46 protein-coding genes (1 of these 46 running past the window's edge) are annotated in these 57,671 nt (G+C 64.0%); 21 read left to right on the top strand and 25 right to left on the bottom strand.

All coding sequences use genetic code 11. The features are described 5' to 3' along the window. Positions 1-358, bottom strand: the beginning of a protein-coding gene (gene otsB / locus IB255_RS23605) for a trehalose-phosphatase (protein WP_225594989.1). Its footprint begins 455 nt before the window's first position; only the first 358 of its 813 coding nucleotides appear in the window; the start codon lies at positions 356-358; its stop codon lies off the left edge, out of view. A gap of 367 nt (positions 359-725) precedes the next feature. Between otsB and IB255_RS23600 the strand changes: the two genes are divergently transcribed. Then, the gene (locus IB255_RS23600) at positions 726-1,967 is read left to right on the top strand and encodes an EAL domain-containing protein (RefSeq protein WP_192210931.1); all 1,242 of its coding nucleotides are present in this window, start codon (positions 726-728) and stop codon (positions 1,965-1,967) included. 396 nt (positions 1,968-2,363) lie between these two features. Beyond that, on the top strand, positions 2,364-3,236 hold the full coding sequence (locus IB255_RS23595; RefSeq protein WP_192210930.1) for a hypothetical protein: 873 nt from the start codon (positions 2,364-2,366) through the stop codon (positions 3,234-3,236). Positions 3,237-3,263: 27 nt separating this feature from the next. On the opposite strand, the gene IB255_RS23590 is transcribed toward IB255_RS23595, so the two are convergent. Continuing rightward, a complete protein-coding gene (locus IB255_RS23590; protein ID WP_192210929.1) occupies positions 3,264-4,175 on the bottom strand; it encodes a LysR substrate-binding domain-containing protein in 912 nt (303 codons plus the stop codon). Between the two features lie 105 nt (positions 4,176-4,280). On the opposite strand from IB255_RS23590, the gene IB255_RS23585 reads away from it, so the two are divergent. Continuing rightward, complete coding sequence (locus IB255_RS23585; protein ID WP_192210928.1) at positions 4,281-5,282, top strand: zinc-dependent alcohol dehydrogenase family protein; 1,002 nt, start codon at positions 4,281-4,283, stop codon at positions 5,280-5,282. A gap of 59 nt (positions 5,283-5,341) precedes the next feature. Then, entirely contained in the window at positions 5,342-6,235 is an 894-nt protein-coding gene (locus tag IB255_RS23580) for a LysR family transcriptional regulator (protein WP_192210927.1), read from the top strand. A 24-nt stretch (positions 6,236-6,259) separates the two neighbouring features. On the opposite strand, the gene IB255_RS23575 is transcribed toward IB255_RS23580, so the two are convergent. The 3 genes from IB255_RS23575 to IB255_RS23565 are packed head-to-tail and all read right to left on the bottom strand — an operon-like array spanning position 6,260 to position 8,685. Then, on the bottom strand, positions 6,260-7,303 hold the full coding sequence (locus IB255_RS23575; RefSeq protein ID WP_081520834.1) for an NAD(P)-dependent alcohol dehydrogenase: 1,044 nt from the start codon (positions 7,301-7,303) through the stop codon (positions 6,260-6,262). Positions 7,304-7,337: 34 nt separating this feature from the next. Then, positions 7,338-8,345 (bottom strand): aldo/keto reductase, encoded by a 1,008-nt coding sequence (locus IB255_RS23570; protein WP_192210926.1) that lies wholly within the window; start codon positions 8,343-8,345, stop codon positions 7,338-7,340. A gap of 10 nt (positions 8,346-8,355) precedes the next feature. Beyond that, positions 8,356-8,685 (bottom strand): carboxymuconolactone decarboxylase family protein, encoded by a 330-nt coding sequence (locus IB255_RS23565; RefSeq protein WP_088421705.1) that lies wholly within the window; start codon positions 8,683-8,685, stop codon positions 8,356-8,358. 257 nt (positions 8,686-8,942) lie between these two features. Here IB255_RS23565 and IB255_RS23560 point away from each other — a divergent pair, with 257 nt between their 5' ends. Then, positions 8,943-9,926, top strand: a complete 984-nt coding sequence (locus tag IB255_RS23560; RefSeq protein ID WP_151186931.1) for an aldo/keto reductase — start codon at positions 8,943-8,945, stop codon at positions 9,924-9,926. Positions 9,927-9,964: 38 nt separating this feature from the next. Here the strand turns inward: IB255_RS23560 and IB255_RS23555 are convergent, their stop codons facing one another. Together IB255_RS23555 and IB255_RS23550 are read right to left on the bottom strand one after the other, a co-directional pair. After that, on the bottom strand, positions 9,965-10,894 hold the full coding sequence (locus IB255_RS23555) for a carbon-nitrogen hydrolase family protein (RefSeq protein ID WP_192210925.1): 930 nt from the start codon (positions 10,892-10,894) through the stop codon (positions 9,965-9,967). 45 nt (positions 10,895-10,939) lie between these two features. Beyond that, on the bottom strand, positions 10,940-12,262 hold the full coding sequence (locus tag IB255_RS23550) for an MFS transporter (protein ID WP_081520839.1): 1,323 nt from the start codon (positions 12,260-12,262) through the stop codon (positions 10,940-10,942). Positions 12,263-12,342: 80 nt separating this feature from the next. Between IB255_RS23550 and IB255_RS23545 the strand changes: the two genes are divergently transcribed. Beyond that, entirely contained in the window at positions 12,343-13,269 is a 927-nt protein-coding gene (locus IB255_RS23545) for a LysR substrate-binding domain-containing protein (RefSeq protein WP_081520840.1), read from the top strand. A 710-nt stretch (positions 13,270-13,979) separates the two neighbouring features. Then, positions 13,980-14,456, top strand: a complete 477-nt coding sequence (locus IB255_RS23540) for a Bro-N domain-containing protein (protein ID WP_151186928.1) — start codon at positions 13,980-13,982, stop codon at positions 14,454-14,456. A gap of 296 nt (positions 14,457-14,752) precedes the next feature. Here IB255_RS23540 and IB255_RS23535 read toward each other — a convergent pair whose 3' ends face one another. Continuing rightward, positions 14,753-14,992, bottom strand: coding sequence for a cytoplasmic protein (locus IB255_RS23535; protein ID WP_192210924.1), 240 nt, complete (start codon positions 14,990-14,992; stop codon positions 14,753-14,755). A gap of 131 nt (positions 14,993-15,123) precedes the next feature. On the opposite strand from IB255_RS23535, the gene IB255_RS23530 reads away from it, so the two are divergent. Next, a complete protein-coding gene (locus IB255_RS23530) occupies positions 15,124-15,822 on the top strand; it encodes an MOSC domain-containing protein (protein WP_192210923.1) in 699 nt (232 codons plus the stop codon). Between the two features lies 1 nt (position 15,823). Here IB255_RS23530 and IB255_RS23525 read toward each other — a convergent pair whose 3' ends face one another. After that, the gene (locus IB255_RS23525) at positions 15,824-16,774 is read right to left on the bottom strand and encodes a DMT family transporter (protein ID WP_192210922.1); all 951 of its coding nucleotides are present in this window, start codon (positions 16,772-16,774) and stop codon (positions 15,824-15,826) included. A 108-nt stretch (positions 16,775-16,882) separates the two neighbouring features. Here IB255_RS23525 and IB255_RS23520 point away from each other — a divergent pair, with 108 nt between their 5' ends. Continuing rightward, on the top strand, positions 16,883-17,827 hold the full coding sequence (locus IB255_RS23520; protein ID WP_225594987.1) for a LysR substrate-binding domain-containing protein: 945 nt from the start codon (positions 16,883-16,885) through the stop codon (positions 17,825-17,827). Here the strand turns inward: IB255_RS23520 and IB255_RS23515 are convergent. From IB255_RS23515 to IB255_RS23500, 4 genes are all read right to left on the bottom strand, one after another. Next, on the bottom strand, positions 17,798-18,289 hold the full coding sequence (locus tag IB255_RS23515) for an HIT family protein (protein WP_192210921.1): 492 nt from the start codon (positions 18,287-18,289) through the stop codon (positions 17,798-17,800). The two genes, IB255_RS23520 and IB255_RS23515, sit on opposite strands and share 30 nt — an antisense overlap. 49 nt (positions 18,290-18,338) lie before the next feature. Continuing rightward, a complete protein-coding gene (locus tag IB255_RS23510) occupies positions 18,339-19,028 on the bottom strand; it encodes a class I SAM-dependent methyltransferase (RefSeq protein ID WP_192210920.1) in 690 nt (229 codons plus the stop codon). A gap of 16 nt (positions 19,029-19,044) precedes the next feature. Then, positions 19,045-19,431, bottom strand: a complete 387-nt coding sequence (locus IB255_RS23505; protein WP_151186924.1) for a DUF1360 domain-containing protein — start codon at positions 19,429-19,431, stop codon at positions 19,045-19,047. 104 nt (positions 19,432-19,535) lie between these two features. Next, positions 19,536-19,967, bottom strand: coding sequence for an Rrf2 family transcriptional regulator (locus IB255_RS23500; protein WP_081520848.1), 432 nt, complete (start codon positions 19,965-19,967; stop codon positions 19,536-19,538). Positions 19,968-20,110: 143 nt separating this feature from the next. Here IB255_RS23500 and IB255_RS23495 point away from each other — a divergent pair, with 143 nt between their 5' ends. The 3 genes from IB255_RS23495 (at position 20,111) to IB255_RS23485 (ending at position 21,737) form a co-directional block, all read left to right on the top strand. Then, entirely contained in the window at positions 20,111-20,614 is a 504-nt protein-coding gene (locus tag IB255_RS23495) for a GNAT family N-acetyltransferase (RefSeq protein WP_192210919.1), read from the top strand. Between the two features lie 109 nt (positions 20,615-20,723). Next, complete coding sequence (locus tag IB255_RS23490; RefSeq protein ID WP_081520850.1) at positions 20,724-21,167, top strand: nuclear transport factor 2 family protein; 444 nt, start codon at positions 20,724-20,726, stop codon at positions 21,165-21,167. Between the two features lie 57 nt (positions 21,168-21,224). Beyond that, the gene (locus tag IB255_RS23485; protein WP_192210918.1) at positions 21,225-21,737 is read left to right on the top strand and encodes a thioredoxin family protein; all 513 of its coding nucleotides are present in this window, start codon (positions 21,225-21,227) and stop codon (positions 21,735-21,737) included. 350 nt (positions 21,738-22,087) lie between these two features. Here the strand turns inward: IB255_RS23485 and IB255_RS23480 are convergent, their stop codons facing one another. Next, entirely contained in the window at positions 22,088-24,493 is a 2,406-nt protein-coding gene (locus IB255_RS23480) for a TonB-dependent siderophore receptor (RefSeq protein ID WP_151186923.1), read from the bottom strand. 243 nt (positions 24,494-24,736) lie between these two features. Beyond that, a complete protein-coding gene (locus IB255_RS23475; protein ID WP_192210917.1) occupies positions 24,737-25,660 on the bottom strand; it encodes a LysR family transcriptional regulator in 924 nt (307 codons plus the stop codon). A 133-nt stretch (positions 25,661-25,793) separates the two neighbouring features. Here IB255_RS23475 and IB255_RS23470 point away from each other — a divergent pair, with 133 nt between their 5' ends. The 8 genes from IB255_RS23470 (at position 25,794) to IB255_RS23405 (ending at position 39,689) form a co-directional block, all read left to right on the top strand. Continuing rightward, positions 25,794-26,528, top strand: coding sequence for an SDR family NAD(P)-dependent oxidoreductase (locus IB255_RS23470; protein ID WP_151186921.1), 735 nt, complete (start codon positions 25,794-25,796; stop codon positions 26,526-26,528). A 32-nt stretch (positions 26,529-26,560) separates the two neighbouring features. Beyond that, the gene (locus tag IB255_RS23465) at positions 26,561-26,773 is read left to right on the top strand and encodes a tautomerase family protein (RefSeq protein WP_081520855.1); all 213 of its coding nucleotides are present in this window, start codon (positions 26,561-26,563) and stop codon (positions 26,771-26,773) included. A 110-nt stretch (positions 26,774-26,883) separates the two neighbouring features. After that, complete coding sequence (locus IB255_RS23460; protein ID WP_192210916.1) at positions 26,884-28,080, top strand: MFS transporter; 1,197 nt, start codon at positions 26,884-26,886, stop codon at positions 28,078-28,080. Between the two features lie 58 nt (positions 28,081-28,138). Then, complete coding sequence (locus IB255_RS23455) at positions 28,139-28,651, top strand: DUF2938 domain-containing protein (protein ID WP_192210915.1); 513 nt, start codon at positions 28,139-28,141, stop codon at positions 28,649-28,651. A 54-nt stretch (positions 28,652-28,705) separates the two neighbouring features. After that, on the top strand, positions 28,706-30,382 hold the full coding sequence (locus tag IB255_RS23450) for a response regulator (protein ID WP_192210914.1): 1,677 nt from the start codon (positions 28,706-28,708) through the stop codon (positions 30,380-30,382). 95 nt (positions 30,383-30,477) lie between these two features. Continuing rightward, positions 30,478-37,683: an MBG domain-containing protein gene (locus IB255_RS30860; RefSeq protein WP_225594986.1), complete on the top strand. Its 7,206-nt coding sequence runs from the start codon at positions 30,478-30,480 to the stop codon at positions 37,681-37,683. 2 nt (positions 37,684-37,685) lie between these two features. Further along, positions 37,686-39,434, top strand: coding sequence for a ShlB/FhaC/HecB family hemolysin secretion/activation protein (locus IB255_RS23410; RefSeq protein WP_192210913.1), 1,749 nt, complete (start codon positions 37,686-37,688; stop codon positions 39,432-39,434). A gap of 48 nt (positions 39,435-39,482) precedes the next feature. Next, a complete protein-coding gene (locus IB255_RS23405) occupies positions 39,483-39,689 on the top strand; it encodes a hypothetical protein (protein WP_151186913.1) in 207 nt (68 codons plus the stop codon). Positions 39,690-39,695: 6 nt separating this feature from the next. Here IB255_RS23405 and IB255_RS23400 read toward each other — a convergent pair whose 3' ends face one another. Beyond that, positions 39,696-41,417, bottom strand: coding sequence for a response regulator (locus IB255_RS23400; protein WP_192210912.1), 1,722 nt, complete (start codon positions 41,415-41,417; stop codon positions 39,696-39,698). Positions 41,418-41,571: 154 nt separating this feature from the next. Here IB255_RS23400 and IB255_RS23395 point away from each other — a divergent pair, with 154 nt between their 5' ends. Next, positions 41,572-46,116, top strand: coding sequence for an autotransporter outer membrane beta-barrel domain-containing protein (locus IB255_RS23395; RefSeq protein WP_192210911.1), 4,545 nt, complete (start codon positions 41,572-41,574; stop codon positions 46,114-46,116). 260 nt (positions 46,117-46,376) lie between these two features. Here the strand turns inward: IB255_RS23395 and IB255_RS23390 are convergent, their stop codons facing one another. The 9 genes from IB255_RS23390 to IB255_RS23350 form a co-directional block, all read right to left on the bottom strand. Beyond that, complete coding sequence (locus IB255_RS23390; RefSeq protein ID WP_081520864.1) at positions 46,377-47,822, bottom strand: SulP family inorganic anion transporter; 1,446 nt, start codon at positions 47,820-47,822, stop codon at positions 46,377-46,379. A gap of 179 nt (positions 47,823-48,001) precedes the next feature. Beyond that, on the bottom strand, positions 48,002-48,772 hold the full coding sequence (locus IB255_RS23385; protein ID WP_192210910.1) for a hypothetical protein: 771 nt from the start codon (positions 48,770-48,772) through the stop codon (positions 48,002-48,004). Positions 48,773-48,962: 190 nt separating this feature from the next. Further along, positions 48,963-49,943: a tetratricopeptide repeat protein gene (locus IB255_RS23380; RefSeq protein ID WP_192210909.1), complete on the bottom strand. Its 981-nt coding sequence runs from the start codon at positions 49,941-49,943 to the stop codon at positions 48,963-48,965. Positions 49,944-49,951: 8 nt separating this feature from the next. Then, positions 49,952-50,935, bottom strand: coding sequence for a tetratricopeptide repeat protein (locus tag IB255_RS23375; RefSeq protein WP_225594985.1), 984 nt, complete (start codon positions 50,933-50,935; stop codon positions 49,952-49,954). 11 nt (positions 50,936-50,946) lie between these two features. After that, entirely contained in the window at positions 50,947-51,918 is a 972-nt protein-coding gene (locus tag IB255_RS23370) for a tetratricopeptide repeat protein (RefSeq protein ID WP_192210907.1), read from the bottom strand. Between the two features lie 11 nt (positions 51,919-51,929). Beyond that, positions 51,930-52,904 (bottom strand): tetratricopeptide repeat protein, encoded by a 975-nt coding sequence (locus IB255_RS23365; protein WP_192210906.1) that lies wholly within the window; start codon positions 52,902-52,904, stop codon positions 51,930-51,932. 3 nt (positions 52,905-52,907) lie between these two features. Further along, positions 52,908-56,069: a hypothetical protein gene (locus tag IB255_RS23360; protein ID WP_192210905.1), complete on the bottom strand. Its 3,162-nt coding sequence runs from the start codon at positions 56,067-56,069 to the stop codon at positions 52,908-52,910. A 15-nt stretch (positions 56,070-56,084) separates the two neighbouring features. Then, the gene (locus tag IB255_RS23355) at positions 56,085-56,906 is read right to left on the bottom strand and encodes a hypothetical protein (RefSeq protein ID WP_192210904.1); all 822 of its coding nucleotides are present in this window, start codon (positions 56,904-56,906) and stop codon (positions 56,085-56,087) included. Then, a partial coding sequence (locus IB255_RS23350; RefSeq protein ID WP_192210903.1) for a DUF2345 domain-containing protein occupies positions 56,891-57,671 on the bottom strand: 781 nt, incomplete at its 5' end. The genes IB255_RS23355 and IB255_RS23350, both read right to left, overlap by 16 nt.

Here is a 57,671-nt window from a genome sequence, read left to right as displayed (position 1 = left end):
TGCTGGTGCGGCGCAAGGGGCGGTCGCCACTTTCGCGCCAGTGCGCGCCGTGGCCGCCGCTGGCGGCAAGACGCAAGGGTTGCAGGAGCCGGTCGAGCTCTTCGACCGGGCGGCCGCTGATCAGGGCCAGGGCACCGTCGAGTCGGCGGTGCAGGTGCGTGAGGGCATCGAGCAGCCCGGGCGGTACGACGACCGCGCCGGGAGATTCGGCGATGTCCAGAAGGGTTCCGTCGACATCCAGGAACAGTGCGGTCTGCTGAGGTCGGCTGAGCCAGAGGTTCAGCAGCGCAGTGGCTGAGGCCTCGCTATGCGGGACCATGGCGGTGTCGACAGGTCCCCTTGGTACGGGACGTGACATGAGCCATTTCTCCATGTTCAGGGCGTGCCGCGGGCCGTGGGTAGCCGTTGCGGACGTGAAAGGGAGCCCAAGGACCCTAACATGTGGGACCGCGAGGGTCGACCGCGGGTTTCACCGGAGTGCCGCGTGGCAGGCTCATGCCAGAGCTGAGCGAGCCAACCGATGGGGATTGGAGCAGAAATTTACTGCATGAAAACTCCTCAAGGGATCGACCATCAGTCTCCTTTCGGAAGGGATACATCTACCCGAAGTCAGGTCGAGCCCACAGAGTCGGATTTAACTGACAGAAGAACTGGAATCCCCTGCCTCACATGGCGGGCGTCGTTTTCGAAAATGTGCCAAGCCAATCTTCCGTGAGTAAAACTCCATGCCTCCCCTTTCCGCGCTGGTACTCCAGGCCTCCGGGCTGCACCGCTCGACCGCCGTCACCGCGCTGCACCATCTCGGCTACAGCTTCCTGTCGGAGGTATCCAGCAACGCCTTCGCGCTGGACCGCCTGCGCAGCCTGGGTGGCGTACACCTGTTGATCTGCGATGTGCGCAGCGAGCCGGTGGCGCGTCTGGAGTTTCTCCAGACTGTGGCCCGAGAAGGGCTGGCTCAAGGCGTTGTGGTCAGCGGCGAACTGGCGCCGGGTACCTGGACCGCCCTCGCCCATCTTCTGCAGGTGCAGGGTCTGAAGGTCTATTGGCTCGGCAACGAAGCCGCCACGCTGGAGCGCCTGCGCGCACTGCTGGCGGACTTCCAGCCACAGGAAGCGCGTTCCGCACTCTCTCAGCAGGGGGAGCAGAGCAAAGAAGGGACGCCCGCCGAGGTGCTGGGCAGCGGCGCCTTGCGCGCCTTCCTGCAGCCGAAGGTGACAGTTGCCACGGCACAGATCTACGGCTTCGAAGTACTGGCCCGCTGGCAGCGCGAAGACGGGCAACTGCTGGCGCCCGGCGAATTCCTGCCGGTCCTGCGTCGCAATGGGCAGCTCGACAAAGGGTTGTTCGAACTGATGCGTCAGGCCATCGAGGCACTGCGGGCGCACAATCGCGCCGACCTGGAGCTTTCCTTCAATCTGGAATCCGAGCAGTTGGCGCAGACGGACTTCGCCTCCGCTGTCGAACGTGTATTCCGTCGACTGGAGATGGACCCGAAAAATGTCACCTTCGAACTGACCGAGACTTCGCCGCTGCATGCGCCGCCGCTAAGCCTGGAAAACGTACTGCGCCTGCGCCTGCTCGGTTGCGGTCTGGCGATCGATGATTTCGGCTCCGGCAACTCGACGCTGCAGCGCCTGGTCGAACTGCCGTTCACCGAACTGAAGCTGGACCGAACCTTCCTTGCCGACCTCAACAACGGCGATCCGCGCCGCCACATCGTCCTGCGCAATGCGCTGGCCCTTGGCCGCGAACTGGGTCTTATGGTGGTGGCCGAGGGTGTCGAGAACGCCAGCCAGCATCGTCAACTGCAAAGCCTGGAGTGCGAATCGGCGCAAGGGCATTTGTTCGGCAAGCCCGTCAGCACCAGCGAGCTGGGTCCAGTGCTGCGGGGCGTCCCGACGCGCCTGCAGAAACCCGAGGTCCTGTCGGCCAAAGCGGACTCCGTGATTCGTCTGGCCGAGCAATAAGCACACAAAAGAAAACGGCTGTTGCGGACTTCCTGTCCGCAACAGCCGTCTGGATTGTCCTCAGCAAAGGACGCAGGAATTGTAGGCCATTGGCCATCAAGCCGTCTTCCCAGTTCTCCCGCATGGCCGGCAAATCAGCACATACGCGACAAAACACCGCAAATTCCCTAGGCAATGTCTGCCAATTCGCGGCACATTCGTCCCAATATGGTCGGATATACGACGATTGCCCCGGCGCACCCGCCCTGCCCCGCGTGATGTCTATCACGCTGTTTCGCCCTAGCTCACCGATGAACTGTCTGGTTACCATGCCCGGCTGCGCGCTGGATGCCAGGAAGGCATAAATCCAAATGGATCGCCCCAGTGTTGCCCACCTTCAGTTTTGGCAGCCGATACATGCCCCAGACTTCCGTGCGTTCGCCCCGCCGCTCGCTGATTCGCTTTGCCCTGATCGGCACCGGCTCCATTGTCGTGGCCGCCCTTGGCTTCTTCGCCTGGCAAGGCTTCTATCCGGTGCAGGCCACCGATGGCTGGTCCGTGGAGGTGCTGCACAAGAACGTGCAGAAAGCCGCGTCGCTGGTACCGCTGCCCGATGGCGGCCTGCTGGTCAGCCAGGAGTTGAAGAAGGACAAGGGCAACATCCTGCGTATCGCCGCCGACGGCGAGCGCCGGGTCATGGTCGACGGGCTGTCCAAGCCTGACGGCATGATCGCCGCCCAGGGCGGCTGGGTGTTCAGCCAGGAATCCGACGGCAAACCGGTGCAGTTGCTCAGGGACGGCAAGGTCACCGACCTGTTCATGGGCCAGTCCGTCCAGGGCCTGTGGGACGACGGTGAAAACCTCTATGCCATCGAGGACCGCCGCGACGACGGCCGCCTGCTGCGCTACCGGTGGAGCGATGGCGCACTGACCGTGCTGCGCGACCACCTGCACGAAACCGAATCCGTCACCCGCTGCACCGACGGCAAGCTGCTCTACACCGAAAAGAAGAAAGGCGTGGTGCACCAGTTCAGCGACGACGGCAAGGACCCGGTCCTGCTCTCCGGGCTGAACCAGCCCACCTTCCTGATGTGCGACCAGCGCGGCCTGTGGATCAGCGAAGACTCCACCCACCGCGCGCGCCTGCTGCTGTGGGACGGCAAGGGTGAACCGCGCACCATCCTGTCATTCCTCAAGGCACCGCAGTCCATCGTGCCCGACGGCAAGGGCGGCTACCTGCTCGCCGAAGGTGGCCGCGACCGCGTGCTGCAGCTCACTCCGGCCAAGTGACACCCTCGGGCGGCCGGCACGACCGCCCTACTCCTGCGCCGGCATTACAAGGCCGGGCATCACCTCGACCAGCGCATCGATTGCCAGCCGCACCTTGCGCGGCAGCTGGGTGGTCTGCAGCCAGGTCGCATGAACGTCGTAGAGGAAGCCCGGCTGCCCCTGCAGCAACTCCTCCAGCGCCCCCGCCTCGATGACCTCGCGTACCAGCCAGTAGGGCAACCACGCCAGCCCCATGCCGCGCACTGCTGCGTCGGCAATGGCTGCCAGGTCGTCGAAACGCAGCCGGGAGCTAGGCGCGAACTCCGCCGGCTCCAACCCCTCACGGGGGAACAACCACGGATTGATCCGTCCGGAGCGGTGGTAGACCAGCACCCGGTGCGCGGCCAGCTCCTCGATACTCGCCGGTCGCCCGTGCTGCTCCAGATAAGCGGGCGCCGCACATACCACCATGCGCTGCCGGCCGATGCGCCGCGCAATGATGCCGTCCCTGGGCTGCGGTTCCCCCGTGCGGATCGCCAGGTCGATCTGCTCTTCCGCCAGGTCCGTCAGGCGGTCACTGAAGCGCAGGTCCAGCTCCAGTTGCGGATAGCGCTGCGCCAGTTCCAGCAGGACCGGCGCCACGCAGCGCCGACCAAAATGCACCGGCATCGCCACCCGCAGCCGACCACGCGGCTCAGCCACCTCGCCGGCGGCAAGGATGTCCGCCGCCTCCGCATCGGCCAGCAACATGCGACAGCGCTCGTAATAAATCCGCCCCGCCTCCGTCAGGCTCTGCCGGCGCGTGCTGCGCATCAGCAACTGGGCGCCCAGGCGCTCCTCGAGAAAGCGCACGTGCTTGCCCACCATCGGTGCGGACATTTCCAGGGCATCCGCTGCCGCCGCGAAGGACCCGAGGTCCACCGCTCGGACAAAGACTTCCATACTGGTCAGACGATCCATTCGAAACCCCTGATTTCGACCAACTGTTTCTATACGCCATTTATCGGGCAAATCCCATGACTGATAGTCGCTTTACGTCAAATCACTTTCGTATGGGAGCATCACATGGAAAGCACCAAGACCCGCGCCGTTCGTTTCCACCAGATCGGCGGCCCGGAAGTCCTGCGCCTAGAGCCGGTGGAAGTTCGCCAGCCCGGCGCAGATGAAGTGAGTATCCGGGTCAAGGCCCTGGGGCTGAATCGCGCCGAATCGCTGCTGCGCACTGACCGCTACATCGAGAGCCCGCAGTTCCCTTCCGGACTGGGACTGGAGGCCACCGGCGTGGTCCAGGCCGTGGGCAACGCGGTGCGCGGATTCGCTCCGGGGGATGCGGTGAGTGTCCTGCCGCCGACCTCGATGCAGGAAGACCCGACTCACGCCGAGCATCTGGTGGTCCCGCAAGCTCGCCTGGTGAAGAACCCGCCGGGACAGGGCTGGAACGACGCCGCCGCCACCTGGATGCAGTACCTGACCGCCTATGGCGCTCTGATTCAGGTCGCCGGGCTGCACGAGGGGGACTTCGTCGTCATCACTGCCGCATCGAGCAGCGTCGGCCTCGCCGCCATCCAGATCGCCCGGCGCGTGGGCGCGGTGCCCATCGCCGTGACCCGCACCTCGGCCAAACGCGAAGCCCTGCTGCAGGCCGGCGCCGCCGAAGTCATCGCCAGCGAAGAGGAGAACCTGCGCTCGCGCCTGCTCGAGATCACCGGCAAGGCCGGCGCCCGGGTGGTGTTCGACCCGGTGGGCGGCCCGATCTTCGAAGCGCTGACCGCGGCCATGGCCGAGGGCGGCATCCTCATCGAGTACGGCGGCCTGAGCCCCGAACCCACGCCCTTCCCGCTGTTCGAGGTACTGAGCCGTTCTCTGGTCCTGCGTGGCTACCGCGTCTATGAAGTGCTGGAAAATCCGCAGCGCCTGCGCGAAGCCACGGAGTTCATTTACACAGGCCTCGCAGACGGCTCGCTGCGCCCGGTGATCGCCCGCACCTTCGCCTTCGACGAGATAGCCGAGGCCTACCGCTACCTGGAGTCCAACCAGCAGTTCGGCAAAGTCGTGGTCACCGTCTAACCATCGGATACACTGCCCCGGCGCGGCCCCCCCGCCGCGCTGGACGCAGCGGAGCCGAGATGCCAAGGGAAAACTTCAACGACCTGATCGCCTTCGTCACCGTCGCGCGCGAAGGCAGCTTCACCAAGGCGGCGGCGCAGCTGGGCGTCTCCCAGTCGGCGCTGAGCCACACCATCCGCGCGCTGGAAACCCGCCTGGGCCTGCGCCTGCTCAGCCGCACCACCCGCAGCGTGTCCCCCACCGAAGCCGGCGAACGCCTGATGCAGACGCTGGCGCCGCGCTTCGAGGAGATCGAGGCGGAGCTGGCGGCCCTGAGCGACTTCCGTGACAAGCCGGTCGGCACCCTGCGCATCACCGCCGCCGAGCATGCGGCCAGCACCGTGCTCTGGCCGAAGCTGGCGAAAGTGTTGCCGGACTACCCGGACATCAAGGTCGAGGTGAGCATCGACTACGGCCTGACCGACATCGCCGCCGAACGCTTCGACGCCGGTGTGCGCCTGGGCGACCAGGTGGCCAAGGACATGATTGCCGTGCGCATCGCCCCGGACCTGCGCATGGCAGTGGTGGCCAGCCCCGCCTACCTCGCGCGCAAGGGACGGCCGCTGGACGTGCCGGCACTGGCCAGCCACGACTGCCTGAACCTGCGCCTGCCGACCTACGGCGGGCTGATGGCCTGGGAGTTCGCCAGGGACGGCCACGAAGTGAAGGCGCGGGTCGAAGGCCAGCTGACCTTCAACAGCAGCCCGCACATCCTGCGTGCCGCGCTGGATGGCTTCGGCCTGGCCTACCTGCCCGCAGACATGGTCACCGAGCACGTCGCCGCCGGGCGCCTGGAGAAAGTGCTGGAAGACTGGTGCCCGACCTTCCCCGGCTACCACCTCTACTACCCGAGCCGGCGGCAGAAATCCCGCGCCTTCACGGTGCTGGTAGACGCCCTGCGCCATCAGGACTGAAAGCCCGGCGCAAGGCGTTGCAGGTCAGGACAGCGTGGCCAGATCGATGACGAAGCGGTAGCGCACGTCGGAGCGTTCCATGCGCTCGTAGGCCTGGTTGATCTCGTCCATGCGGATCATCTCGCACTCCGGAAGGATGTTCTTCTTGCCGCAGAAATCGAGCATTTCCTGAGTCTCGGCGATGCCGCCGATGGGCGATCCGGCGATGCGCCGACGGCCGAGCAGCAGCGGGATACTGCTGATCTCGTCGATGGGGCCAACCTGCCCGACCATCACCAGCGTGCCGTCGATATCCAGCAGCGGCATGTAGGGTTTCAGATCGTGCTTCACCGGCACGGTGTCGATGATCAGGTCGAAGCTGTTGGCCGCGGCCTTCATCGCCTGCGCATCCGACGACACCAGCAGCGCATCGGCGCCCAGCTCCATGGCATCGCTGCGCTTGTCCGCCGTGCGGCTGAGCACTGTGACCGTGGCGCCCAGGCCGATGGCGAGTTTCACCGCCATGTGGCCCAGCCCGCCGAGACCGACCACGCCCACGCGGCTGCCCGGCCCCACGTTCCAGGTACGCAGCGGCGAATAGGTGGTGATGCCGGCGCACAGCAGCGGCGCCGCCTTGCTCAGGTCCAGGCCGTCCGGCACGCGCAGGACGAACTCCTCGCGCACCACCAACTGCTTGGAATAACCACCCTGGGTCGCTTCGCGGGTCACGCGATCAACGCCGTTGTAAGTCTGGGTATTGCCCTGCCGGCACAACTGCTCCTCCCCCTTGCGGCACTGATCGCACTCCTGGCAGGAGTCCACCATGCAGCCCACCGCCACGGCGTCGCCGACCTTGTAGCGCGTCACCTTCGGTCCGACGGCGGTGACCCGGCCGACGATCTCGTGGCCCGGCACCATCGGGTAACGACTGAAGCCCCAGTCGTTGCGGGCCTGGTGCAGGTCGGAATGGCAGACGCCGCAGTAGAGCACGTCCATCGCCACGTCGTTGTCGCGCAGCGAACGGCGCTCGAAGGTGAAGGGGCCGAGCGGGTCCTGCGGGTTCTGCGCGGCGTATCCAAGGGTCTTCATCGGTATTGCTCCTGACGCTTCGAGTGGATGGATTTCAACGACGGGCCGGGCGGCCTTCGACGGGATAGGCGGGATCGCTGTAGCCGGGGGTGGAGGCATGGCCGGGCGGCACCAGGCTGTCGACGAAGGCTTCGTCCTCGGCGGTCAGCTGGAGCTCCAGCGCCGGCAGGTAGCCATCCCAGTGCTCCTCGGTGCGCGGGCCGGCGATCAGCGAGCTGACCAGCGGGTTGTTCAGCACCCAGGCCAGCGCGAACGCTGCCGGCGTAGTGCCACGGGCGATCGCATGCTCGGCGATGCGCTGGGCGATCTGCAGGGATTCGGGGCGCCATTCGGTCTGCTGGATACGCTTGTCGCCACGGCCGACGCGTGAATCCGCCGGCGGCTCGGCGCCGGGCCGGTACTTGCCGGTGAGCACGCCGCGGGCCAGCGGGCTGTAGGGCACCACCCCGATGCCGTAGTGGCCGGCGACAGGCAATTGCTCGACCTCGGCGGTGCGGTCCACCAGGTTGTACAGCGGCTCGCTGCAGACCGGCCGGTCCATGCCCAACTGGTCGGCCAGGCGCACCACTTCGGCGATGCGCCAGCCACGGAAGTTGGACAGGCCGTAGTAGCGCACCTTGCCCTGGCGGATCAGCTCGCCCACCGCACGCAGGCCCTCTTCCAGCGGCGCATCGACGTCGGTGCGGTGGAAGTAGAGGATGTCCAGGTAATCGGTGCCCAGCCGGCGCAGGCTGTCTTCCACCGCCTGGTAGATCCACTTGCGCGACTGGCCGCGGTTGTTCGGCCCCTCGCCCAGGGCGTTGCCGAACTTGCTGGCGATCACCCAGTCATCGCGCCGGGCAGCCACCGCACGACCCACCACCTCTTCGGAGCGGCCCTTGTGGTAGACGTCGGCGGTGTCGATGAAATTGACGCCCTGCTCGAAGGCCTTGTCGATGATGCGCCGCGAGGTCGGTTCGTCGGTCTCGCCGCCGAACATCATCGCGCCCAGGCACAGGGGCGACACTTTCAGGGCGCTACGGCCCAGGTAACGGTATTCCATGGAATGCTCCTCAGGCGGCATCGCGCTCGGCGAACACGCGGCGGGCGACGCCCAGCGCGGTGGAGGCCGTGGGCCAGCCGGAATAGAAAGCCAGGTGGGTGATGGCTTCGATCAGTTCCTCGCGGGTCAGGCCGTTGTCCAGCGCCTTGCCCAGGTGGAAATGGAGTTCGTTGGCCTGGTAGCGCGCCACCAGGCTGGAGACGGTGACCAGGCTGCGGTCACGCGGCGAAAGCCCGGGGCGCTCCCAGACATCGCCGAACAGCACCTGGTCGGTGTAGTCGGCCAGCGCCGGGGCGATATCGCCGAAAGCCTTGTGGGCGGTGGAAGCTGGTTCGCTCATGGTGTTCTCCGCTTGACCCGTTGACTGGGGACTATGCTAGGCCCTGCCACGCCTGCGATTAAGCGCCGAAACGCGTTTGGACCTATGAGGCAGCCTCATGAATGCCCCGCCATAACCCATGAGCCACGCTCATAGGCGAATGCGGTTTCAACCGTCTAATCACGGTGAAAGTCCTTGAGTAAAGTCCATTCCAGACGTTTCGCCGGGCATTCCTGCCCTTCCCGCTTCAGGACTGACTTTCGATTGGAGAGACTTCGATGGACAAGCGCACACTCGGCCACAACGGCCTGCAGGTATCGACACTGGGCCTGGGCTGCATGGGCCTGAGCTACGGCTACGGGCCGGCGGTCGACCGTTACGATGGCATTCGTTTGTTACGTACCGCCTTCGACAGCGGCGTGACCTTCTTCGACACCGCCGAGGCCTACGGCCCGTTCGCCAACGAGGAACTGCTGGGCGAAGCCCTGGCGCCGGTTCGCGACCAGGTGGTGATCGCCACCAAGTTCGGCTTCAGGGACGGTGACGTTTCCCTCGGCCTGGACAGCCGCCCGGAGAACATCCGCGCCGTGGCGGAAGCCTCGCTCAAGCGCCTGAAGACCGACCGTATCGACCTCTTCTACCAGCACCGGGTCGACCCGAACGTGCCCATGGAAGACGTCGCCGGCGCCGTCGGCGAGCTGATCCGCGAAGGCAAGGTGAAGCACTTCGGTCTTTCCGAAGCCGGCCCGCAATCCATCCGCCGCGCCCATGCGGTGCAGCCGGTGGCGGCGCTGCAAAGCGAGTACTCGCTGTGGTGGCGCGAGCCGGAGAAGGAAATCCTCCCGCTACTGGCCGAACTGGGCATCGGTTTCGTGCCCTTCAGCCCGCTGGGCAAGGGCTTCCTCACCGGCGCCATCGACGAGCGCACGCAGTTCTCGGCCAGCGATTTCCGCAATGTCGTGCCGCGCTTCTCCGAGGAGAACCGCAAGGCCAATGCCGGGCTGATCGACGTGCTCGGCCGCCTCGCCGAGAGCAAGGGCGCGACCCGCGCGCAGATCGCCATCGCCTGGCTGCTGGCCCAGCAGCCGTGGATAGTGCCGATCCCTGGCACCACCAAGCTGCATCGCCTGGAAGAAAACCTCGGCGCGGCCTCGCTGGTGCTGGACGCCACCGACCTCGCCGCCATCGAAGCGGCGCTGCGCGAGATCGAGATCGTCGGCGAACGCTACCCGGCGCACCTGCAGCAACGCGTCGGACGCTGAGGAAAAGCCCGGCGCCCATCGGCGCCGGGCGCTTGCCATCAACCCTCGAAAGTCACCGGGCGCAGTGGCGCAGTATTGACCTTGAGTTCGAAGACGTCCGGCCGCGCGTAGTGGCCGACCACGTCGAAGTCGAGGTTGCCCTGCTCCAGCAGGCCCATGTCGAGGTCGGCGTAAAGCTCGGTCTCGCAATCGAACACCGGCCCGGCCAGCACCTCGCCCAGCGGGCTGACGATCATGCTGCCGCCGCGCATGACGTAGTCGTCTTCCTGATGCGCCAGGCCGAAAGCCTCGCGGTGCTGCGGCGGGTACTCGCCAAGACGGATCGCCTGGCAGGCCGAGAGCACGAACACCCGGCCTTCCAGCGCGATGTGCTGCATCGACGCCGCCCAGGTCGGGCGATCATCCGCCGTCGGCGCGCAGTACAGCTGCACACCCTGCGCATACATGGCCTGGCGCAGCGCCGGCATGTAGTTCTCCCAGCAGATCACGCTGCCCAGCACGCCGAAGTCGGTCTGCACCGGCTCGATGGTCGAGCCGTCGCCGAAACCCCAGATCAAGCGCTCCTGTCCGGTGGGCATCAGCTTGCGGTGATAGCCGGCGATACCCCGGCCGGGGACCAGGGTCACGGCGGTGCAGTAGAGGGTGCGGCCGTGGCGCTCGATAATGCCGACCACCGTGGTCACGCCCGTCTGCTCGACACTTTCGGCCAGCGCGGCCAGCTCCGGGCCGTCCAGCGCCACGGCGCCCTCGACGTAGTGCTGGTAGAGCTCGCGCCCGGCGGCACTGCGGTTGCCCACCACACTGCCAAAGGCTGCGCCCTTGGGGTAGCCGCCGATGTAAGCCTCGGGGAATACCGCCAGTTTCGCGCCCTGCTCCGCCACCCGGCGCAGGATGCCGGCGGCCTTCTCGACGCTGGCCATCGGCTCGTAGGGAACGGAGGCGGCCTGGATGATTGCTACACGGGTCATGGGGACTCCTGTCTGGGGCTGACTATCTGAGAATTTCTTGGGGGCCTAGAAGCGGCTGATGTCGTTGTCGCGGGTTTCCGGCAGGGTCTTCCACAGCACCACCAGGCAAACCAGGGAGACCGCCGCCAGATAGGCCGCCGGCAGGTTCGCGTCGCCGGTCTGGCGGATCAGCGCTGCAGCGATGAAGGGACCGGGGCCGGCGAGGATCGCCAGGGCCAGGTTGTGGCCCAGGGCCGCGCCGGTGGAGCGGATCGATGCCGGGAAGACCTCCACGAGCAGCACCACGTCCATCACTGCAGTGATCGCCACCAGCACGCCCATCACCGTGAGCCCGGCGAGGATCGCCAGCGGGTTGCCGGTGTTGAGCAACAGGAAGATCGGGTAGGCCAGCACAGTCAGCGCAGCGGCCGCGCCCAGCAACAGTTTGCGCCGGCCGATGGCGTCGCTCAGGCGGCCGATCAGCGGGTTGACGATCACGTAGACCACCAGCGCGATGCTGCACAGCCACAGCGCGCTGCTGCGCGGCAGGCCGACGGTGCTGACCAGGTGGTTGTTGGCGTAAGTGATGAAGTAGTAGAGCGACACGCCGAACAGCGCGGAGAAGGCGAAGGTCGTGATGAACGCCCGGCGGCGCACGGCCTTGCTCGGCGCCTGCGCCTTGAGCGCATCGCGCTGGCGCACCATTTCCTCGTAGACCGGCGTATCCCCCAGCTTGCGGCGGATGAACACGGCAATGCCGGTCATCACGATGGACGCCACGAACGGCAGGCGCCAGCCCCAGGCCGCCAACTGCGCATCATCCAGCGCCGAGGAAATGCTCGCAGCGGTGAAGGTGCCGAACAGGAAGGCCAGCCCGGCGGTGCCGGTGATCACGCTGGCGGCGGTGGCGCGGCGGTTCGACGGCGCGCTCTCGACGATGTAGATGCCGGCGCTGGACCACTCGCCGCCAACCATCATGCCCTGGATGAAGCGCATGGCGATCAGCAGGATCGGCGCAGCGATGCCGATTGCCTCATAGGAGGGCAACAGGCCGATGATGGTGGTGCACACGCCCATGCCGAACACCGTGATGATCAGCACCGCGCGGCGGCCGAAGCGGTCACCGATGGGACCGAGGATCAGCGCGCCGAACGGCCGCGAAAGAAAGCCCACGGCGAACACCGCCAGCGACGAGAGCAGCGAGACTCCCGGCGCGCTGGAGGGAAAGAACAGCATGCCGATCACTGCGGCGAAGTAGCCGTAGATGGCGAAGTCGAACCACTCCATGAAGTTGCCGATGCCGACCGCGATGGCCCGCTTGCGGATATCCGACTGCCCGCCCCTGGTACGGATGCTGCTTGCACCCACGCTTTGCGAAATCGCGTCCACAGGATTCTCCATCCCTTGTTATGGTTGTGTGGACGCCAGACTAGGAATCCCCGCGGGCGCAGGGCAAACGATTAGGAAATATGAGCCGGATTAACGTACGTAATATCTCGCGGATCGACCTCAACCTTCTGCTCACCTTCCACTGCCTGATGACCGAGCGCAGCGCCACCCGCGCCTCGGCCGTGCTGCACGTGACCCAGGGCGCGGTGAGCGCGGCGCTTCGCCGGCTGCGCGAGCATTTCGCTGACGAACTGTTCATCCGCACCGCCTCGGGCATGCAGCCCACGCGCAAGGCGATGGAGCTGGCGCCGAAGATCGCCGAGGCGCTGACCTCGATCTCCGGCGTGCTGGGCAGCGAGCCGGAGTTCTCCGCCCACGAGTCCAGCTATGTGTTCAACATCGGGCTGTCCGACGACATCGAGGCCTGCCTCGCGCCACGTATCGTCAACGCCGCGGCGGCCGAAGGCCTGGGCGTGAGCTTCGCCTTCCACCAGAGCAACAGCTCGCTGTGGAAACAGTCCCTGCAGGACCCGGACATGGACCTGGTGATCTGCAGCGAGCCGAAGGATTTCGGCACCAGCTACTCGTCCCAGGTGCTGTTCTCCTCGTCCTACTCCTGCCTGTACCGCCCGCGCGGTCGTGCGGCGGACCTGCCCATCGGCCTGGAGGAATACTTCGCGGCGAACCATGTTCGGGTGTCCTATGACGGCCGGCGCGGCTTCATCGACGACATGTTCGAGGCCGCCGGTTATGCGCGCCGGGTCACCGCCTCCTTCACCCACTTCAGTGGCGCGCTGACGACGCTGATGAGCAGCGAAGTGATCGCCACCATCCCGACCTTCGCCGCCGAGAGCTACGCGGCGATGACCGACCTGACCGTCAGCCCGGTGCCCTTCCCGGTGCCGTCCTTCCGCTGCTTCATGCTCTGGGACATCGCCCGGCACAACAAACCGCACCACGACTGGCTGCGCCAGTTCATCGGCGAGCTGGGGCAGAAGCTGGGTTGAGGCGCTCTGCGCCGTGCCCGATGGAAAACCACCTCCGCACCTGACAGCCTCAGCAGCTTTTGTAGGATGGGTGGAGCGCAGCGATACCCATGCCGGCCGTGCGTGTGCGTTGATGGGTATCGCTGCGCTCCACGCCATCCTGCGTAGTGTCTCGGCCGCACTGGTAGGGCGCATAACGCGCCAGCGTTATCCGCCGTAACGTAACCGGCGGATAACCCGTGCCGGGCTATGCGCCCTACGTCAGACACCGGACTCATCCTGTAGGAGCGGGCCATGCCCGCGATCGCGAGCATGGCTCGCTCCTACAGGGGAACGCGGGTGCAGGGGTTTTCGTGCGGAAATGCCCGACGGTCTCGCAATTCCTGAAAGCCAGCACGCCAATCAGGTGAAGCCGCTGCGGGATGCAGGGGAAGGTCCCTACACTTTTCCGGCGTTGCGGTCCTACGAACTCACTGCTTAGCGTTTCGCCCTGCCACAGCGTCATCGTGGCCAGGTGTGGAAACCTGATCTTTGTTCGTAATCGCTGTATGCAGTGGCAGTCCGGCACCACCTCGGTGCCGGATTCGCTTCGCTGTCTATGGCGGGCCGTGTGAGGCGGGCTTTGGCCCGGCCGGCGTTTACGAACAAGCTGGTTTTCCACCCTTGCACGGTCCGCCTCCCTCTTCGGCAGTTTCGGGCGGCGGCTTCTTGAACGTACAAGGAGCAACAGCATGAACCTTTCGATTTCCCCGGCCGACGACGGCCTGATCCCGACCCTGTTCGTCCGCTACAACCGGCAACTGCGCGCCCTGCTGATCGAGCAGCAGGCGTGGTTCGTGGTGCGTGACCTGAGCAAGCTGATCAACCGCCCCGTCGAAGCCCATCTCATCGGCCGGCTGGACCACGACCAGTCCCGCCGCGAGCGCCTTGCCGGCAGTACCGAACCGGAACTGCTGGTCAGCGAGAGCGGCCTCTACGCCCTGCTGCTCATCTACTGCCACCACCCGGAAAACCGCAGCCTGCGCCAATGGTTGACCAACGATGTGGTGCCCGCCCTGCGCGACGCCTCCAACCTCGACGCCCGCCTGCCGCGCCGACGTATGCAGCACCTGCTGGGCGAGTCGCTGCCGGTGATGGACTGGCAGGGCAACCTCTGGCTGCGCTGGCGCGACGCCGTCGGCCTGCTGGAAAACCACCTGCGCACCTGACACCGGGCCATCCTACGTAGTGCCTCGGCCGCACTGGTAGGGCGCATAACGCGCCAGCGTTATCCGCCGTGACGTAACCGGATTCAACCTGTAGGAGCAACTGTCTTTTTCTGGAGCTCCGCGCCTGCGCTTCCCCCTCACCCCATCCCTCTCCCAGGGGGAGAGGGGGCAGTCCGAGCCGACTGACGCCAAGTTTTCATCCTGCACCGAACGGTCCCCTCTCCCTCTGGGAGAGGGTTAGGGTGAGGGCTGGCCCGAGCACAGAGCTATCTCGTAGGAGCGCGCATGGCGCGCTCCTACAAGGTGTGCAACGGCGCCGGGCGGAACAACGGCTCGCTGGCCAGCACCTTGATGCCGGCTGGCGAGCTTTCCAGCAGGCGGCGTTCGCTGTCGGCGACCTGCAGCTCCAGGTCGAAATCCTGCCCGCCCAGGCTCTCGGCGATGGCGCGCACGGCGTCACGAGCCCAGGGCAGATCGGAATCGAAATGGCCGAGCAACTGGCCGTGGCGCTGGATAGTCAGGCGGTACTTGTGCATGGCGAACTCTCGCGAAATCGAAGGGAAACTTACTTGGTATCGAATCGAAACCTTGACAGAGCCTACCGTCCTGACGGATTTTGTCCAGGTAGTTTTTGGTCGATACCATTTCCAAGCCCGAGAATCCCGACATGAGCCTGCCCGCCGTTTCCCTCGACGCCCTCCTCACCGGCCAAGCCGTGCCCTTCACCCGGCCCGGTTCGCGCAGCGCCATCGCCAAGCAACCGCGCCAGGCCATTCTGGCGGTGACCACGCTGGGGCTGGAGAGCGACGAGCAAGGCGACCTGCGCGTTCACGGCGGCATCGAAAAGGCCATCCACCACTACCCCCGCGAGCACTACGCGGACTGGGCCGCCGAGTTGGGCGAGCACCCGCTGCTGGGCCAGCCCGGCGCGTTCGGCGAGAACTTCAGCACCACCGGCTGGACCGAAGCGGACCTCTGCCTGGGCGACCGCATCCGCGCCGGCACGGCCTTGCTGGAGGTTTCCCAGGGGCGCATGCCCTGCTGGAAGCTCAACGATCGCTTCGACGTGGCGCAGATGGCCCTGCGTGTGCAGGAATCGGGACGCACCGGCTGGTACTACCGGGTGCTGGAGGAAGGCGCGGTGGCAGCCGGAGCGTCGCTCGAACTGGTCGAGCGCCCCTACTCCGACTGGTCGCTGCAACGGCTTTCTGCCGTGCTGTTCGACAAGCGAGTGAACGCCGACGTGCTGCGCGAATGCCTGGAACTGCCGCTACCACCGAACTGGCGCCGCACCCTGTCGCGGCGTCTGGAGAACGGCGCAGTGGAAGACTGGAGCCCGCGCCTGGAAGGCAGCCCGAAGACCTGACTCAGGACTCCACGGCGCGCGCCGGGACCTCAGCCGGCGTACGGTGCAGGCCGATGGCCCAGAGCACGCCAACGGTCAGCAGGACAATCGCCAGCGCCTCAACCGGGCCCGGCAACCGCTGTTCGTTGATGTAGGCATAGGCGCAGGCGAACAGCGTCTCGAAGACGATCAGCTGGCCACCGAGGCTCATCGGCAGGCGGCGCGTCGCGGCGTTCCACAGGCCATTGGCGACCCACGAGCCGAAGATGGCGAGGAACAGCGAGACCCAGAGGAACACCATCCAGCGCTCGGAAGAGATGCCGGTCGGCACCGCCTGCGGCGCGATCAGCACGCCCACGCCGGCCAGCACCACGGCCATGACGCCGGTGACCACGCCGGTCAGCGTCGACCATTCGTGGCTGTTGAAGTGGCTGGCCTTCAGGTAGCGCGCGTTTGCGGTAGCGAACCAGGACCAGCAGACCACCGCCGAGAAGCCGCAGACGATACCGAGGATGCGCTCGCCCGGTGTACTGCCGGCAGCCATCAGCGCCGACGGATCGAGGTTGATGCAGAGAATGCCCAGCGCCACCAGCGCCAGCGGCATCTTCATCCGCGACAACGGCAGCGAGTCCTGCTCGCAACGGCTGCGGTAGCTGATCGCCAGCGGCATGATGCCGTTGATCAGCGAGGCCGCCGCCACTCCGGCGAACTGCACCGCCGCCGACAGCAGCGCGAAGTACAAGAGGTTGCCGGCCAGGGACAGGCGGATCAGCATCGACAGGTCCTCGCGGCTGACCCGGCGCAGCAGGCCGAGGGCCACGGGCAGCGCGATCAGCAGCGAGATGGCGCCATACAGCGCGAAACGCACGGAACTGATCAGCAGCGGGTTGAATTCCGGCACCAGCGACGGCGCGAGGATCACCCCACCCCAGATTGCCCCTGCCATGCCTGCGTAGACCACCCCGCGTTTCATCTCCAACAACCTCGATACTTCAGTGAATGCCCATAAAGAGCCGCCACGGTAGCGGTTGTGGTAGGTTCTGACCAAGGATAAATCCGCACCGAGACATTCCCACAAGGAATGCCTCAGGCCTTTCACCGGAGAGCCGTCATCAGCCGTTACCTGCGCACCCTGCCACCCCTGGAAACCCTCATCACCTTCGAGGCCGTGGGCCGCTATGGCAGCTTCACCCAGGCCGCCACCGAGCTGTTCCTCACCCAGAGCGCGGTGAGCAAGCAGATGCGCGCGCTGGAAGACAGCCTCAAGGTGCCGCTGTTCGAGCGCAAACCGCGCGGCGTGACCCTGACCGCCGCCGGCGCGGAGCTGCTGACCACCGTGGACATGCTGCTCGATCGCCTGCAGCACAGCGTGCGGCGTATCCGCAACGTGCACCAGAGCAACGCCGTGTCGGTACTGGCAACCCATGCCCTGGCGCAGTTCTGGCTGTTCCCCAAGCTGATCGAATTCAACAAGGCCCACCCCGGCATCGCCGTGCACGTGCACGCAATCAACGAGATCGACGAAGCCAGCCTGGTGGATTTCGACCTGGGCATCCTCTACGGCGCGGGCGACTGGACCACGCTGAACAGCCGTTTCGTGCTGCCGGAGGTGGTCTACCCGGTCGCCCGGCCGGACTTCGACGCCTCCCGCATCACCACCCTCGACCAGCTCGCCGCCGCGCCGCTGGTGCAGCTGGATACCTCGGCCTGGAGCTGCCTGGACTGGCACGACTGGTTCGGTCACTTCGGCAAGGATTACCAGCCGGCGGAGAGCGACCCGGTGTTCAACCAGCTCACCCTCGCCTACCGCGCCGTGCAGCAAGGTATGGGCATCGGCCTGGCCTGGGGGTTCATGGCGGATGATGCGGTGGCCAACGGCGAGATGCAGCGGGTGACGGACCTGGCCATGGTCACCGAGCGCGGCGAGTACCTGGTGTCCCTGCGCCACCGCCAGTTGTCACCGGCGGCGCAGTTGTTCCATGACTGGTTGCTGGCGTCACTGGGGCTGGACGAAACGCCCGCGTAACCGCTCGATCACCTGCTCGATCGACGGCCCCTGCACGGCGGGCGGCACCGGCGCTTCGCCGAATTCGCGCCAGATGAACAGGGTCAGTTCGGCGCCGTCGGTCTGGGTGGAGGCATCCTCGATATGGGCGAACTGACTTAATGAGCGATAGCGCTCATCGGCCCAGAAGGCTTCCTCGACCCAGGCGTATACCGGGATGAAATGGAAGTGGATGGGGAAGCCCGGCGAATGGCCGAAGCGGCCGATATACAGCCATCTGGGGTGCAGTGTCTCTTCGAGGATGCGCTGGACCTTCGCCATCAGCACGCCCATTTCCGCCAGCGCGGCTTCCGGCAGGTCGGCCAGGGACTCCACCGGCTGCTTCGAACCGAGCATCAGGTAGCCCGGCAAGGCGGACGCCAGATGGTGGTTGAGCAGCCAGTGTTCGGTCTGGTGGATGACGTGGGTGGCAGGAATCTGCATCGACTGGCGTCCGGCACAAAACGGGACGCCAGCCTAGCAGAGGTCCGTATCAAGCGAGTGCAACCCAGCCACGGAAGGCGAAGCCGACGTAGAAGGCTTCGATGCGGCTGAAGCCGGCCTCCCAGAGCAGCGCTTCGTCCTGCTCGGGGGTGAGGATGTTCAGGTGCGCATCCACGGCGTTGCGTGCCTGCTGCGCGTTGCCCGGCTCCAGCCCGGAGCTGACGGCGAACTCGGCGTAGCGCGACAGCCAGCGCGCCCGCTCGCCAGCCCCTTGCGGCACACAGAGGTGCGCCATGACGAAGGCAGCACCGGGCCTCAACCGAGCGTGGATCTCGCGCAGCACGCGCAGGCGTTCCGCCTCGGGCAGGAAATGCAGGGTCAGCAGGCAGGCGCCACCGTCGAACGGGCCCGGCGGAGCGTCGTCGATGTAGCCCTGCAGCAGGTCAGCGCGTCCAGCGTTCGGCCCGAGCATCTGCGCGGCCACCGCGAGCATCTCGGCGGAGGGGTCAACGCCGGTGAAGCTCCAGGCCGGCTGGGCTTCGGCGAAGGCACGCAGCTCCATGCCGCCGCCCGCGCCGAGTACCAGCAGGTGGCCGTCGTGCGGCGCCTGCTCGGCCAGCAGGATGGCCACCATGCGGTGCAGGTCGAACAGGCCGGGGACGAAGCGCGGCGGGTTCTCCGCGTAGCGCGCGGCGGCGTCGGGGTCGTGGAACGGGGCCATCAGTTCGGCGGGGGTCATGCAGAGTCCTTTCTGGTCACTCGCTGGCGAACAGCTTCTTCAGCTCCCGCTCGCTCACGGCTTTGGCCATGGCGGTGAGGAACACCTTGAACAGCAGCCCGCAGAACATCGCCGTCAGGGCGATGGTGAAGAAGGTCGCCACCAGCCAGTCGACCGGCGCCCAGCCACTGGCGATCACTACCGGACGGTAGACCAGGGTGCCGGCGATCACCACCCAATGGCTGAAGCAGTAGAAGCACTGGAACAGGTGGCCGACCTGCGGGTGGACCTTCCAGGCCAGTGCGCGCAGGGGTGCGAAGAGTTCGGTCTGGGTGACGGTCATGGACAGCGCGGAGGCGGCGATGGCCAGGGCAAGGCAGGTCCACAGCGCGCCGGCCAGCGGCGAGTTCAAGAGATCGATCATGGGAGGTTCCTGGTGGGCTTGGTATCTTTCGTTACTTTTAAAGTAACTTGATTGAGCGCACAGGGTCAATGCCGGTCATCGACCGGCATTTCAACCAGGAATCATCAGTGGTCTTTCGGGTAAAGCGCCGTGAAGCGTTCGGCGAGATCGGCCAGGGACACGGCGCCCAGGCGTTCAAGGAGGATGGCGGTGGCCTGCTCCATGGCGTCCTGCAGAGCGTCGTTGACCACCTTTTCCACCAGGCAGTCCGGGTGCACGTTATCGAAGCCCATGGCGAACAGGCGCTCGCTGCCCACCGCGCGGTAGACATCCAGCAGCGTGACCTGGGCCAGGTCGCAGTCCAGCGTCCAGCCGCCACCGTGGCCCTTCTCCGAGCGCACGTAGCCGGCCTCGCGCAGGCCGCCCATGGTCCGCCGCACCACGGCCGGGTTGGTGCCAAGCATCTGGGCGATGCGCTCGGAGGTCACGGGCTGGTCGTCGCGGGCCATGTGCAGCAGCACGTGGAGCATGCGCGAGAGGCGGCTGTCGGTTCGCACGGTGGGGTCTCGAAGGTGAAGGCGCCTGCATCATCGCACCCCGCCGCGGCGCGGTTCAAACCCGCCTGCCACTGGCATTGCCACGGGAATGGGCGACAATGGCGGTCACGCGCCCTCTTCCGTCTCCCCGCGAGCCATCGACCATGAACGATCTTTCCATCCAGCTGGTGCAGACCGGCCCTGAACACCAGGACCTGATCCGCAACCTCTACCAGTACTACGCCTACGAGTCGTCGGACTGGGAGGACGAGGACGTGGAGGTCGATGGGCGCTTCTACATCCACGAGGAGCACCTGGCGCGCTACTGGAGCGAGCCGGAGTGGAGCGCCAACCTGATCCTCGCCGACGGCTTCATCGCCGGCTTCCTGCTGGTGGAAGGCAGCGAGCTGCCGGGCATCGACGCGCTGGAGCTATCGGACCTGTTCGTGCTGAAGAAGTACCGTCGCTCGGGGATAGGCCGCGCGCTGGCCAACCAGGTGCTGCTGGGCAATCCCGGCCCCTGGCTGGTGCGTTTCTATTCCCAGGACGAAGTGGCGGCGGCCTTCTGGAGAGCCGTGTTCGCCGACCTGCCGCGCCCGGTGCAGAGCATCGAGCCGGGGGACGACCCGCAGCTGGTGAGCTACCTGATCAGCCCGGCGACGCACTGAGCGCGCTGTACGCCAGGATCAGTCTTCTGTCATTTCCGATCATTGAGCGACCTGCCGGAGCGGCCGTATCGTCCTGAGTGAACAACAAGAACTCTCAGGAGGTATTCCCGTGACCGCACTGAACCTGCACCCCCAGGCCGCCGCTTCGCTGGCCAGCTGGCACCAGATGGTGGCTGCCAAGAACCTGTCCAACCTGCCGCAGCTGCTGGCGCCCAACGCGGTGTTCCGCTCGCCCATGGCGCACTCGCCCTACCCCGGCGCGCCGGTGGTCTCGACCATTCTCAATACCGTGCTGCAGGTGTTCGAGAACTTCACCTATCACCGCGAACTGGCCACCGGCGACGGCCTGAACGTGGTGCTGGAGTTCAGCGCCACGGTGAACGGCAAGGACCTCAAGGGTATCGACATGGTCCGCTTCGACGAGGACGGCAAGATCGTCGAGTTCGAGGTGATGGTCCGCCCGCTCAGCGGCCTGCAGGCACTGGGCGAGGAAATGGGCCGCCGCCTGGCGCCCTACCTGGCAGCCGCCAAGGCGCAGACTGCCAAGAGCTGATTGCCCGCCTCGGGGATTTCTGCTGGGATGGGCTAATACCCGTTCAAGGAAATCCCCATGGCCTCCTACGAGGAACTCTTCTCCATCGGCGAGGGCTTCGACGCCTTCGTCGCCCACGGCCTGCCCGGCGAGATTGCCGGGGTGCGCAAGGTCCAGCAGCAGCTGGCTGAAACCGGCACCATCAGCGCCGACACCCTGCGCCGCATCCAGGCCATCGAGGGCCGCTACCGCCTGCTGATCGCCGGTGAGATGTGGTGCCCGGACTGCCAGATCAACGTCACCGTGATGGACCATCTGCAGCGCCTGCAACCGCGCGTGGAGCTGGCGGTAATCACCAAGGGACGTGCCGAGGACGACCTGCGTGAACGCATGGAACTGGACCGTATCCTGATCCCGGTGGTGCTGGTGCTCGATGGTGATTTCCAGCCGGTAGGCCGTTTCATCGAACGACCGCTGGAAGTGGTGGCAGGTGGCGATGCGCTCAAGCCTGCGTACCGTGCAGGCGAGTACCTGGAAAGCACGCTGACGGACCTGCTGGAGCTGTTCGAGAAGGCTGAAGGCCGGGCGTAAGCGCGCCTTGCCGGCGCGTTCGCGGGCACGGCCCGCGGCTACAGGTCCGTCATCTGCAGGGGCGCGGGGCGCATAACCTGGTACAGGTTATCCGCCGACATTTCGCGGCGGATAACGCTGGCGTGTTATGCGCCCTACAGGCGTTGGCCCCACAACTTCGGCACCCTGGACACTCGATCGTAGGATGGGTGGAGCCTGCGATACCCATCAACGGAGTTGCCGGTAGATCGATGGGTATCGCTTCGCTCCACGCCATCCTACGGACGCAACGAAGGCCAGCGGCTCCGCAGTGAAACAGAAGCCATGAAAAAGCCCCGCGATGCGGGGCTTTTTCGTTCAGGCCAGGCGGATCACATCGAGTACTTCACCGTGAACATCAGGTTGCGCGGCTCGCCGTAGTTCAGGTTGCCGAAGCTGATGCCGCTGTAATAGTACTTGTCGAAGATGTTGTTGAAGTTCACCCGGGTGTCGATGTTCTCGTTGACCTTGTAGCCGAGCATGGCGTTGGTCACCGTGTAGCCGCCCTGCTGGAAGCCGGTGGTGGTGTCCTCGGTCTGGCTCTGGGTTACCAGGTTGCCGCCCACGCGCCACTGGTGCAGCTCGCCCGGCAGGGTGTAGCTGGTGGCGAGCTTGAACAGGTGGCGCGGCTTGCTCGGGTCGAACGGCTTGCCGACGTTGTCCTCGTTGCTGTCGTGCTTGTACTTGGCGTCGACGTAGGTGTAGCCCGCCATCGCCTGCCAGTTCTCGGTCAGCGCGCCGCTGACTTCCATGTCCACGCCCTGGCTGCGCACCTTGCCCGAAGCCCGCGAGCAGTAGATCGAGGTCGGCGAGCTGGGGCACGGCGAGGGACCGCTGGTGTCGTCGGTGGCGCGGTTTTCCTGATCAATCTGGAACAGCGCGATCTGGGTGTTCAGCGTGCCGCCGAAGTGCTCGCCCTTCAGGCCGATCTCGTAATTCTTGCCGGTGATCGGGTCGAGCAGGCTGCCGCTGGAATCGAAGTTGCTCTGCGGCTTGAAGATGTCGGTGTAGCTGGCATAGACCGAATAGACGTCGTTCAGGTCGTAGACCACGCCGGCGTAACGGGTGACGTTGCGGGTGACCTTCTGGGTGCCGGTATCGTTGTGCGGGTCGGCCTCGTACCAGTCCAGCCGGCCGCCGAGGATCACCTTGAGCGGGTCGGCGACGTTCAGGCGGGTGGTGACGTAGGCGCCCTTCTGCTCCTGGTCGAGCTTCATGTTCCAGAGGCTCATGTCGATGTTCGGCTTCTGCACCGAGCTGGGGTCCCACTTCGTCGGGTCGAACGGGGTCACCGGCGAGCCGTCGTTGTAGGTCAGGTCGCCCCAGCCGCCGTGGCCGTCGAAGCGCTCTTCGCGGTAGCTGCCGCCGAACACCAGCTCGTGCTCGCGGCCGAAGGCCTGGAACGGGCCGTTGGCGAAGGCGTCGTAGCTCTGGTGGTCATCGGTGTAGGCGTACTTGCCCGGCCCCATGGTCATGGTCGGGCAGCCTTCGGTGTAGTAGCAGCTGTTGTACAGGCCGAGCATGTCGATGCGCGCCCACAGCTTGTCGGCGGCGACCTTCATCTGCCAGCCGTTGTCGAAGCGGTGCACCACGTCGCCGAACAGGTGGGTGGTGGTGGTATCCCAGTAGGACCAGTCGGCGCCGTAGTAGTCGGAGCGCTTGAGGTCCAGGTGACGACCGCCCAGCGGTGCCGGCAGGCCTACCCAGTTGTCGTTCTTGTTGTCGTTCTGGTAGGACGCGCCCAGGGTCAGGGTGGTGTCCGGGTTCAGGTCGGCCTCGGTGATGCCGTAAAGCACACCGCGCTCGCCGCTGACCACGTCCTGGAAGCTGTCGCGGGTCTCGTAGGCGGCCACCGCGCGGCCGCGCAGGGTGCCTTCGCTGTTCAGCGGGCCGGACACGTCGACCTGGCTGCGGTAGCGGTCCCAGGTGCCGGCGCTGCCTTCCAGGCTCATGTGGAAGTCCTGGGTCGGGCGCTTGCGCACCATGTTGACGGCGGCGGCCGGGTTGCCCGCGCCCTGCATCAGGCCGGTGGCGCCGCGCACCACTTCGACGCGGTCGAACATCGCCAGGTCCGCGGCGGAAATCACGTCCTGGGTGTAGGTGGAAATGCTGGTGGCCAGGCCGTCGTACATGATGTTGTCGACATCGAAGCCACGCGCGGCGTAGCTCACTCGGGCCGGCCCGTACTGCTGGACAGTCATGCCGGTGACGCCACGAATCGCGTCGTCGAGGTCCTGCATGTTCTGGTCTTCCATCTGCTGCCGGGTGACCACGCTCACCGACTGCGGCGTCTCGCGGACGGTCATGTTCAGCTTGGTGGAAGTCTGCATCACGCCGGTGGTGTAGGAGCCGGTGCCTTCGGTGGTGCCCGGCGCCACAGGAGCAGCGCCGACGACCTCGGTGGCACCCAGATCGACGCTGTCATTGCCCGATGCGCCGCCGCGCACGGCACCGCTGACCTGTGCGCTGTTGCCGTTGACCGTGCCCTGCAGGCCGCTGTCCGCCAGCAGACGATCGAGTGCCTCGCCCGGCTCCATGTTGCCCTTGAGTGCCGGCGCGCCAACCTTGGCGATCTGGGCACGGTCATAGGAAATCCGCATTCCGGTTGCGGACTGCAATTGCTCCAGGGAAGCGGCCAGGGGCTGCTTGGGCAGGTCGATGGCCACGGGGGCGGCGACCGCGGAGAGAGCAAGGGTGGAGAGACTGAGCAGGAGCGCGCCCGAGGCTACGTCTTTCATCTGCTGGAGGATCCTTCGGTGCGAGGTTTGCGCTCTGTTGGCGCAATGACTCGGTTGGCGAATGCCGGCTGGTGGACGCCGACGGGGAGCCAAAGTGTATGCAGATGTAAATTCTTTGTAAATGCGAATACTTCGTATCTTATTTCGCGACTAGACTTCGCATGGCTGGCGGAGGGATGTAGCCAACCTGTAGGAGAGCCCCATGCGCGCGATCGCGGGCATGCCCCGCTTAACATGGCCCGCTTACGAGGACTCACCGTCGTTAAGCGCCTCCAGCATGAACTCGATGAAGGCCCGCACGCGCGACGGCACATGGCGCGCGTAGGGGTAGATGAGGAGGAATGGCCGTGTCGTCTGGCCGTAGTCCTTCAGCACTTCCACCAGCTCGCCCTGCTCCAGTTCTTCCTGCACGGTGAAACGGTATGCCTGCATCAACCCGCCGCCGCACTTGGCCAGGGTCGCCGTGGCCAGGTAATCCTCCAGCACCGTGAGGCTACCGGTCGTCTCGATCTCCACCAGCTTGCCGTGGACCCGGAAGGACCAGGGCACACGCCGCCCACTGCTGGGCAGCTCGAACTGGATGCACTCGTGCGCGACGAGATCTTCCGGCGTCCGCGGCGTACCGGCACGCGCCAGGTACTCGGGCGTGGCTACCACCACGTTCTCCGCCTCCTCCAGGCGCCGCGCCACCAGGCTGGAGTCCGCCGGGTCGCGGCCACGGATGGCCAGGTCGTATCCCTCGTTGGCGAAGTCGATATTGCGGTTGCTGACATGCACCTCGACCTGCACCTGCGGGTAGCGCCGGCGGAACTCCGGCAACCGCGGGAACAGCCGGTAATGCGCGTAGGGCGTGGGCACGCTGATGCGCAGGCGCCCCGAGGCGATGCTCTGGCCGCCGCTGACCGCGCGCTCGGCATCCACCAGTTGGGTCAGCGCCTGCCGGCATTGCTCGAAGTAGGTGCGGCCGTCATCGGTCAGGCGCATCTGCCGCGTGGTGCGGACGAACAGGCGCACACCCAGGCGCTCTTCCAGCCGCGCCACCGAACGACTCACCGCCGCGGGCGTGATACCTGCCTCGTTGGCGGCGGCGGTGAAGCTGCCGGTCTCCGCAGCCAGGCAGAACAGCTCGATGCTGCCCAGTTGCAGATCGTCGAAATGGCGGGTCATGGCGCGACTCTATTGATTACATGAGGTATCAATTCAAATGCCGTCAACCTCATTTTTCAAGTCGCGATTGCAGCCTAGATTGGCCTCCAAGACGCGGGCACCCCCGCCCCGCCCCACCCTCGGAGAGATCACCATGAGCAAGACCGTCATCGTCACCGGCGCCTCCAGCGGCCTCGGCTTCGCCATCGCCCGCGCCTACCTGGAGCGCGGCTACAACGTGGTCGGCAACGCCCGCACCCAGGCCCGCCTCGAGGAAGCCGCCGCCAGACTGGGCAACCCGCACAACTTCCTCGCCGTGGCCGGCGACATCGCCCGGCCGGACACCGCCCGGCGCCTGTTCGCCCAGGCCATCGAAGCCTTCGGCCAGGTGGACATCCTGATCAACAACGCCGGCATCTTCATCGCCAAGCCGGTAGGCGACTACACCGAGGAAGAACTCGAGGCCATCGTCGACACCAACCTCAAGGGCTTCTTCTACCCGTCGCAAGCCGCCGCCAAGCACATGGCTGCCAGGGGTTCGGGGCACATCGTGAGCATTACCGCATCCATCGCCATGCAACCCAACGTGAAGGTGCCGGCGCTGCTGCCGGTGCTGATCAAGGGCGGGCTGAACAGCGCGGTGCGCGGTCTGGCCCTGGAGCTGGCGGCGTCCCACGTGCAGGTCAACGCGGTGGCGCCGGGGATCATCGAAACCCCGCTGCACCCCGATGACGAAGGCACCCGCGCCTTCCTGCGCGGCCTCGCCCCCAGTGGCGAGATCGGCAGCCCGCAGGATATCGTCGACGCGGTGCTCTACTTGACCGACTCGACCTTCGTCAGCGGAACCATCCTCAACGTCGACGGTGGCTCCACCACCGGCGTCTGGTAAGCCAACCCTCACAACAACAACGGAGAACCGCCATGCCCTACGTAAACATCCAGGTCACCGACGAAGGCGTGACCGCCGACGAGCGCCGCCAGCTCATCGAAGGTGTCACCGAACTGCTGGAACGGGTCCTGCGCAAACCGCCCGCAAGCACCTTCGTGGTGATCCAGGAAATCCCCACCGACAGCTGGGGCGTAGGTGGTGAGACGGTCAAGGCTTTGCGCGCCAGGGAAAAGCCCGGGACCTGACGCAGCGGGCACGCCGGGGCCCCGTCAGGGCCACCGGCGCTTGCCATGCACCAAGCTGGTGCTGATAGGATCGGGAGCCTACCTGCTCCCACTGTCAGCCGAGGCAAGGAATGCTCGCCGCGCTCAAGCGTTATCCGCTACAGGTCAACCTGCTGCTCAGCGGCACCTTTCTGCTCACCCTGGGCCGTGCCATCACCCTGCCCTACCTGGTGATCTACCTCTCGACCCAGTTCGACCTGCCCGTCAGCCGCATCGGCCTGATCATGGGCGGCGCGCTGTTCGGCGGCTCGCTGCTCAGCCTCTACGGTGGCTTCCTGATCGACCGCCTGCCCGGCTTCCGCCTGATCCTCGGCTTCGGCACCTGCTTCGTCGCCGCCTTTGCCGGCATGCTGCTGACCACCCAGCTGTGGCTGTTCTTCCTGTTCCTGCTGGGCTTCAACTTCGCCTATTCGGTCACCGACGTGGTGGTGAAGACCATCTTCGGCCGCCTGCTGCCGGCCGCCGAGCAGGGCCGTGCGTTTTCCATCCGCTACACCCTGATCAACCTCGCCTACGCCATCGGCCCCTTCATCGGCGCCGCCCTGGCGCACTGGAGCCAGCACCTGCCCTTCGTGCTCTCGGCGAGCCTCGGCGCGCTGTTCCTGCTGGCCTTCGCGCGCTACGGCGACCGTGGCATGCGCCCGGCCGAAGGCGTGGCGCCGCCCTCGTTCATCGCGGTGATGGGGGTGCTGGCCAAGGACCACCGGCTGATGTACTTCACCATCGGCGGTGTGCTCACCGCCGTGGTGTTCGGCCAGTTCTCCGCCTACCTCTCGCAGTACCTGGTGGCCACCGGCACAGCGGAATACGCCTACCAGGTGATCCAGACGCTGCTCGGGGTCAACGCGGTGACGGTGATCGCCCTGCAGTACCTGCTGGGCAAGCGCATCGGCAACGAGCATCTGCAACGCTGGCTGATCGTCGGCCTGGGCCTGTTCGTGCTCGGCATCGTCGGCTTCGGCCTGTCCCACAGCCTCGTGCACTGGGGGCTGGCGATGGTGGTGTTCACCCTGGGCGAGATCATCGTGATCCCCGCCGAGTACATGTTCATCGACCGCATCGCCCCGCCGCACCTGCGCGGCGTGTACTACGGCACGCAGAACCTGGCCAACCTCGGCGGCGCCTTCGGGCCGATCCTGGTGGGCTTCTTCCTCGCGCTGTTCGCACCGCACTGGGTGTTCGTCATGCTCGCCACCTTCATCGTCGGCGGCGGGGTGTTCTATGTGCTGGGGTCCAGGCTGAGCCAGCGCATCGCCCGCGAGGCTTGACCTCAAGTCCACTTGAACCGGGATGCTGGTTCCATCGACCCACTCGAAGGAACCAGCCATGCCGCTCTCTGCCCTGCTTCCCACGTTGATATCCGCCATCGCCATCGGTATCGGCGCCACCCTGCTGATGGACGGCTGGACCGTCCTGCGCCGGCATCTGCTAGGGGTGCCTTCGCTGGACTATGCCCTGGTCGGCCGCTGGGTCGGCCACATGCCGCGCGGGCGGTTCCGTCACACCGCCATCGGCAAGGCCGCGCCGATCTCCGGCGAACGCCCGCTGGGCTGGGCGATCCACTACCTCACCGGGATCGTCTTCGCCCTTGCCCTGGTCGCGCTGGCCGGCAGCGACTGGCTGTGCCGGCCGAGCCTGCTGCCGGCGCTGCTCTTCGGCGTGGTCACCGTGGCGATGCCCTTCCTGCTGATGCAGCCAGCGCTGGGCCTGGGCATCGCCGCGAGCAGGACCGCTAGCCCGGCCAGGGCCCGCCTGCACAGCCTGATAACCCACGCGGTCTTCGGGCTGGGCCTCTATCTCGCGGCGCTGAGTCTGCTGCCGTTGACCTGCGCCAGCTGATACTTCGCCAACTGGACTACCCTTGCTGCACCCCCCAGTGCAGGAAGCCCCAGGATGAGCCGCATCGCCATTGCCGACCCGCAACCCTTCATGCTCGCTGCCCTGCGCCAGCGCCTGGAGGCGGCCGGGCACGAGGTGGTCGGCGAAGTCGGCGATGGCCGCGAAGCGCTGGACGTGATCAAGCACCTGCACCCTGACCTGCTGATCCTCGAACTGGACCTGCCGCGCTTGGGCGGCGTGGAATTGCTGCGACGGCTGCACCGCGACTGGCCGCAACAGAAGACCCTGGTCTTCACCCACCTGCCCGCCGCCCACTACCAGGGACTCTGCCTGGAAGCCGGCGCGCGGGGTTTCGCGCACAAGGGCGACCGCCCCGAGGAAGTGGACGACGCCGTGCGCCTGGTGCTCGGCGGGCGCAAGGTCTTCCCCGCGCAGGCGCCGCATCCGGGTGGCGACGCACCGGGCGCGGACGAGCACATCACCCCACGCGAGCTGACGGTCCTGCACTACCTCTCGCAGGGCTATCGGGTCAAGGATATCGCCGAAGAACTGGCGATCAGCGACCGCACCGTCAGCACCTACAAGGCACGCCTGCTGGAGAAGACGCAGACGGACTCGCTGGTGGACCTGGTCGAAGCCGCCAAGGTGAAGGGCCTGCTCAGCAACAATGTGGTGGAAAGCCTGGTGCGCGCGCCGGCAGAACCGTCCAGCAAGACCCGCGATCTCGCGCGGCTGTTCGACATCCTGCCCAGCCCCATCAGCCTTTGGAGCCGCGAAGGCGAGCTACTGGCCTGCAATCGCAACTTCCTGCAGGTCTACGGCAAGAGCGAGGAACAGTTGCTGGGGTCGCGCATGTTCGAAATGGGCGTGGTCAATGAAGCCGATGGTGTTCTGGCGCGCCGCGACTTCCTCACTGGCGCGGCAGGCGACAAGCCATTCACCCAGGTGATCGCCTGCACCCTGCACGGTGAACATCGCATCATCCGCCTGATCGGTGTGCCGCTGTGCGAAGACTCCGGCGAATCCATCGGCGTGGTCTGCTCCTTCGTCGATATCACCGAACACGAACTCGAAGTACAGCACCTGCAGGAGGCCAAGGCCTATCTGGATGGCCTGCGCGCCACCCGCGCGCGATACCTGCAGTACAGCTTCGACGACCTGCTGGACGAAATCCGCCACCTGCACGCATTGCTGCAGCCATCGGTGGCGCACCGCCCGGAAGAGGAACCACTCTCCGGCGCCTTCGTCGGCCTCGGCAGAATGGAGGAGAAGCTGCTGATTTTGCGCGAACTGCTGCGCACCGAAACGGGCAGCGAGCCGATAGCGCCGCAGGTGTGCGAGCTGAACCAGCTGACCGCCAGCCTGCTGGACGACCTGCCCTTGCGGCCCGTCGCTGCGCCCCAGTTTGCCTGGGTCGATCTCGCGCGCTACCGCAACCTGCTCAAGGCGCTACGCTTCTCACTCGAACGCTCCGCGCTGAAGGTCCGCGAGGTGCAGGCCAGCGTGGAAAACCTGGCCCACGGCGTGCTCATCTGGCGGCTGAACTTCGCGCTTGCCCCGCAGGCCGATCTGCCCGAGCGCCTGGCCAGCCTCGACCAGCGTCCGAGCCTGGAACTGGTGCGTCTGATCTGCCAGCTGTTCGAGGGCAGTTTCCAGACCGGCAGCGCGGACGAACCACCCAGCGCCGGATTGATCCAGCTCAAGCTTGTGCGCAGTAGTTCCCCGCACTAGTGCGGGCACTACACGGCTTTCAGGCACCCCCGATGGGGGCGCCAGCGCCCTGACCCGATGCTTGCCCCATAGCCCTCTCGCTATGGAGCAGCATCATGAAAGACCTACCCTCGCACACCTCTTCCCACGGCACCTGCCCCAGCCGGCTGCACATCCTGTGCATCGCCGTGGCGCTGGCCGGCGCCGGCATCCCCTTGACCGTCATGGCCGGCGACGCCCTCCCCCAGGGCGGCAGCATCATCTCCGGCAGCGGCAGCATCAGCCAGAACGGCAACGAGATGACGGTGAACACGCAAAGCGCGCGCACCGCCATCAACTGGCAGCGCTTCAGCGTTGGCGCAGACAACCGCATCACCTTCAACCAGCCCGACGGCAAGTCCGTCACCCTCAACCGCGTCGTCGGCAGCGACCCGTCGAAGATCTATGGCGCGGTGACCTCCAACGGCCAGCTGATCCTGGTGAACCCCAACGGCGTCTGGATCGGCCCGAAGGCACATATCAGCTCCAGCGCCCTGGTCGCCAGTGCCGGCTTCCTCACCGAGGAACAGGCTAAACAGTTCGCCGAGAGCGGCAAGCTGGACATCCAGCTCACCGGCAACGTGACCAACCAGGGCCGCATCACCGTGCATGACAACGGCATGGTCGCCCTGCTAGGCGCCCAGGTGAACAACGCCGGCGTAATCCAGGCGCGCAAGGGCATGGTGCAACTGGCGACCGGCCCGCAGGCGACCCTGGACTTCCACGGTGACGGCCTGCTGAACATCGCCGTGAGCGGTGAGCCCGGCGAGAAGGACAGCGTCAACCCGGACGTCACCGGCGGCGTACACAACAGCGGCGAAATCGACGTCGGCAACGGCACCGTTGCGATGAGCGCCGCCCGCGCGGCCAAGCACCTGGATTCGGTGATCAACGTCGGCGGTAATGTGCTGGCCGACTCCGTCTCCACCGACGGCGGCACCGTGGTGCTGGGTAATTCGGCGAAGACCAACGTCACCGGCAGCATCAGCGCCACCGGGGTCAATGGTGGACAGATCAAGGTACTGGGCGACGAGGTGAATGTCGCAGGCTCCGCGAAGATCGACACCAGCGGCACCCAGGGTTCTGGCGGCAAGGTGCTGGTAGGTGGCAGCTATCAAGGCAAAGGAACCGAGCAGGCGGCGAAGAACACGACCGTGGCCAAGGGCGCCCAGCTCAAGGCCGACGGCAAGACCGATGGCGGCCAGGTAGTGGTCTGGAGCGACGGCAAGACCCATTTCGCCGGCCAGGCAAGCGCCAAGGGTGGCCAGCGCGGCGGTGTGGTGGAAACCTCCGGCCAGCAGCTGACCGTCACCTCCGACGCGAACGTCTCCACCAAGGGCAGCACGGCTGACGGCACCTGGCTGCTGGACCCGGCCACGGTCAACATCGAGGCGACCGACACCGATGGCAGCGGCCAGGGCTCGGTGGCTGCCAGCGCCATCGTCAACGGCCTGGCTCAAGGCAATGTGACGATCTATGCAACTGACACCCTGAACGTCAACGCCCCGATCATTGCCACCAACTTCGCGACCGTTAACAACGACGGGCGAACCAGCAAATCTACTCTCGCCCTGATTTCCTCAGGCAACGCAGGTACGGTCTCCGCCTATACCGGGACGGACAAGACCCGCACCAGTGGTGCAGTCAATATCCGTGCGCCGATCCTGCTCAAGGATGGCAACCTCTACATCAGCGCCACGGGGGACATCCGGCTGATCGACAACGCCGGAAGCGCCACGGGGGACGCGGCTTACAACAAGCGCGCGATCATCGATGTCGGTTCCGGTGTGGCCTGGCTGAAAACCGGCGACACCGCATCGATCTTCCAGGACAACAACACCGCACTGATCGGCGACAAGGTCGCCCTGGATGGGGCGAGCGTGCGCATGGAAAGCGGGCTGAACTACGCCGGCACACTGGCAGGCCAGGCCAGCAACGGTATCTTCCGCTTCACGCAGACAAATGCCACTGGCGCTGAACCCATCACTACCGACACCGTCACGGCGCCCTACACCGGAGAGCAATTGACCGGGGTGAAGGCCTACACCCTATCTGTGGTTGGTTCGCAGAACATCACGTCCTATCAACACGCCAATGAAACCTATCGCAGTGTGACCCTCAGTGCTGGCGGGCAGCAGTTCGATTACATCATCTTCGAGGCCACCAGCTATACCGGGCGTGATGGGAGAACCATCAGCCCCGCAACCCTGCTCACCTATCTGGACAGCTCAGACTACCTGGTCAATGGGCTCAGCTTCAGAGACACCAACAACGTCCAATGGCAGTTCATCCCGGATGGCACGAAGGATGGCCTGACCAAGGTTCTTCGCAACGGCGTAGAAGTGAGCGCGCCAGTGGGTTTCTCCCTGTCTGGCGTGGGTGGCGTAGCAGTCGCCGGCACCACTTCGGACTCTTCGAATAAACCTTACTGGGGTGTGCTCGGCGACTACATCCCCGGCGCCCAGCTGCAGGCGGAAATCCAGTACAACGAGCAGACCCAGTCCTCCCAGCAACTGGCGATCAAGCTGGGCTCCACCACCACCTCGGTGCTGGCGCAGATCGGCTGGTTGATGAACGACGGCAGCAACACCACCAACGATGCCCGTTACGAAAACGCCAAGGTGCAATTCCTCAGGACGCAGGACAGGACTGCACAGAACGTCCAGATCACCTCGAACAAGGCTACTGTCACCGCCACTCCGGCTGATGCCAGTCGCACCTATGGCGATGCTAACCCACCGCTCTCGCAATCCCTGACCGAGAACACCCAGGCTTCGAAAGTCAGCGGCATCGACAACTACGTCGACCGGATGCTTGGGCGTACCGGCATCACTCAGTCTGAGCCCACTACTGCGGCTACCCAGCAATCGAATGTCGGGCAGTACGACATCAAGGGTGGCCTGGCTGCCGGGTCGTTTGCGCAAAAACGATATGAACTCAACAATGGCACTGGGAAACTGACAGTGACCCCTGCTGAATTGACTGTCACTGCTAAAGACAAAGCCAAAACGTATGGCACTGTAGATCCGACATTAGATTATGAAGTAGCCGGCGAGAAGCTTGGACAGACTGGTGCTGATATTTTAAATGGCGGAGCACTAGCCAGGGAGTCTGGCGAGGATGTGACTCCTGGTGGATACGCCATCAACCAGGGTGGGTTGGGCTTAAACAACGGGCTAGGTGGAAACTACACCCTCAAGTTCGTTGACGGGAAGCTTGAAATAGTGCCTGCCGAACTTGTCATGCAGGCCGGAAATGAATACTACGTATATAACGGAACCACTCAGTCTGTTAATGGTTATGCTTATTATGGGCTGATTCCTGGTGACGAGGCTGTTATTAAGAATGTAGTCCTGTCGGGACAGGGCAGAGACGTAGGATCATATGTCACCAGGATCAATGGTGTGACATTAGATCCTTCGAAATCTGCAAACTACACTGTTCGGATTTTGGATGGCCTGCTTACTATCACTCCTGCTCCGCTGACTCTCACGGCCGGTAGCGCGCAATACGTCTACGACGGCATGTCGCACGCCGCCCCATGGTTCACTGCTCAAGGCCTCATGAATGGCGACACGATCAGAAATGATTCGGTAAAAATCTCTGGTCAAGGAACCAACGTTGGGTCTTATGTCAATCAGATTGAAAGTTTCAATCTTGATCCTTCGATAGCGCACAACTACTCAGTCTCGTTAATGAATGGTCAAATCACCATCACGCCAGCTGAACTTCGAGTTCGTGCGCTGGACGCCGGCAAGACTTACGGTGATGCTGATCCACTCCTTGAGTATTCTGTAGCCGGGCTTGCGCAAACTGACAGTCTGAGCAGCATTCTGAGTGGCTCCATTTCCAGAGAGGCTGGTGAGAACGTCGGTGCATATGGAATAAACAAAGGCACTCTTGGAATGACTGGAGAACTTGCGCAGAATTACATCCTTCACTTTGAGGACGGGGTATTCACTGTCACTCCGGCGACTTTGAAAGTGCAAGCTGATGGCATGACCAAGTTCTACGGCGATCTTGATCCAAAGCTGAGTTATCAGGTGACCGGCAACAAAGGAAATGACAAGGCAGAGGATCTGGTCAGTGGCCAGGTCGTCCGCGACGCTGGCGAGAACGCTGGAACCTATGCCATCAACCAGGGAACCGTGGGCCTCACGGGTGCCGCCGGGCAGAACTACATCCTCCAGTACACAGGCGGAGATTTCGTCATCACTCCTGTCTCCTTGCAGGTTGAGGCCAACTCGCATACCAAGGTTTATGGAGACGTTGACCCAGAACTCACCTACAAGATCAGCGGCCTGAAAAACGGCGACCAGGAAGCTGATGTGGTTAGTGGCACCCTCACCCGCCAGACCGGGGAGAATGTCGGCAACTATGGCATTGGGCAGGGCAACGTAGGCCTGACAGATGCAGCATCAGGCAACTACATCTTCACCTTCGTCGATGGCCAATTGGCAATCATCCCGGCCAAGTTGACCGTACACGCCAAGGACGATGGAAAGGTCTATGGCGATGCCGATCCGACCTTCTCTCATGTGGTCACTGGGTTTAAGGGTACTGACACAGAGTCTTCCGTACTCAACGGTGGTTCCGTGGCCCGTCAGGCTGGCGAGAACGTGGGGAGCTACGGCATCGGCCAAGGCACTCTGGATCTCAATGGCGGTGTTGGCTCGAACTACATCCTGGACTTCAAGGATGGCGTGTTCACCATCTCCCCCGCCACGCTGACCGTCACCGCAGATGGCAAAACCAAGGTCTATGGTGAGGCTGATCCGACCCTCAAATACCGTGTCGATGGCCTGAAGGGCAATGATGTCGAAGCTGATGTGATGAACAGCGGCTCCCTGGTTCGCCAGGCCGGCGAGGACGTCGGCAACTACGGCATCAACCAAGGCTCTGTAGACCTCAATGGTGGGGCCGGGAAAAACTATGTCCTGCACTACGAGGCAGGCACCTTCTCGATCACCCCGGCGACTCTGGTGGTCACTGCAGATGGCAGCACCAAGGTCTACGGCGACTTTGACCCCAAACTGACTTACTCCGTGACCGGCATGAGGAACGGAGACACCGAGGATCAGCTGGTTGCAGGCAGTGTGGTCAGAGATGCTGGCGAGAATGTCGGCAGCTACGCCATCCGCCAGGGTGACGTCGACCTCACCAGCGGCAAGGGTCAGAACTACGTACTGAGCTTCGCCAACGGCACCTTCACGGTGACCCCGGCCACCCTCGAAGTGACTGCTGACAGCCACACCAAGGTCTATGGCGATTTAGACCCGACTCTCAGCTACACCGTGACCGGATTCAAGGGTTCTGACAGCGAAGCAAATCTGGGCCTGAGCGGTGACCTTTCTCGGGCTACCGGCGAGAACGTTGGCAACTACAGCATTGGCCAAGGCAACCTTTCGGTAGGTGGGGACAGCAACTACGTCCTCTCCTTCGTCAATGGCAACCTGGCCATCACCCCCGCCACGTTGACCGTCAAGGCCGATGATCAAACCAAGGTCTACGGCGATGCAGATCCTCTCCTGAGCCATGTGATTACCGGCTACAAGAACGGCGATACGGAGGCATCTGTTATTAAAGGCGCCATAGGCCGTGAGGCCGGCGAGGATGTCCGGGCCGGCGGTTACACGATCCACCAGGGCAGCCTGGGCCTGAACAACGGTCAGGGCAGCAACTACATCCTGGAGTTCGAGAACGGTACGTTGCACATCACTCCGGCCCAGTTGAACGTCACGGCGAACAACGACGGCAAGGTCTACGGCGAACTTGATCCGACCCTGACCTTCAAGGTCGATGGCCTGAAAGGCGCTGACAAGGAGACAGAGGCTCTGGCCGGCCAGCTAGCGCGCCAAGCCGGCGAGGATGTGAAGGAAGGCGGCTATGCCATCAACCAGGGCACCCTGAGCCTGACCGGCAAGGCTGCTCAGAACTACATCCTCACTTACGACAGCGGCACCTTCACCATCACTCCCGCGACCCTCATGGTGCGCGCCGATGACAGCACCAAGGTATATGGTGAGGTCGACCCGACGCTCAGCTACCAGGTCACTGGGTTCAAGCATAGTGATGACAAAGCCTCCGTGCTCAGCGGCAACGTGGCTCGCCAGGCCGGCGAAGATGTGAAGGCCGGTGGCTACGCCATCGGGAAAGGCGACCTGACTAGCACCACCCAGAACTACATCCTCCACTACGAGGAAGGCACCTTCACCATCACCCCGGCGTCGCTGCAGATCGACTTCGACGACCACTCCAAGGTCTATGGCGAGATCGATCCAGCGCTCACCTACCGGGTGAATGGACTGAAGAACGGCGACACGAAAGAGTCGGTCATGAGTGGCCAGGCCTCGCGGGCGGCCGGCGAGAACGTCGGCAACTACGTCATCGGCCAGGGCACAGTAGGAGCCAATGGCAACTACATCCTGACCTTCAACGAAGGCAAGCTGGCGATCACCCCCGCCGAGCTGACCGTCACCGCCGACCACAAGACCAAGGTCTACGGCGACCTCGACCCGACGCTCACCTACAGCGTCAGCGGCCTGAAGCACGGCGACACCCAAGCCTCGGTCACCACCGGCAGCCTGGCGCGCATCTCCGGCGAGAACGTCACGCCCGAGGGCTACGCCATCACCCAGGGCAACGTGACCCTCACCAGCGGCAACTACCGCATGGTGTTCAGGGACGGCAACCTGCAGGTCACTCCCGCCCCGCTGGTGGTCACTGCCGACAACCAGAGCAAGATGCACGGTGCGGCTGATCCGACGCTGACCTGGAGCGTCAGCGGCCTCAAGGGCACGGACCAGGCCTCGATCGCCCAGGGCTCGCTGCTGCGTGCTCCCGGCGAGGACGCCGGCAGCTACGCCATCAGCCAGAACCAGGCCTTCAGCGCCGGCAACAACTACAGCGTCAGCTTCAGGGACGGCGCTCTGACCATCACCGGTCCGCTCGCCCCGGTACCGCCGGAGCAACCCGGCCTGCCGCCGCTGCCGATGACCGCGCAGTCCCCCGGCAACGCCCGCTGCACCGCGCTGGAGTCGCCCTCGGCGGCCTCGGCCAACTACTCGGTGTCCCCCGCCGTGGTGCGCAGCTACGCCGTCCAGCTGGTGTGCAAACCGCGCTCCTACCAGGGCAAGGCCAGCACGACGGCGGACCTCAGCGACGTACTCACCTACGCCAACAGCCTCTTCAAGGACGGCCACTTCATCGTCCCCGAGGCCAAGCGCAGCGTGATTCCCCAAGACCTCAAACCCACTAGCAGCACAATCAAGGGAGGGAAATAGCCATGAAAGGCATTCCTTCGAAACTGCACATCCTGGCGGTCGCCGTGTGCTCCGCCCTGTTGCTGGTCCAGGCCCCGGCGTTCGCCGGGCCGCGGGCCCAGCTCGACCCCGGCCGGGTGGAAATTCCCCGCCCCGACGGCGGCCGTGAAAGCTCCACGCAGATGCCCTCGACCCTGCAACTGCCGGACACCGTGGTCGTCCCCGAAACCGAAGGCCCGCCAGCCGAGATGGTGGTGAACCCCAACGACACCACGCGCTTCCAGGTCGACAAGGTGATCATCCGTGGCACCACGCTCTACGCCCCCGAGGCCTTCGCGTCGCTGACCGCGAGGCTCGAAGGCCACCGCGTCACCCTCGGCGAAGTCAACGCGGTGGTTGCGCAAATCACCCAGCGCTACCGCCAGGCCGGCTTCCTGCTGGCCCGCGCCTACCTGCCCGAACAGCGCCTGGAAAACGGCGAACTGCTGATCCAGGTCTTCGAGGGGCGGGTCAACGAAGTGAAACTGCAGGGCGACAGCAACAAGGCCGTGCAGCGCTACGCCGACAACATCCGCCAGGAAGTGCCGCCGAAAAGCGCCACACTCGAGCGCAACCTGCTGCTGATGAACGACCTGTCCGGCCAGCAGAGCCGTGCCACCCTCGCCGCCTCGCCGGTGGAGCAAGGCACCGACCTGATCGTCGAAAACCAGATCCGCAAGTACGAAGGCTTCTTCGGCTTCGACAACCGCGACAGCCGCTACTTCGGGCCCTGGCAGGTCTACGGCGGGGTCGGCGTCAACGACCTCACCGGCCGTGGCGACCACCTGGGCATCCGAGCCGGGCGGTCGGTAGAAGGCGACAAGATGACTTTCTTCGAAGGCCAGTACGACTTGCCGGTGGGCGGCGAGGGTGATGTGGTGAGCTTCCTCGCCCAGCACAACGACGGCCATGCCGACACCTACTCCTTCCTCGACGCCAATAGCTCCGGCGATACCTTCGCGGTACGCATCACCCGTCCGTGGGTCCGCCAGCGCGACCAGACCTTCAAGACCTCGGCGGCCTTCACCTGGTACAACGGCAAGTCGGAGTACCTGGACGATCCGCACAACCCGCCGTCCAGCGACGACCGCCTTCGCGCCATCCGCCTCGGCGCCAGCTACGACTTCTTCGACGGTTTCGGCGGCAAGAACCTGGTCAAGGCCGAACTGAGCAAGGGCCTGAAGATCATGGGCGCCAGCCAGGAAGACCGCGCCAACCCGTCCCGCGAGGGCGGCAGGACCGACTTCACCAAGCTGCAGGTGGACGCCCAGCGTCTGCAGGACCTTTCGAAGATCATCGACGGCATGAATCTGTACATTGCCGGTACTGCACAGACCTCGTTCGGCCAGACGCTGCTCTCGCCCGAGCAGTTCGGCGTCGGCGGCAGCGAGTTCGGCCGTGGCTACGACCCGTCGGAAATCACCGGCGACAAGGGCTTCGCGGTGAAAGCCGAGCTGCAGTACAACCGCCTCCATACCTTCCGGGATTACGCCGTACCGACCCAGTACTACGCCTTCTGGGACTTCGGCAAGGTGTGGAGCGAGGAGCCGAACTGGATCAGCAGCGAAAGCCTGTCCTCCACCGGCTTCGGCGCGCACCTGCAGGTGTTCAAGGACACCTACGTCTCGCCGGAGGTCGCCTTCCCGCTGACCCGCTCGGTCTCGGCCAAGGAACTGGACGACGACAACGGCAAGGCGCCGCGTTTCTACCTCAACTTCCTCAAACTGTTCTGAACCACGACGGGCGGCCGCCTATCCGGCCGCCTCCCCCCGGAGGTTTCCATGTCACAGCAGAACCTGCGTACGCTGCGCAGCGTACGCTCCACCGCCTTCAACAACGAAGTGGCCGCCGAACTCCTGCGCGAGCTGGCGCCGCTGATCGCCAACCAGGAACTGAACCGCCGCATGCGCTGCGCGGCCCGCCAGCTGCTGCTGGACGCCGAGGCCCTGGAGGACGCTTACCAGCAGATGAACGAACGGCAGCACTGAGTCAGCTCAGATGACCAGGGGCAGGTCGAATTCCAGGCGCAACAGGCCTTCGCCCTGCTCGCCCTCCAGCTGCGACAACTCCCCATGGAACAACAGCACCATCCGCTGTACCCGCGCCCGCGCCCAGCTCGCCGGCTCGCCGGTGTCCACGAGCCTTGCCAGGCACTGCCAGGGCGACACCTCGATACGCAGGCGCAGGAGCCCTTTTAGATACCGCCAGTTGCTCAGCTGCAAGCGGATCGTTGCGTGGTCCGGGTTACGTGGCACCGCCTCGATCAAGGCTTCGAGCAGCTGGCGGTAGTAGCCCGCGTCGATCCAGACCTTCCTCAGGCTGAGCACCCCCGGCCCGAGATCCAGCCGGTAACCGGCGGCCTGCAGCTCCGCGCGCTGGGGCTGCAGGATTTCCTCGGTGAGCCGGCCCAGTTCGTGCGCCTCACTGACCCGCTCGGCCACATGGTGCTGCAGGTCGAGCAGGGCATCCAGCTGGCGCAGGCTCGCCAGCATCGACTGCAGGCCCCCGCGCGAAGCCTCCAGTTCAACGTCCGCCAACGTGACCACGTCCTCTTCGCCGGATCGCCGCACGGAGGCATCGAGCCCACCGAGCTGTTCACGGAAATCCGCCACGATCCTGGCCAGCAGGTTGGTCTTCAGATGGCTGCGATAACGGCTCTCGAACAGGCCGCTACGCAGCTCCGCCAACTGCTCGTCGCGCTCGTCCAGGGACAGCATTCCACCGAGCATTCCCAGCATCCGTCCATCCGCGGAGCGATGCGGCACGCACCAGGCGAAGTAGGTGCCGACGATGGTCGAATCATCCAGCGATATTTCCTCGGCGATCGGCTCCTCGCGCAGCACCGCCTCGCGATAGCGCTGCGCCGTGCGCTCGCGCAACGATGGTGACAGCCAGTGGGCATCCTCGAAACACCCGCCACGGACTTCCTCGAAAGTCCTGCCGACACGGTTGAGAAACGGGAGGTTGCACAGCAGCAGGCGGCTATCCATATCCCGCACGAACATGGGGTTGGGCGTAGCATCGAGCAATGCGCGCAGCAGGCCCAGCTCATGCTCGAGCTGCGGATCGGCCGGCGCCACGGTCGTCCCTTCCGCGGCCAGCAGCCCGAGGCTCTGCGCCACCTGCAGCAACTGCACGTCACTGCTGACATTGAGCTTCTGGTGCAGGCGCATCTTGTAGGTGCTGATGGTCTTGTAACTCAGGCTCAGCTGGTCGGAAATCTCCTTATTGGAGAGCCCCCGGCCAAGCATTTCCAGAACCGTCAGCTCGCGGCCGGAGAGGCGTTCCAGCTCCGCCCGGCCATCGGCGTCGGTCGCCTTCGGCCCTTGCGTGGCTCCGCGCGGGAAGTAGCTGCGCCCGCGCAGCACGGCGGCCAGCGCCTTCTCCAGCTCGGCGGCCGGCTCGTCCTTGCCGACGAAGGCATCCGCGCCCGCCTGCAGTGCACGGCCGGCATAAACCTCACGCTCCTGCGCGCTGAACACCAGCAGGCGCACGCCATCCATCGCGGCGCGCAGGCGACGCAGCACATCCAGGCCGCCCAGGCGCGGAATCGCCAACTCGATGATGACCACGTCCGGGCGCCGTTCGCGGCAAAGCGTCAGCGCATCCTGGCCGTTGTCCGCCTCGCCGATCACCTGGTGCCCGGCACGACTGACCAGCGCGCGCACCCCGTCACGGAGCACCGGCTGGCCGTCGACCAGCAGGATGGTACTCATTCCCTGTCTCCCTCCTTGCTTGTCCCGCTACCAGCGTAGACCAGCCCTGAAGGCGGGAGTCACTCCTACAAGCTGATGACAGCGGCTCCGACATTCACCAACGGACGCTCCCCGGAGACTGGCGGCAATTTTTCCTTGCCTCCTGGAGGCTGCCATGAAAGCCAACCAGCCCTTCCTTTCCGGTCTCAGCCACTCCCGCCTGGCCCAAGCCATCAGCCTCGTGTTGGCCAGCGCCTTCGGCCTGCGCATCATCCGCGCCGAAGCCGAGGACAACGTCGCCGAGACCGATTCCGAAGACCTCAACCAACCCTCCGAAGCCGGCGTGCTCTTCGACCCGCCGCATCCCTCCTACCTGGACATCGCCTTGCAGGCCGCCCTCGAAGCACCGCAAGCCTTCGCCGGCGTGGGCCTGCTGGGCGCCCCGCCGCCGATCAGCGTGACGCTGGCCGGCAACGCCGGCATCGTCAGCGGCGACCATGCCGATACCACCATCCGCCTGGCCGCCGCCAACACCAGCGGGATACGGACCAGCGGCAACGGCAACCTGGGTTATGCCGGCGGGCGCATCGAAAGCAGCGCCACCAGCGCGGCGGCGGCCAAGGGACAGACCGCCGTGCACGTCGCTGCCGGTGACACCCTGCGGATGACCGGCAGCAGCATCGCACTCGATCCGAAGACCACCGCCGGAGTCGCCATCACCGCCAACGAACTGACCGGAATGAAGATCGACGTCAATGGCGAAGCCCGCCTGACCGATACCGACATACTGGTCGGCGGCGGCGCCAAAGGCACCAACAACCGCGGGGTGGTGGTCGACGGGGGGCAGTTGGAGATGTCCGGTGGCTCGGTCATCACCCAGTCCTGGGGCGCGGTCGGCCTGTCACTGGAAAACGGCGCGAGCGCCAGCCTGGACGGCGTCGCCATTGCCACCAGCGGCGCGCGCAACAGCAGCACTGGTGGGGCCCACGGCATACAGGTGGGTGGCGGCAGTTCGCTGTCCGCCGAGGGAATCGACGTGACCACCAGCAACGGCTCCGCCTATGGCGTACGCGCTGACGACGGCGCCCAGGTCCGCCTCACCGACAGCAATGTAAGCACTGCCGGCGGCTATGGCCATGGCGTGCTGGCCGCTGGCAGCGCTACCCAGGTCGCCATCGACAGCAGCGAGATAGTTACCACTGGCAAAGGCTCAGTGGGTATCTGGGCGCGCGATGGCGCCCAGGTGGACCTGGCCGGCACTGAAATCCGCACCAGCGGCGCCGCGGTGTCTGTCGCCTCGCCGGTGGACAATGAAAATCCCTTGAGCCTGAGTCACGGGCTATTGGCGACGGGCGCCAACACCCGCATCGAGGCCGATGACGCACTGCTGAACATAGGCGGAGGCAGCGCCAGTGCCGCCCGCGCGGAAGACGGCGCGCACATCAGCCTTGGACACAGCGAGATCAACGTCAGCGGCAATGCCACCAGCACCACGACGACGGCTGTCCTGCACGCTACAGGTGGAAGCACCATCGAAGCCGCTGACAGCAACATCCTCAGCACTGGCAGCAACGTTGGCGGTGCACGCGCAGAAGGCACCGGCAGCAGCGTCAGCCTGAGTAACGGCAGTGTCTCGGTGCACGGCACCGGCAGCGTCGTCAACCCGGCCGCCGGGGCGCGGGCCATGGGCGGCGGCGCGGTGAGCCTGACCGACATCGCGCTGGATGTGCACGGCATCAACTACGGCCATGGTGTGTCCATCGAAGGTGCCGGCTCCACCGGCAGCGTGGCAAATTCCAGCATCGCGGTCGACGGCAATCGCGCCATCGGCCTGAACGTCACCGGAGGCGGCCACGCCACCCTCGACAACAGCAGCGTCTCGGTCGACGCTCAACCCGGAGGCGCCGGGCCCTGGTCCCCCGGAGTACTGGTGGAAGGCGCCGGCTCGACGCTGAAGATGACCACCAGCGATGTGCGCACCACACAGAAAACCAGCTACGGCGTGCAGGTGCGCGAAGGCGCCGATGTTGTCGTGGAACACGGCAGCGTCACCACCTCCGGCAACTACTCCACCGCGCTGGGCGCCGGCAGCTCCTCCTCCGCAGCGCCCGGCTCGACACTGACCGTCAACGACGTGACCGTCACCACCCACGGCAACGACAACGCCATGGGCATCATCGCCGACCTGGGCGCCACCGTGACCGTCCACGGCGGATCGGTCACCACCACCGGCAGTGGCTCGCCAACCGCCGGCAACCTCACCTTCCCCCACGGCCTGGCAGCGCGCAATCCCGGTGCCTTGCTGATGGCCGACGGCACCAGTGTGCGCACCACGGGCTCGCAGGCTTACGGCGCGGCGGTGGACGACGGCGGCAGCATGATCCTCGATAACCTCAGCGTGAAGACCGAGGGCGAATACTCCGTCGGCCTCTACGCCGGCATCGGCTCGATCAAGCCCGGCGCGGTCAGCCTGACGGCGGACCACGTCAGTGTGGAAACCCTCGGCGACCATGCCACGGGGGTGCTGGTCAGCCGGCAGTACAAGGACGATAGCGCGACACTGGACCTGAGCAATACCAGCGTCGCCACCCACGGCATCCAGTCCCACGGGCTGCGGGCCGAATCCGGCGCTGCGCTGAGCGCACTCAACAGCACCGTCGCCACCACCGGCGAACAGGCCCTCGGCGTGCTGGCCAGCAATACCGCCAGCGTGCAGCTGGACAATGTCAGCGTCGGCACCAGCGGCGCACTGGGCCACGGCGTGGTGGCCAAGAATGCCGGCAGCGTCGATGCCGAGCGCCTCGTGGTCAACGCCACCGGCGATCAGTCCGCAGCCCTCTATGCCCAGGGCACCGATGCACAACCGGGAAGGATCAGCATCGACCACGGCTCGCTGAGCAACCGCGACGGCGCCACCATCGCCACTGCCGGTGCCGCCGATATCGCCCTCAGCCATAGCCTGGCAAGCGGTAGCGGCCAGTGGCTGAGCGTCGACGAGGCGATCGCCAGCGACGGCAACAGCATCCCGGACATGGGAACCGGCCAGTGGCAAGGCGTGGGCAAGAGTGAGGCCGCTGCCGGCAATGCCCGCATCGATCTCTCGACCTCGCTGGTCAGCGGCTCGGCGAAAACTGCCACGGGCAGCCATTCCGATGTGACCCTGCGGGACAGCAGCCTGTGGCAGCTCACCGGTGATTCCAACCTGAGCAGTCTGACCAACAGCGCCAGCCTGATCGACTTCAGCGCTGACGGCGGCTACAAGAAGCTCACCAGCAACGACTACCACGGCGCCAACGGCACCCTCGCCCTGAATACCTACCTGTACAAGGACGACTCACCCTCCGACCAATTGGTGATCGACGGTGGCAAGGCCGACGGCGAGAGCAACCTGCTGATCAGGAATGCCGGCGGTCCCGGCGCCCTGACCCAGGGCAACGGCATCAAGGTGGTGGACGCGGTGAACGGCGGCACCACCGAGACGGATGCCTTCCGCCTGCTCAACCGGGTCAAGGCCGGCCCCTACGAATACACCCTGCACCGGGCCAGCCTGGACGACAGCAACGGCGAGGCCTGGTACCTGCGCTCGAACCAGGAAGCGGCGCCGGTCGATCCGGTCGATCCGGTTGATCCTGTTGGTCCGGTTGATCCTGTCGGCCCGGTTGATCCCACGACACCGGTGACACCTGTCGAGCCGGTCGCGCCGGAGCGTTCGGCACCGTCCTCCCGGCCCAACTACCGCGCCGAAACCTCGCTGTACAGCGCCCTCCCCGCCATGGCGCTGAACTACAGCCGCGCCCTGGTCGACACCCTGCACGAGCGGGTCGGCGAGGAACGCCGTAACGTCAACGATCCGTTGCCCAGCGAGGAAGTGGACAGCTACGGCCCATCCCTGGGCTGGGGCCGTCTGATTCACCAGAAAGGCTCCGACAAACTGGGCAATGGCGCGGACTACGACTACCGCATCCAGGCCTTCCAGGTCGGCGCGGACCTCTACCGCAGCGAAGACACCGACGGCAGCACCGACCAGGCCGGGCTCTCGCTGCAGGCCGGGCGGATCAAGGGCAGCGTCGACCACACCGATGGCCAGGACGCCGGCGACGACACCCTGCGCTCCTACGGCATAGGCGGCTACTGGACGCACTTCGGCCCGGAAGGCTGGTACCTGGACGGCGTCGTGCAGTTCAACCGCTTCGACCTCAAGGCGCGCGCCAACGACGCCGGTTCGCTGAAGACCCGCGGCCACGGCATCACCGCCTCGCTGGAGGCTGGCTACCCGTTCAAGCTCGACTCCGACAAGACCCTGCACGTCGAGCCGCAGGCCCAACTGATCGTCAGCAAGCTGAAACTCGATGACAGCCACGACGACGCCGCCGACGTGCGTTTCGAAGATGTGGATTCGCTGACCGGCCGCCTGGGCGTGCGCGTCGACAAGGACTGGTTCCGCGAGGACGACCACGGCAAGCAACAGCGCACCAGCGTCTGGGTCCGTCCCAGCCTGTGGCACGAGTTCAAGGGCAAGGCCAAGACCGAGTTCTCCTCGGCGGACGGCTACATCCCCTTCGGCACCGACATGGACGGCAGCTGGGGCGAACTCAACCTGGGCGTGGACTACCAGCTCAACGACCGCACCAGCGTCACTGGCTCGCTGGGCTACCAGCGCGCCCTGGACGGCGACGGGCGCAGCTACGAGGGCATCCTGGGCTTCAAGGTGAAGTTCTGAAACTCGCCAAGCCCATGCCCGGTCCGCAAACAGGATCGTAGGGCGCATAACGCGCCAGCGTTATCCGCCGACGCGGTATCGGCGGATAACCCGTTCCGGGTTATGCGCCCTACGTGCTATGCCCGCTTCTGGTCCGTAGACAGGACCGCAGGATGGGTGGAGCGCAGCGATACCCATGCTGCTGGCGCAGGGATCGATGGGTATCGCTTCGCTCCACACCATCCTACAAAACACACAACCCTGCCAGCCCGCTCCGCAACTCAGGCGTGCTGCGCGCCGGCCCGCTTGAGCAACTGCTTGCAGCGCTCGGACAGGTGCACCACCCGCAGGTGCTTGCCGGCCTTGCTGTAGCGCTCGCGCAGGGTCATCAGCGCGGCGATGGCGGAATAGTCGACGAAGCTCAGGTGCGCGCAGTCCAGGGTCACCTGCTGCGGGTCGCCGGCCGGGTCGAACTGGTTGAGGAAGGGCGTGGTGGAAGCGAAGAACAGCGTACCGTGGACGCGGTACAGCTTGCTGCCATCGGCCTCGTCATGGATGTCTGCGTACAGCTCGCGGGCATGCTTCCAGGCGAAATCCAGCGCCGCCAGGATGATCCCGCAGAACACCGCGGTAGCCAGGTCGGTGGCCACGGTAATGGCGGTCACCGCGATGATCACCAGCACGTCGCTCACCGGCACCTTGTTCAGCACCCGCAGCGAAGCCCAGGCGAAGGTCTGCTGGGACACCACGAACATCACGCCCACCAGCGCTGCCAGCGGGATGCGCTCGATCAGCGGCGAGAGGAACAGCACGAAGAGCAGGATCATCACTCCCGCCACCACACCGGAAAGTCGGCCACGACCACCGGAGCTGAGGTTGATCACGGTCTGCCCGATCATCGCGCAGCCACCCATGCCACCGAAGGCGCCGGAGACCATGTTGGCCGCGCCCAGGGCCACGCACTCGCGGTCCGGGAAGCCGCGGGTCTCGGTGATCTCGTCGGTGAGGTTGAGGGTCAGCAGGGTTTCCAGGATGCCCACCATGGCCATGAGGAAGGCATAGGGCGCGATGATCCGCAGGGTTTCCAGGTTCCACGGGATATCCGGCCACGCGAACTGTGGCAGGCCGCCGGCGATGTGCGCCATGTCGCCCAGGGTGCGGGTCGGCAGGCCGAGCAGGTAGACCGCCAGCCCGACACCCAGGATTGCCACCAGCGCCGGCGGTACCGCGCGGGTCAGCTTCGGCAGCCCATAGACCACCGCCATGGTTACGGCGACCAGCCCCAGCATCACGTACAGCGGGTTGCCGCTGAGCCAGTGTTCACCGTCCTTGAAATGCTCGAGCTGGGCCATGGCGATGACGATCGCCAGGCCGTTGACGAAGCCCAGCATCACCGGGTGCGGCACCATCCGCACCAGCTTGCCCAGGCGCAGCAGGCCGAACAGGATCATCACCACCCCGCCCAGCAGCACGGTGGCCAGCAGGTACTGCACGCCGTGTTGCACGACCAGCGCGACGATCACCACCGCCATCGAACCGGCGGCGCCGGACACCATGCCGGGGCGGCCGCCGAACAGCGCGGTGAGGGTGCAGAGGATAAAGGCGCCGTACAACCCCATCAGCGGGTTGAGGTGGGCGACCAGGGCGAAGGCGATGCACTCGGGCACCAGCGCGAAGGACGTGGTGAGTCCGGCCAGGACATCGGCACGCAGGCGGGCGGGTTTCATTTTTCTACTCGGAAGCGGGGAACACGAAGGGCCGGCAATGGTACGGAAAACCGCCCCGCCCGGCCACCCACCGGTCGCGCGCGCACTGTTTCAAGGCGATAGTGGATGCAGGACGCTGGCGCGCTGTCCATTCCTCCTCTTCGTCCGCGAAATGGGCGGGCTCTTCGGGTACAGGGCCCCTAACGACCCTGCTCCACCTCGTGACATTGCCGGCACCAGGCCCCTCCGCGGACAGCCGCAAGGGGTGCCTGCCAGGTATGTCCCTCGGAGCAGCACCACGTATAGGGATGGTGGGCAGCACGGTAACTGCTCGAAAGGAACCGCCCCCCGCGCGATAGCGCCAACTGCCTGGCCGTATCGAGCCCCTGCTGGCCACTTTCACTCTCATGGCAGGTTGGGCACCAATCCCGTTTCGCCAACAGAACGCGGGCGCTCATCATCCAGCTATGCCCGACGGCGCAGCGGAATCGGTAACTCTGGTTAGCGCCACGGTAGGGAGTGGAAAGGCATTCTCCGCCGAGCCGTTGGGCGAGTTGCTGCAGGCGTTGCAAACCGTCGCCGGGTGCCACGCCAGGCGCAATGCCGTCACGAATGCAATGCGGGCAACTGCTGTCAAAAACCGCATCACTGTAGCGTCGCGACCATTCATGGCTGGGCTCACGCTGGCAGCGGAAATGATACAGGCTCACATCCCCGTTCCAGAGTTTGTCCACGTCCAGACAAAGCGCGCCATCCTGCTGCGCTATCTCCTGCAGGGCTGCTATTCGCTCCACGCCCTGGCAGAAGCGGCATCCCTGAAGCTTTGCCAGGGCGCCTATCCGGTAAGCCATGACATGCCCCTTGGCGCACTGGAAGCGATAATTCGTACTGCGATTGACCCAGGCTTCATCCAGGCAGGTGAATTCCAGGCGCATCAATTCCCGCGTAATGATCGGTGGAAATTCAAACATGAAAGCCGGTACCCTCCTGCCTCTTTCTCTCTGCTGGGCAATTATTCATGGCATTGCACAAGTCACTGCCTTTCCAGACAACGGATACATGGCGTAATTCGCCCTGGCTGGCTGCAGCGGTGTACCACTTTTCCGATTCGGCGATCATATACACCGGCCATCCATAGATGCCGACACATACCGCCCATCACTAGAAACCCAGTTTATCGGGAAAATACGATAGCGGCGGATGGGTGGCCTTCCATTCAGTGCCGATCTTCTTGGCTTCCTCGATTTGTTCGGGGGACAAATGTTCGGCGATCCGTGGCAGCTCTCCTTGAGCAAAGTTCCTCGAATTTCCCCCTCCGTCCAACTCGAGCAGCAAGGACATCAGTCCATAACTCCTCACGTAGTCCGTTGGAATTCCCCAAGGGTTGCCAGGAATCGAAAATGAAACGGCATACTCACCAAATGTAGTTGTATATCCCGTTTCAGCCCCCTTTCTCAACCAGTATCGCGCCTGGTCCAAATCCCCTCTATCTTGAAGCTCTCCCGCGTACTCGAGCATAGCTTTAGGATATCCACCTTCAGCCGACCTCTGAAATAAATCTCTTATTTTCTCTGAACGTTTCCAAGGCAACAGGAAAAAGCCCATCCCCTCTCTATACATCACTGCCAAGTACCACTGCCCCCGTGGATAACCTGCTGCCACTGACTTTTCCAGCCACTCATCCTTGTTGGTCAAGAAATGAAGTACATACATGGCCTCGGCATCGCCTTTGTCAGCCAGCGCCTTGGCGGTTTCTCGACCTTGCAGCAACCACTCTCCTGCCGTTTTAGTCCCTGCAGGGCAATTGCCCATGGCATTGCACAAGTCACTGCCTTTGCCCGACAGTTGATACATGGCGTAATAGTCACCTTGGTTAGCCGCAGCGGTGTACCACTTTTCCGCCTCCTCCGTCATATATCGCTTATTGAAGCGTATAGTTTCCCCCAAATAATATTGCGCCTCACGATCACCCGCTTCCGCTGCGATCTTCAGGTAGGGTTCCGCAGAGATTGCTTTATGTTGACTATATAAAACTATTCCGTGAAACTTTGCCTCACTCTGCTCCGGGCCAAGTTCCGCTGCCCAAGCCAGAGTATGTACACTGGCTAAAACAAGGGCCGCCACCCATAGATGCTGTTCCATACCTCCCTCTACCAGAAGCCCAATTTATCAGGGAAGAATGATAGGGGCGGATGGGTTGACTTCCAGTCTGCGCCGATCTTTTTGGCCTCATCGATTTCTTCGGAAGTAAGGTGGCTAGCTATTCGTGGCAGCTCTCCCTCTACAAAAACCTGCATACCCCCGCCTCCATTCAACTCCAGCAATAGCGACATCAGGCCATAACTTTTTACGTAATCCACTGGTGTCCCCCAGCGATTTTCAGCATCGGAGTAAGAATATGCATAGTCGCTGAATATTGCGGCGTTACCAGTTTCCGCTCCCTTTTTTATCCAGCGCCAACCCTCGTCACGATTACCTTCCAATCTGAGTATTCCAGCATATTCAAGCATGGCTGGAGGATATCCGCCCTCAGCAGACCCTTTAAAAAGCTCCTTGATTCTGTCCGATCGTCTCCCAGGAAATATAAAAAACCCCTTCCCCTCTCTGTACATAGTCGCCAGGTACCATTGTGCTTTTGGGTAACCAGCTGCCACTGACTTTTCCAGCCACTCATCCTTGTTGGTCAAGAAATGAAGTACATACATGGCCTCGGCGTCGCCTTTGTCAGCCAACGCCTTGGCAGTTTCTCGGCCTTGCAGCAACCACTCTCCTGCCGTTTTAGTCCCTGCTGGGCAATTACCCATGGCATTGCACAAGTCACTGCCTTTACCCGACAACTGATACATGGCGTAATAGTCGCCCTGATTGGCTGCAGCGGTGTACCACTTTTCTGCCTCCTCCGTCATGTATCGCTTATTGAACCGTATAGCTTCTCCTAAATAATATTGCGCCTCACGATCACCCGCTTCCGCTGCGATCTTCAGGTAGGGTTCCGCAGAGATTGCTTTATGTTGATTATATAAAACTATTCCGTGAGACTTTGCCTCACTCTGCTCCGGGCCAAGTTCCGCTGCCCAAGCCAGAGTATGCACACTGGCTAAAACCAGGGCCGTCACCCATAGATGTCGGCTCATACTGCCCATCACTAGAAACCCAGTTTATCGGGAAAGTACGATAGCGGCGGATGGGTAGCCTTCCATTCAGCGCCGATCTTCTTGGCTTCCTCGATTTGTTCGGGGGACAAATGTTCGGCGATCCGTGGCAGTTCTCCTTGAGCAAAATTCCTCGAATTCCCCCCTCCGTCCAACTCGAGCAGCAACGACATCAGTCCAAAGCTCTTCACGTAGTCCGTTGGAATCCCCCAAGGGTTGTCAGGAATGGAGAATGAAACCGCATATTCACCAAATGTAGTCGTATATCCCGTTTCAGCCGCCTTTTCCAACCAATATCGTGCCTGTTCCAAATCGCCTCTATCTTGAAGCTCTCCTGCATACTCAAGCATGGCTTTAGGATACCCACCCTCAGCCGACCTCTGGAATAATCCCCTTATTTCCTCTGAACGTTTCCAGGGTAACAGAAAAAAACCCATCCCTTCTCTATACATCACTGCCAAGTACCACTGTCCCTGTGGATAACCTGCTGCCGCGGATTTTTCCAGCCACTCATCCTTGTTGGTCAAGAAATGAAGCACATACATGGCCTCGGCATCGCCTTTGTCAGCCAACGCCTTGGCGGTTTCTCGACCTTGCAGCAACCACTCTCCTGCCGTTTTAGTCCCTGCAGGGCAATTGCCCATGGCATTGCACAAGTCACTGCCTTTTCCCGACAGCTGATACATGGCGCAGTAGTCACCCTGATTGGCCGCAGCGGTGTACCACTTTTCCGCTTCCGCGGTCATATAGCGTGCGGTGTGCCGCAAATCTTCCGCCAGATAATATTGCGCCTCTCGGTCGCCGGTTGCAGCTGCTATGCGGAGATATGACTCACCGTCCTTGTACTGGTTGTATAAGGTTATTCCTCGACTCTTTGCCTCGCTCTGTTCCGCGCTAAGTTGTGCTGTCCCAGCCAGAGGCGCACAGGCTAAAACCAAGACCGCCACCCATAGATGCTGTTTCATACCTTCCTCTATCAGAAGCCCAATTTATCAGGGAAGAATGACAGGGGTGGATGAGCGGCTTTCCAGTCTACGCCGATTTTTTTGGCCTCTTCGATTTCTTCGGAAGTTAAGTGTCTTGCTATTCGTGGCAGCTCTCCCTCTACAAACACCTGCATCCCCCCACCTCCATTCAACTCCAGCAACAGCGACATCAGGCCATAACTTTTCACGTAATCAACTGGTGTCCCCCAGCGATTTTCAGCATCAGAGTAAGAATATGCATAGTCGCTGAATATTGCGGCGTTACCAGCTTCCGCTCCTTTTTTTATCCAGCGCCAACCCTCGTCACGATTACCTTCCGACCTGAGTATTCCAGCATATTCAAGCATGGCTGGAGGATATCCGCCCTCAGCAGACCCTTTAAAAAGCTCCTTGATTCTGTCCGATCGTCTCCCAGGAAATATAAAAAACCCCTTCCCCTCTCTGTACATAGTCGCCAGGTACCATTGTGCTTTTGGGTAACCAGCTGCCACTGACTTTTCCAGCCACTCATCCTTGTTGGTCAAGAAATGAAGTACATACATGGCCTCGGCGTCGCCTTTGTCAGCCAACGCCTTGGCAGTTTCTCGGCCTTGCAGCAACCACTCTCCTGCCGTTTTAGTCCCTGCTGGGCAATTGCCCATGACATTGCACAAGTCACTGCCTTTTCCTGACAGCTGATACATGGCGTAGTAGTCACCCTGATTGGCTGCAGCGGTGTACCACTTTTCCGCTTCCGCGGTCATATAGCGTGCTGTGTGCCGCAGATCTTCTGCCAGGTAATACTGCGCCTCCCGATCACCTGCTACAGCGGCAATGCGCAGGTACGGCTCGCCGTCCTTATACTGGTTATATAAGGTTATTCCATGACTCTTTGCGATCTCTTGCGCCGGCGTAAGCTTTTCAGCCCACACACACCCCGCCATGATCATTAACAAAAATACCGTAAAAAACGCCTTTATCTTCACAATTTACGCCCCCGGCCCTATATAAATCGCTCTACCACCGGGAATATAAGTTTTCCCATAATAGTCACTTGATTGACAAAAACCATCACGGAGAACGCCTAAAGCTTTGACATGACTAACATATCGGGAGCGAATAGCTATATTTCCAGGGAGACTAGCCCCTTCAGCACTAGGAACCACCCTCATAAAGCTATCCATCTTATGTCGATTATCACAATAGCTCTGCCCCTTATGGTCATGACTGCCGAATTTGTTCATTCTCGAACAGGCGCTATCGAATTGCCTTTGTGCATTGGCGATTTTTTCCGAGTCCGCTTTTGCATTGTCGACGATCCATCTCAATACTTGCTCTATCGCCTGTTGCTGGAAGAGATGGGACTCCTCTCGGGAATAGGACCGCTTCCGCTCTTCGCCACCACGAGGAGAATCAATGTACTCAACTACCTCGAATGCCTTGGGCGTCGATATCAATGACATCAGCATCGGCCCCAGTGCCGCTGGAATACACTCGACAAACCATCGCTCCAGCTCCTGTGGTTTCTTGTAAGTCATGATGGCGTGGGCAATAGGCCCACCCTTCCCGCCTCCGGTGAAGGCTTCGTAAACGCTCATCACGGCATCCGCGATCCGTAGCCCCAGCATGGCCTTCTCCTCGGCGCTGTTGAGCAGGTAGAGCAACGCCACATCCAGCCCGAGGCTGCCGGCAAAGTTGAGGTGCGCCAGCAATTCCATCGCTGGTGGAGTGATCCACTTCATGTCCCGTTGCTGGTTGTTGTGCAGCTCCCGGCGCAGCAGGTCGAGCAGGTCGACGATGGCTTCATAGCCCACGGCGAACGACAGGCTGCCCTGAAGCCCAGGCCCTGCGATCAACGCGGCCTTGATGCGCAGTATCAGGCAGCCTTTGCTCAGCGATAGACCGACATCGCCACGAGCTCCAGCGCCGATGGCCGCCGCCAACCCCCCTTCCAGGCGGGAGAGGCTGAGCCAGCCGCCATCGGGAATCGGCTGGCCGGGCATGTTGGGAACCCGTGTTGGCGACACCAGGGTCGGGGGCGGCGCCCAGTTCAGGGCGCCGGTGACGTTGATACCGGCCTGCAACCCGGCGAAAAGGTTGAAGCTTGCCTTGACGCCGTCTTCGATCTTGGCCTTGCCGGCCCGCCCTTCGAACAATGGAGGCGTACTCCCGGTCTTGGCGTAGCTGGCAGTGCCGTCCTTGCGTACGGCCGGCTGGATGGGATCGAGGCTGGCGCCATAGCCGGCGTTGCCGATGCCGACTTTCAGCCCGCCGGAAACCAGCACGGAGGCGCCGGCGAAGCCCCAGGCACGGAGGCTCATATGGACCGAGAACTTGCCGATGTTGATCTGGTGCGAGGTGCTGTCGCCCTCGACCTGATAAGGGACCTTCACCTCCGGGGCCTGTGAGCGTTCAGGCAAGTCGATCTTGAAGACTTCCACCTCGCCTCTGGCGAGGTTGATATCCGCGCTCAATTCGCCCGTGAGGGAGAACAGCTTCCCCTTGAATTTGGCGCCGGTGTGCAGGTCTTTCTGCGGCGGCGTCAGGAAGCGTACCAGCGCCGCCGAGGGGCTGTTGTCGAACATCCGCAGGCGTTGCTGGGCGTCGCTCTTGAACAGCATCTGGCGGAGCTGGTCGCTCCAGTCCTGGCGGGCTTTGGCAGTACTCAGCGACTTCACCTGGTAGCGGTGAGCTTGCAGGTACTGGTGGAACGCCTCGCCATCGAACCAGCCCTCCTTGTCGAACCACTCGCCCTGGGCAGCAATGCGCAGCGCGCCCTGGCTCAGCAGCCAGTCGTGAAAGTCGCTGGTGGCGTGGTCCTTGGCGGCCTTGCCGTCGCTGTTGCCCGGCATCTTCTTCAGCCCCTTGAGCATGTCGAGGCTGAGGTGATGCATGGGGGCGTCGGGACTGAAGGGCCAACTGACCTCGCGCAGGGGGAAATCGGTCTTGACCAGACGATCCACCGGTTGGGGGACGAAGGCCTCCGGGTTCCACAGCAAGTGACGGCGAACCTTGTCGCGCGCCACCTGAGCAATGGCCTGTTGCTGCAGCTGTTGCATCTGCGCCTGCAGGGCATCCCAACGCGCGCGCTCGGCGTCCAGCAAGCCAGCGGGCGGCATGATGTTCTGCCCGCTGGAGATGACCCAGCGCTGGTATTTCTCGCGCAGATCGGCTTCAACTTTACGCTGGGCATCCAGCGCGGCGATGTACTGCTTGAACCGGGCAATGCCGCTGGCGACGTCGCCCTCGGTATCGATCAGGGCGAATTCGGGAAGCGCCAACCCATAGTTGGCGGCCTGGGAAATCAGGCCGACGTAGTTGAACAAGGTCTTGCGCTCATCCATCCACAGCAGGACGCCGATGAGTTCGCCGCGGCACTCGCGCAGCTCCGCCGTGCAACGGGTGGCCTCGTCATACCGTGACTTGAGTTCGCGCAGTACCTCGCCCACCATGCCAAGGGCTTTGGACAGGGAGCCGTACTGGTCGATCAGTTTTGCGCGCGCCTCGTTATAGGCCTGCACGGCCTTGCGCGCGCTTTCCGCCTCGGCCGTGAAGAACAGGCCGTCTCGGTGGGTGTAGCCCTGGTTCTGGGCTTCGAAGATGGCGAGCTTGCGCAGTTGGTCCCACTCATCCAGCTCAGCGCCGCGCTGGGCATAGATGGAAAGCGCTCTGTTTCTGGGGTCGGTATTCAATGCCGCGCGCTCGATATTGTAGGTTTCCTGCAGGCGCGGTTCTTTTTCCTCGAACCGTTCCATGCGGGCCTTCTGGTCGCCGACCAGAAACCTGCTCAATCTTGGTTCGAGAAAGTGCTCGAGCAGCCCGCTGTCGTCCAGACCTCTTTGGCGCTCCTCAGCAGACTTGGTCGGGCTGACCAGCGTGCTGAGTTCGCGTGCTTTTTCGCGAATGGCGTTGGCAGCCGGTGTTGGCAGCAGCCAGAAGGCAGCCTTGTCATCGGCGCCTGTACCTTTCGGGTCTTCACTGGGGGTGTAGATGATGTCGGCGAATGCCGGCGAGCAACTCAGGCGTGGCTGGCCGAGCTGTTCTTCCGGGTTGGAGCTACAGGCACTGCCTGCCTGCAATGGGAGCTGAAGCACGGTATTTTGGCTGGCTGCTGCATCCCTTGGCGGCGGCGTACGAGATTGGGTAGTCATGGAAATCCTCGGCGGTCACAGCGCGAGCAGGCGCAGGTAGTGATTGAAGGGTGCATCGGCCTCTTCGAGGATGGCGCGCACGTCGGAGCGTTCGTTCAATGGGCCGCCTCGGCAAAGCCCGGCCAACTTGAGCAACCAGCGGCCTTCGTCGATATCGTGGCTGACGAGGAACCCCAGGTTGCTGATCAACGCGGGGAGTTGCGCTGTCGTGGGCTCGCCGAATGCATGGAAGTGCTTGTCCAGCCAATACACCCAGCGCAACGTGCGGGAGACGGCGTAGGTGTCTGCCGCCCGCTTGTAGGGAGCGGCCAGCGGATCGCCCTGCATCGGTGCTGTCCAGCGCAGCCAGGGCCCGGAGGGGTTGCCGATATGTTTGGTTGCGGGGCTGTAGACGGTGCGCCAGGGGCCGAACAAGCCGCGGGTGGCGGTCAGCGCCAGGGCGCCCCATTCCCTTGGGTTGTAGTAGTCGGAGAACCAAAGGCCGGCGCCGTCGTGCTGGTAGATCAGATCACGAGCGTGCAATTGCGCGGCAAGCGGGTCGTCGGTTTCGATGACCAGGCCAGATGTGTCCTGCACGGCCCGATACAGGGACAGGCGCGATTGCCCGGAACGAGCCTGGACCTCGCACCAGAGTGGGCCTTCGCGGGCCCTGTCCATGTGACCGGTGCCCGCCAGCAGCGGTAATGCCTTGTAGTGCATGCCATGGCTGACGGCTCGCAGGGTGCCCATCAGGTCGGGGCTTGCGGCTTGGTCGAAGACGAAGCAGGTGGCGGCGTCGCCCGGCCCCACTTCGGCTTGTGCCAGACGCTGGAGGAAGGTGTTCAACCCCGTATGCATGGGCAGTCCTCCCGCGTGCAGGGACCATCGATTTGTTTGCCACAAGCCGGACCTCCCAGGGGGGGTGATACAAAGACGGGAAGCGACGGCTCGGCCTCCTTCGCCGGCAGTACGGGCAGATCGGGAGCAAGTCTGGCTGGCCCAAGGAACGCAAAGTGCGCTGCCTTGATATTGCAATCCCCCTTGGTGCCCAACTCGATACGGTGCGGATCGAGGGTGATGTAGGTGCCGCCGGCGTTGAAGGTGATCTTGCGTCTGGCGGTAATGTGTATTTCGTCTTCGGTGCTGACGATGTCCAGCCCCTGGCGGGCCAGCAGTTCCAGCTTGTCGTTCTGCGCCTGGATGATGACCGGGCCCTGGTTGGCGAAGAGCTTCATGCCCGCCTTGCGCACGAACAGGCCGATGCTCTGGCCCACCGCTGCGGTGAAGCGCCTGGCGACGCTGATGTCCATGTTCGCGCCGGCGGTGGCGATCAGGTTTTTTCCGGCAGCCAGTTGCAGGTGCCCGCCACTGGTGGCGGCGATGCCGTCGGGTGCCGATGCGAGGATGCCCGGTTCGCGAAGCAGTTCGAGCGCAGCCTTGAGCTGCTCCGGGGCGTACTGGTCGGGCTCGTGTGCCACGGCCAGCGCGGCATCGCGGGCCATGGCGCGGACCTGTTCCAGGGCTTGCTCCAGCTCGCGCACGGCGGCCTGCATGTCCAGCGTTTTGCCCTGTGCGCCGGGCTGGGCGTCGGCGCTGATGAACAGGCCCTTGCCGGCGCGCACC

Source organism: Pseudomonas sp. PDM22 (genome assembly GCF_014851965.1).
Taxonomy (GTDB): Bacteria; Pseudomonadota; Gammaproteobacteria; order Pseudomonadales; family Pseudomonadaceae; genus Pseudomonas.
Note: the sequence above shows the minus strand (reverse complement) of the source record. Positions and strands in the feature narration are given on the sequence as shown.

Bases quoted from the DNA above. Each gene is read 5' to 3' on its own strand.
- IB255_RS23600 (WP_192210931.1), top strand. From the start codon at position 726: ATGCCTCCCCTTTCCGCGCTGGTACTCCAGGCCTCCGGGCTGCACCGC.
- IB255_RS23595 (WP_192210930.1), top strand. From the start codon at position 2,364: ATGCCCCAGACTTCCGTGCGTTCGCCCCGCCGCTCGCTGATTCGCTTT.
- IB255_RS23590 (WP_192210929.1), bottom strand. From the start codon at position 4,175: ATGGATCGTCTGACCAGTATGGAAGTCTTTGTCCGAGCGGTGGACCTC.
- IB255_RS23585 (WP_192210928.1), top strand. From the start codon at position 4,281: ATGGAAAGCACCAAGACCCGCGCCGTTCGTTTCCACCAGATCGGCGGC.
- IB255_RS23580 (WP_192210927.1), top strand. From the start codon at position 5,342: ATGCCAAGGGAAAACTTCAACGACCTGATCGCCTTCGTCACCGTCGCG.
- IB255_RS23575 (WP_081520834.1), bottom strand. From the start codon at position 7,303: ATGAAGACCCTTGGATACGCCGCGCAGAACCCGCAGGACCCGCTCGGC.
- IB255_RS23570 (WP_192210926.1), bottom strand. From the start codon at position 8,345: ATGGAATACCGTTACCTGGGCCGTAGCGCCCTGAAAGTGTCGCCCCTG.
- IB255_RS23565 (WP_088421705.1), bottom strand. From the start codon at position 8,685: ATGAGCGAACCAGCTTCCACCGCCCACAAGGCTTTCGGCGATATCGCC.
- IB255_RS23560 (WP_151186931.1), top strand. From the start codon at position 8,943: ATGGACAAGCGCACACTCGGCCACAACGGCCTGCAGGTATCGACACTG.
- IB255_RS23555 (WP_192210925.1), bottom strand. From the start codon at position 10,894: ATGACCCGTGTAGCAATCATCCAGGCCGCCTCCGTTCCCTACGAGCCG.
- IB255_RS23545 (WP_081520840.1), top strand. From the start codon at position 12,343: ATGAGCCGGATTAACGTACGTAATATCTCGCGGATCGACCTCAACCTT.
- IB255_RS23540 (WP_151186928.1), top strand. From the start codon at position 13,980: ATGAACCTTTCGATTTCCCCGGCCGACGACGGCCTGATCCCGACCCTG.
- IB255_RS23535 (WP_192210924.1), bottom strand. From the start codon at position 14,992: ATGCACAAGTACCGCCTGACTATCCAGCGCCACGGCCAGTTGCTCGGC.
- IB255_RS23530 (WP_192210923.1), top strand. From the start codon at position 15,124: ATGAGCCTGCCCGCCGTTTCCCTCGACGCCCTCCTCACCGGCCAAGCC.
- IB255_RS23525 (WP_192210922.1), bottom strand. From the start codon at position 16,774: ATGAAACGCGGGGTGGTCTACGCAGGCATGGCAGGGGCAATCTGGGGT.
- IB255_RS23520 (WP_225594987.1), top strand. From the start codon at position 16,883: ATGCCTCAGGCCTTTCACCGGAGAGCCGTCATCAGCCGTTACCTGCGC.
- IB255_RS23515 (WP_192210921.1), bottom strand. From the start codon at position 18,289: ATGCAGATTCCTGCCACCCACGTCATCCACCAGACCGAACACTGGCTG.
- IB255_RS23510 (WP_192210920.1), bottom strand. From the start codon at position 19,028: ATGACCCCCGCCGAACTGATGGCCCCGTTCCACGACCCCGACGCCGCC.
- IB255_RS23505 (WP_151186924.1), bottom strand. From the start codon at position 19,431: ATGATCGATCTCTTGAACTCGCCGCTGGCCGGCGCGCTGTGGACCTGC.
- IB255_RS23495 (WP_192210919.1), top strand. From the start codon at position 20,111: ATGAACGATCTTTCCATCCAGCTGGTGCAGACCGGCCCTGAACACCAG.
- IB255_RS23485 (WP_192210918.1), top strand. From the start codon at position 21,225: ATGGCCTCCTACGAGGAACTCTTCTCCATCGGCGAGGGCTTCGACGCC.
- IB255_RS23480 (WP_151186923.1), bottom strand. From the start codon at position 24,493: ATGAAAGACGTAGCCTCGGGCGCGCTCCTGCTCAGTCTCTCCACCCTT.
- IB255_RS23475 (WP_192210917.1), bottom strand. From the start codon at position 25,660: ATGACCCGCCATTTCGACGATCTGCAACTGGGCAGCATCGAGCTGTTC.
- IB255_RS23470 (WP_151186921.1), top strand. From the start codon at position 25,794: ATGAGCAAGACCGTCATCGTCACCGGCGCCTCCAGCGGCCTCGGCTTC.
- IB255_RS23465 (WP_081520855.1), top strand. From the start codon at position 26,561: ATGCCCTACGTAAACATCCAGGTCACCGACGAAGGCGTGACCGCCGAC.
- IB255_RS23460 (WP_192210916.1), top strand. From the start codon at position 26,884: ATGCTCGCCGCGCTCAAGCGTTATCCGCTACAGGTCAACCTGCTGCTC.
- IB255_RS23455 (WP_192210915.1), top strand. From the start codon at position 28,139: ATGCCGCTCTCTGCCCTGCTTCCCACGTTGATATCCGCCATCGCCATC.
- IB255_RS23450 (WP_192210914.1), top strand. From the start codon at position 28,706: ATGAGCCGCATCGCCATTGCCGACCCGCAACCCTTCATGCTCGCTGCC.
- IB255_RS30860 (WP_225594986.1), top strand. From the start codon at position 30,478: ATGAAAGACCTACCCTCGCACACCTCTTCCCACGGCACCTGCCCCAGC.
- IB255_RS23410 (WP_192210913.1), top strand. From the start codon at position 37,686: ATGAAAGGCATTCCTTCGAAACTGCACATCCTGGCGGTCGCCGTGTGC.
- IB255_RS23405 (WP_151186913.1), top strand. From the start codon at position 39,483: ATGTCACAGCAGAACCTGCGTACGCTGCGCAGCGTACGCTCCACCGCC.
- IB255_RS23400 (WP_192210912.1), bottom strand. From the start codon at position 41,417: ATGAGTACCATCCTGCTGGTCGACGGCCAGCCGGTGCTCCGTGACGGG.
- IB255_RS23395 (WP_192210911.1), top strand. From the start codon at position 41,572: ATGAAAGCCAACCAGCCCTTCCTTTCCGGTCTCAGCCACTCCCGCCTG.
- IB255_RS23390 (WP_081520864.1), bottom strand. From the start codon at position 47,822: ATGAAACCCGCCCGCCTGCGTGCCGATGTCCTGGCCGGACTCACCACG.
- IB255_RS23385 (WP_192210910.1), bottom strand. From the start codon at position 48,772: ATGTTTGAATTTCCACCGATCATTACGCGGGAATTGATGCGCCTGGAA.
- IB255_RS23380 (WP_192210909.1), bottom strand. From the start codon at position 49,943: ATGGAACAGCATCTATGGGTGGCGGCCCTTGTTTTAGCCAGTGTACAT.
- IB255_RS23375 (WP_225594985.1), bottom strand. From the start codon at position 50,935: ATGAGCCGACATCTATGGGTGACGGCCCTGGTTTTAGCCAGTGTGCAT.
- IB255_RS23370 (WP_192210907.1), bottom strand. From the start codon at position 51,918: ATGAAACAGCATCTATGGGTGGCGGTCTTGGTTTTAGCCTGTGCGCCT.
- IB255_RS23360 (WP_192210905.1), bottom strand. From the start codon at position 56,069: ATGACTACCCAATCTCGTACGCCGCCGCCAAGGGATGCAGCAGCCAGC.
- IB255_RS23355 (WP_192210904.1), bottom strand. From the start codon at position 56,906: ATGCATACGGGGTTGAACACCTTCCTCCAGCGTCTGGCACAAGCCGAA.